The following is a 56,039-nucleotide window of genomic DNA, read 5'->3' as shown; positions in this document are numbered from 1 at the left end:
CAATGTCGGCCAGTGACCCGATGGCTGCCACTTTGCCGGTGTTGCGAGCGAACTGGCAGGCTGCCTGCACCTTTGGCCCCATGGAGCCGGCCGCGAAGGCGAGTTTTTCCAGTTCATCAGGATGAGCATGGGCGATAGTTTTCTGGGTGGGTTTGCCGAAGTCGATGAAAGCGGCGTTGACGTCGGTGGCGATCACCAACAGATCACTGTTCAGCTGTTCGGCCAGCAGCGCCGAGCACAGGTCCTTGTCGATCACCGCTTCCACACCCTGGAGTTTGCCATCGGCGCCGTACACCGTCGGAATGCCGCCACCGCCGGCACAAATCACAATGCTGCCTTTTTCCAGCAACCATTTTATCGGGCGGATTTCGAAGATACGTTTCGGTATCGGACTGGCGACCACACGGCGGTATTTGTCGCCGTCCGGGGCAATGGCCCAGCCTTTATCGGCGGCGAGTTTTTCCGCTTCGGCCTTGGTGTAGACCGGGCCGATGGGTTTGCTCGGGTGCTGGAACGCCGGGTCGTTGGCGTCGACTTCGACCTGAGTCAGCAGCGTGGCAAACGGCACTTCGAAGTCCAGCAGGTTGCCCAGTTCCTGCTCGATGATGTAGCCGATCATGCCGTCTGTTTCGGCGCCAAGCACGTCCAACGGGTAAGGGGACACCGAGGTGTAGGCCGCCGCTTGCAGTGACAGCAGGCCCACTTGTGGACCATTGCCGTGGGCGATGATCAGTTGGTTGCCAGGGTGGATCTTTGCGATCTGCTCAGCGGCGATCCGGATGTTGGCGCGCTGGTTGTCCGCGGTCATGGGTTCACCCCGGCGGAGCAGGGCGTTACCGCCCAAAGCAACGACGATACGCATGGTGCATGTCCTTCTGGAAGAGAAAGCGGGCCTGTGGGAGCTGGCTTGCCAGCGATGGCATCACCGCGGTGTCTCTGAAACACCGAGGTGTGGCCATCGCTGGCAAGCCAGCTCCCACAAGGAGCCAGGGTGGCCGTTAGAGATCTGCCAACGCCGACACCAGAATCGCCTTGATGGTGTGCATGCGGTTTTCCGCTTGCTCGAAGGCGATGTTGGCCGGCGATTCGAAGACCTCTTCAGTCACCTCAACGCCATTGGCCAAGTGCGGATAGCGCGCGGCAATGTCTTTGCCGACCTTGGTTTCGCTGTTGTGGAACGCGGGCAAACAGTGCATGAATTTCACGCGCGGGTTGCCCGAAGCCTTCATCATGGAGGCGTTGACCTGATACGGCATCAGTTGCTCGATGCGCTCGTCCCACGCTTCCACCGGTTCACCCATCGACACCCAGATGTCGGTGTGGATGAAGTCCACGCCTTTGACCGCTTCTTTCGGGTCTTCGGTGATGGTGATGCGTGCGCCACTGTCTTCGGCGAAGGCTTCGCATTGAGCAATGAAATCAGCGCGCGGCCACAAGGCTTTCGGTGCGGCGATGCGCACGTCCATGCCCAGTTTGGCGCCGATCATCAGCAGCGAATTACCCATGTTGTAGCGGGCGTCGCCGAGGTAGGCGTAGCTGATGTCGTGCAGCGGCTTGTCGCTGTGTTCACGCATGGTCAGGGTGTCGGCGATCATTTGCGTCGGATGGAATTCAGCGGTCAGTCCGTTGAACACCGGCACGCCGGCGAACTTGGCCAGCTCTTCGACGATTTCCTGTTCGAAGCCGCGGTATTCAATGGCGTCGAACATCCGCCCCAGCACGCGGGCGGTGTCCTTCATGCTTTCCTTGTGGCCGATCTGCGACGACACCGGGTCGATGTAGGTGACGTGAGCGCCTTGGTCGTGGGCCGCGACTTCGAAGGCGCAACGGGTGCGGGTCGAGGTTTTTTCGAAGATCAGTGCGATGTTCTTGCCTTGCAGGTGTGGACGCTCGGTGCCGGTGTACTTGGCGCGTTTGAGGTCACGGGACAAGTCCAGCAGGTAGTGCAGCTCGCGCGTCGTGTGGTGCATCAGCGAGAGCAGGCTGCGGTTGCGCATGTTGAAAGCCATGATGGGATCTCCTTGAGTTTGGGTTATCCACCTGCTTCCCGCTTTATGAGCGCGAAGCAGGGCACAGGAATCAATAGTCGATAGGATCGCGGATGATCGGGCAGGTCATGCAATGGCCACCACCACGCCCGCGACCGAGTTCGCCGGCGCTGATGGTGATGACTTCCACACCGGCCTTGCGCAGCAGCGTATTGGTGTAGGTGTTGCGGTCGTAGCCGATCACCACGCCCGGTTCCACGGCCACCACGTTGTTGCCGTCGTCCCACTGCTCGCGTTCGGCGGCGAAGCTGTTGCCGCCGGTTTCCACCACGCGCAACGTTTTCAGGTTGAGCGCCTTGGCCACGGTGTCGAGGAAGTTGGTATCTTCGCGACGAATGTCGATACCGCCCGGTTTGCTGTCGTCAGGGCGCAGGGTGAAGGCGACGATCTGGCTGACCACTTCCGGAAAAATCGTCACCAGGTCGCGGTCGCAGAAGCTGAACACGGTGTCCAGGTGCATCGCTGCGCGGGATTTCGGCAGGCCTGCGACGATTACGCGCTCTACGACGTTGTGCTTGAACAGGTTCACCGCCAGCTGGCCGATGGCCTGGCGCGAGGACCGTTCGCCCATGCCGATCAACACAACACCGTTACCGATGGGCATCACGTCGCCGCCTTCGAGTGTGGCGTTGCCGTGTTCCTGATCCGGATCGCCATACCAGATCTGGAAGTCAGCGTTGGTGAACTCCGGGTGAAATTTGTAGATGGCGCTGGCCAGCAACGTTTCCTGACGGCGCGCCGGCCAGTGCATCGGATTCAGCGTCACGCCACCGAAAATCCAGCAGGTGGTGTCGCGGGTGAACTGGGTGTTGGGTAACGGCGGCAGAATGAAGCTCGAGTGGCCGAGGAAATCGCGGAACATCTGAATGGTCTTGCCGCCGAAGCTGTCCGGCAGATCATCCGCCGACACGCCGCCAATCAGGAACTCGGCAATCTTGCGCGACTCCAGGCTGCGCAGCCACGAGCTGACTTCGTTGACCAGGCCCAAGCCCACTGAATTGGCTGTGATCTTGCGCTCCAGGATCCAGTTCAGGGCTTCAGGGATGGCGACGATGTCGGTCAGCAGGTTGTGCATTTCCAGTACGTCGACATTGCGCTCGCGCATTTTGGTGACGAAGTCGAAATGGTCGCGCTTGGCTTGGGCGACCCACAGCACATCATCGAAAAGAAGCTCGTCGCAGTTGTTCGGGGTCAGCCGCTGATGGGCCAGGCCGGGAGAGCAAACCATGACTTTGCGCAGTTTTCCGGCTTCGGAATGTACGCCGTACTTAACTTTTTCCGTGGTCATTGCAGTGATCCTCCAGATGACAACTCATTCCCTCTACACAACGAGGGCTTACAGGGTCGGGAAACTTAAACGGCATGCGCGCGCGGGTTGTGCGGATATCCTTAGGCAAACCATGGCCGCCTTGAACAGCGACCCAGGTTCGAGATAATCAAAGATGAGCTGGCGGAACTGAACGAAACTCGACCTGGCCTCGACGCTGGCGGCTTCCTGTGGTGCTGCCCCTACAACGACAGCGTCCCGGACCACAGCATCCAGCCGGCGAAGGCTGCCGCCGTCCAGATAATGATCAACAGTCCCGTCTCCGGGCCGCTGAGCGGTTGCCCCTGACGAGCCTTCATGGTGGCCAGGTAAATCAACGAACCGGGGGCGTAGAGCAAAGCGCTGAGCAACATGTATTTAGGCCCGGCGGCATACAGCAGCCACAGGCAATACAGCGAGGCGACCGAGGCGATAGCCATGTCGCGTAGTTGCAGGGCGCGGTGGCCGGCATAGCTCTGGCCCTGCCAGGTCAGCTTCAGCGCATAAAGCCCGCTGAACAGGTACGGCAGCAGAATCATCGAGGTGGCCAGGGAAATCAGCGCGAGGTAACTGGCGCTCGAGTACAGCGTCAGTAACAGGAACAGTTGAATGCAGCCGTTGGTGATCCACAGCGCATTGGCCGGTACACCCTGGGTGTTTTCCACGGCCAGCGCGCCCGGCATGACCTTTTCCTTGGCCGGTGTGAACACCGATTCCGCCGCCAGCAGCGTCCAGGCGAGCAGGGCGCCACCCACCGAAATGATCAAGCCAATGCTGATCAGCACCGCGCCCCATGGCCCGGCTGCGGCCTGAAGCACGCCGGCCATCGAAGGATTTTTCAGTGCGGCCAGTTCAGGTTGTCTGAGAATGCCCAGCGAGAGTAACGACACTGCAATCAACAGCAACAGGGTAATGACAAAGCCGATGACCGTGGCGCGGCCGACATTGGCCCGCTCCGCTGCGCGGGCAGAGAACACATTGGCGCCCTCGATACCGATGAACACCCAGACAGTCACCAACATGGTGCTTTTGACTTGATCGAGGGTGCTGCCCAGCGCGGGCGCCCCCCAGAAGTCGACACTGAAGGTTTCACGCTGGAAAGCCGCTATCACCACACCGATAAACAGCAGCAACGGCACGATCTTGGCCACCGTCGTCAACGCGTTGGCCCGCGCTGCCGTGTGCATGCCCCGCAGAATCATCCAGTGCAATGACCACAGCACCACGGACGCCCCGGCAATCGCAGCTTTGTTATTGCCTTCACCGAACAGGGGGAAGAAATAACTCAGCGCAGCGAACAAAATCACCAGGTAGCTGACGTTGCCGATCCAGGCACTGATCCAGTAGCCCCAGGCTGAGTTGAAACTGAGGTATTCGCCACCCAAGGCGCGGGCGTAGGCGAACACGCCGTTGTCCAGCGCCGGTTGGCGGTTGGACAAGGTCTGATAAACCAGCGCCAGCGACAGCATGCCGACGCCGGTGATCAGCCAGCCAATCAGAATCGCCCCGGCCCCCGCACTGGTCGCCATGTTTTGCGGCAGGCTGAAAATGCCGCTGCCGATCATCGAACCGACCACCAGGGCAATCAGCAGGCTCAAGGACAGACGCTTGGGTTCCACCTTTCGCAAATTGCCTGCAAGGGGGTGGGTGGCAGTCGGCGGGACGACCGGTTGGGTGCCTTGCAGGTGCGTAGCCATGGGAGCCTCCACGAAACGAGAGTTTCTGCACTCATCGAAGGCGATGGTGCGAATGCTGACCCTAATTTCTGCGTGAACGTGCAACGTCGGTTTGATCTAGATCAGTAAGAGGGAAAGCAGCCGATTCATCCGGGCGCAGCCATGACATGTTTTGTGTCCAACGCCTCAATTGCTGCGCACCGGCGGACACGAAAGACATTCGAGTCCTAAGCTCTATCTCGATGAGCGGCAGATGTTTTTACAGCGAGGCATGCGAATCGCTTTTTTGAGGAACTCACTTCGATGCTCAGTAAGTGGCTGGACCCCCTACTATTGCTGCTCACCGCACTGACGCTGCTGGCCGGAGGCGTCGCGCATATTGCGCAGAAACCTGATTGGGCATCGATGTGCTGGGCAGCAGGCAGTCTGGTGATGTCTGCGGTACTGCTCGTTGAAATCGTCAGGCGTCTGGCCCGGCGCGAGGCTGGTGTGGACCTGATCGCGCTGCTGTCGATCACCGCCGCTCTGGTCTTTGAGCAGACACTGGTGGCAGCGGTGATCGCCTTAATGCTGGCGTCCGGGCGGACCCTGGAGTTTTTCACCAAGCAACGCGCCGAGCGCGAGCTTCGTGCGCTTATCGACCGGGCGCCACGTTTTGCCTGGTTACAGGAGGAGGGTGGCTTGCGCAAGATTCCCGTTGAGCAGGTCCAACTGCATCAAACATTGTTGGTGCGACTGGGGGAGGTGATACCGGTCGACGGTCGGCTGCTGAGTCCTGCGGCGATTCTGGATGAATCGGCGCTCAGTGGTGAGTCGTTGCCCGTAACCCGTCGAGAGGGCGAGCAACTGTCCAGTGGCGTGTCCAATGTCGGTGCGCCCATTCTGCTAATCACCACGCGAACGGCCGCGCAGAGTACCTATGCAGGCATAGTGCGGCTGGCCGAGGCGGCACGCCGTTCACGCGCACCCTTCGTTCGCCTGGCCGACCGCTATGCATTGTTCTTCATCCCACTGACGTTGCTGCTTGCCGGATTGGCTTGGTATTTGAGTGGAGATCCTTTGCGAGCGCTGGCAGTGCTGGTGGTGGCCACACCTTGCCCTTTGATTCTGGCTGTACCGATTGCCATCATGTCGGGTATTTCGAGGGCCGCGCGGCGCGGAATCCTGATCAAGGACGGCGTGACCCTGGAAGCGTTGGCCGCAATCAAGCAGGTGTTCCTCGACAAGACCGGCACGCTCACCAGCGGCCATGCCCGTCTGCAGTCGATAGAGGTCAACGGACTGGCCGATCCGCAGCGCCTGCTTGGCCTGGCCGCTTCACTGGCGCAGGCCTCGACGCATCCTGTCTCGCAGGCAATTGTTGAAGCGGCGCATCAGCGTCAATTGCCTCTCAGCGTCCCGCAGGACGTAGAAGAAAGCCCGGGCTCTGGACTTTGTGGGCATGTCGATGGCGTGCAGGTGCGTTTCGGCACGTTGTCTTTTGCTCACAAAGACGCCCCTGGAACTGACTGGGGCGACGCCATGCTACGGCACATGGATTACCTGGCGTGCAGTGGTAGCTTCATCGACGTGGATGGGAAACTCGCGGGCCTGCTGATTTTCTCGGACAACGTTCGGCGCGAAACGCCGCAGACTCTGCGTCGACTGCGCAATAGAGGTATCGAAAAGATCGTCATGCTAACCGGGGACCGCCTGGAAACCGCCGAGATGATTGCGCTGTCCGCCGGGATTGACGAGCTGCATGCCGGGTTGACCCCTGAGGATAAAGTGCGTGCGGTACAGCAAGCGAGCCTGCGCACTAGCACATTGATGGTCGGCGATGGCATCAACGACGCCCCCGCGCTTGCGGCGGCCAATGTCGGTGTAGCCATGGGGGCCAGCGGTGCCACTGCTTCTGCACAAGCCGCTGGTGTTGTGCTGCTGGTGGATCGTCTGGATCGTCTGGTCGAGGCGCTGGACATTGCCCGACGCACCCGCGACATCGCCCGCCAGGGCGTGCTGGTCGGCATGGGAATGTCGTTACTGGCCATGGTGGTGGCGGCCCTCGGTTACCTGCCGCCGCTGATTGGCGCCGTAGTGCAGGAGGGCATCGACGTGGTGATCATCATTAACGCCTTGCGGGCACTGGGGCCGTTGCGGGGGCTGAGAAAACGAAAGCTTACCGCTGAGAATATTGATCGCCTGCAAGCTGAACACCAGCAACTCTCCACCGTACTGAGCGATTTGCACCAACTGGCCAATGACTTCGCCCAGCGCCCACTTGCGCAAGCACAAGCCGACCTGGTGGCGCTGGTCAACAAGCTGCAAACATCACTGGCGCAGCATGAACACGAAGATGAAGACACACTGTACCCCCTGCTGACGCGAAGCCTGCCAGGCGAGGACCCGATGTCTGCCATGAGTCATGTTCACCGGGAGATCTTTCGACTTATCCATTTACTGGCGCGCATGAGTAGCGACTTCAGCGCCGCCCCCGCAACGGAACCGGCTGATGAGATCCAGCATCAATTGATTCGTCTGGATACCCTCGTGCGACTGCATTTTGATCAGGAGGAGGAACTGTTTCGTTATCTGGATTGGCGCTAGAAAAACAAGTCCGGCAAAAGGGGCTGACATGAGTAAGACCAATGATCATCCAGTAAGAACAACGGTTCGACGGGGGGGCACCCAGATGGACTTCAACGACCGGAGATCGGCATGGCCAAGAACTTCCCCATCAACCCCAAGCACCCCGAACGGATCTGTTATCAAACGACTGTCGCGCTGGTGGTGTCATGGACATCTTTAATTTTCAGCCGTCACTGCGCCGCAGAAATCCAGCTCTGGATCTCTGCAACAGTCGGAATCTTTCCGCTGCTGACCACCTTCTCGTTGATCACCAGAGCAGGCGTGGCGAGGATGTCGTAAGTCATCATCTTGCTCATGTCGGTGATCTTTTCGAACTCGGCCTGGATGTTCAGGTTCTGCGCGGCCTCGCGGGCTACCGCTTCCAGTTTCTTGCAGTTGGCACAGCCCGAACCGAGGATCTTGACGTTCAGCATATGCAGCTCCTTCGTGTGTTGGTCAGCTTGCGGTTTGTGTACGTTGAAGGCGGATCAACAGATAGACACTGGCCACTACGAGCAGCCAGGCCGCCATCCCTGCGCCGAGGGTCAGCCAGCCAGTGCCGTCAATCCAGGCGCCAAACAGCAGGCCGGCGACGATGCTGAACGAGGCGACCAGCCCAACGTAAGCGGCGGTCTTCTTGCGGCCAATCACGACGGCCACCATTAGCATGCTCTGCAAGCTCAGTTCAGGATCGGCCATCAGGTAGGCCAGGAGAGGGCCAGGGTGCATGCCCAGATCCAGGAACATCTTGGCAACGGGTACTTCCACCAGGGTTGGGAAGTACATGAATACGCCGAAGCCAACGGCTACGGCATTGGCCAGCACGGAGTTGCTGCCCGCGAGGGCTTCAATCCACTCGGGCTGAATGACCTGGCGCACCATGCCAACAATGAATACGCCCACCACCAGTACCACGAAAATCTGCTTCACGAAGCGCCAGGCTTCCCACAACCAGCTTTGCCAATCTGCGGCGGGCAACTGGCGGGCAAAGTACCAGACGGACAGCATGGTCATGGCAACGGCCAATAGACGCCCCGTGAAGGTAAAGGTCAAGGTGCCGGGTTCTGGTGTCAGGCGCATCGAGGCGATCAGCAAGGTACTGGCGGCCAGACCCAGCGCAACCCATGTCCAGCGATTAGCCCCTTCGGTGATGTTATCCAGGCCGCGCTTGGCGGTGGCGGCGATCATCAGCAGCAGGGCGATGAGCACGGAGCCTTGGAAGCCGACACCTTCCTCGCCCTTGCTGGAATCGAATGGTACCCAGCTAAACAGTGTGTCCTGCCATGCCTGGGCCCAGGACAACGGCATATTGATGCTGAACAGGTCTGCGGTCAGGGGCCAGAGCTTTAGGGTGCCGGCAACCAGCAGGGCCACCAAGGACAGCAGCACGCCCAATGCAGGCCGCGAAACACTGGCTTTCTCGGCGAACAGGGCATCGGACTGTGCGTCGTGGGTCTGGTCGTCCTTCCAGAAAATGGTGGCCATCAGCAAGCCGATGCCGATACCGAACACCAGGCAAAGAATCAAGCGGGCGATGGCAAAGTCCACCCCCAGGATGTTGCCGGTATAGGCCAGGGCCATGATGTTGCCTGCCGGCGCGAAAAACAGAAAGGTGATCGCCGGGCCAATACCTGCGCCTTTGCGATAGACGCCTGCGAACAACGGCACAATAGTGCATGAGCAAACGGCAATCAGAGATCCCGCCAGCGCTGCTGCCGGATAGGACACGTAAACCGGCGCGTGCCGGCCCAGCCAGTGGGTGATGCTGGCTTTGGGTATGAGGGCCGCCATGGCACCGGCAATAAAGAACGCCGGTAACAGGCAGAGCAGCACGTGGGCCGCCAAGTAGGAGGCTAGACTGCCGGCCCCGCCATTGAACAGTTGGAGTACGAGTTCCATGGAGAGCCCTCAGCCCTTAGCGTTACACGCCGAGTGTTCATGATAGTGAAAGGGCGTTGGCGGGTTTTGATCCAGGTCTATGGCACGTAGGAAAACCATGCGCAGTTCGTTGAACCCCAGCACCAGGCTGCCCCATGGCGGAGCCGATCAGCCCTTGCTCGATGGTCAGGGGGACAGCGCTGAAAGCCCGGTGGAGGGGCGGCCATGGACAACCGCCACTTGCAAGCCAATGCCTGGGGCAATAGCGGTGGGATATCTGGCTGCCTGCGATACCGGCAGCGCCCGGCTAAGCATCATCGCGATCACTTATCTGCTGGCCATGGGCGGCCTGGAGTAGGTTGCGTTTAACGGCAATATCGGGCTGGTCAACAGCTTTCAACGCCTCCTGCCGTCGATGGAGCGGCAAGAAAGGCGACTATCTCGCCGACCGTGCTGCGTGCGGTGCGTGTAACGCCGATCAGGGTGGCGGACGCCGACCCCGTCCACTCGCCGTAGCCGACCAGCCACAGCCCGGGCTGTTGTATCGAGTGAGTGCCCTCGACTTCCACGCGGCCTTCATTGTTGAGCACCCCCAGCGTAGCAAGGTGCTGCAGGGCCGGCCTGAATCCGGTGCACCAGATCACCACGTCCACCGCCGATTCGCGGCCGTCGGCCCAGATCACGCCGTTGCGGGTAAAGCGCTCGAAAGGCCTGACGGCCTGAAGGACATTGCGTTCACGGGCCTCGACCACGGGCGGCACCATGACGATGTCACCCAACCCTCCCACCGGTTGGTCGATGACGCGACCTTCCTGCTGGGCCTTCCAACGTTCAGTGGCGCGCTCGAACAACACGCGCCCATCCACTTCGTCGGGAAGAAACAGCGGCTCAACGGGCGTGACCCAAGTGGTCTCGGCGATTTTCGACACCTCGGCCAGAATCTGCGCCCCTGAATTACCGCCACCTACCACCAGGACTTTCTTGCCGGCGAAAGGGGCCGCCTCGACATAGTCCGCAGAGTGCAATTGCCGACCGGCGAATAAGGCAGCATCGGGGTAGCGAGGGATGTAGGGGTGGCTCCAGGTGCCCGTTGCGCTGACCACGACCCGGGCGTCCCATTGCCTGTCCGGGGCGTGTACGCGCAAACCTGTTTCGGTGCGTTCCACACGGGTGATCTGTACCGGCCGCACCACGGGGAATTGATAGCGCTGTTCATACTGTTTGAGGTAGTCGACCACATGGTCTCGCGATGGATAGCCATCCTGTGAGGGGGGCATCATCCAGCCGGGAATCGAACTCCAGGTCGCCGGGGAAAAGAGTCGTAGCGAGTTCCAGCCATGGCGCCAGGCACCACCGGGTTCTTTCTGGGCGTCGAGGATGATGAACGACAGAGGCGTGCGTCGCAGGAAATAGGCCACCGCCAACGCCGCTTGGCCGCCACCGATGATGACTACGTCAAATGTATCGGGCTGTGAGCGGGGCATGACGGCGAATCCTCTGGTTGAGTGAGCCTGTTGCAGGCTGCAAGGGTGACTGGCAAGGTCAATGGCCGTTCCAGGAGAACGGCCATTGCGCGTCTCAGCAACGTTTGCAGGTCTTTATGCCCAACAACGAATAGACCGGACAGAAGCGCATGAAACCGGTGGCCAATGGCACCAGGCCGATCCAGCCCCACGCGCCGATCAAGCCGGTCAGGCTCAGGATGATGAGGACAAGCCCCGCGGCAATACGTGCGCCCCGGTCAATGGTTCCAATGTTGGCTTTCATGGCAATCTCCCGATCAATGACCGCGCCGGGTTTCCAGCGCGGTGAACAACAACATGCCTGCCAACATGGCCAGCATGAACACAAAGGCCTGCCAGTGCCCGGTCAGCAGGATGGCCACGGCGGGGCCAGGGCAGATGCCGGCGATGCCCCAGCCGATGCCAAACACCAGGCTGCCGCCGATCAGGCGCGGATCCAGTTCCCGCTTGACCGGCAGCTGCATGGGGCTCCCCAGCAGCGAATGAGTCTGTTGGCGCGCCCAGGCCAGGGGGACGATGGCGGTGCCGATCGCGCCGATCATCACCAACGCCAGGGACGGGTCCCAGGTGCCGGCCAGATCTAGAAATCCCAACACCTTTTTCGGGTTGGCCATGCCTGCCAGGAGCAGCCCGAGGCCAAAGAGCAGGCCGGCGATGAATGCCGTCAGTTTGCGCATGTTCAACCCCCCATCACGTGACGCAGGACAAACACCGTGCCGAAACCGCTGAGCATGAAACACGCGGTGGCGACCATCGAGCGCGGTGAAAGGCGTGACAGGCCACACACGCCATGGCCACTGGTGCAGCCCGAACCGTAACGAGTGCCGATCCCCACCAACAGGCCGGCGACGGTGAGGCCGAGCCAGCCGTTCTGGAACTCGATCGGCGGCAAGGTGGCAAACACGCCCCATAACAGCGGCGCGACGAGCAGGCCCAGGAGAAACAGCGCCTTCTCGGGCAACCCTTCGCTGCCTCGCTGCAGCAGGCTGCCGATCAGCCCACTGATGCCGGCGATCCGTCCGTTGGCGACCACGAACAGGCTGGCCGCCAAGCCAATCAACATGCCGCCGGCCAGGGATGCCCACGGCGTAAAGTTGAGCCAGTCAATATTCATCAGGGTTCTCCGCTACACATCGATGATTTTCCACCCGGTTATTCACCCCAGGACCTTTACCAGCAGGGCGACCGCTACCAGCGTCGACACCAGGGCGAAGCCTCTTTGCAGATAGGGTTCCGGCAACCTCGCGGCGACCAGGCGCCCGCCGAGCATGCCGACGATGGCCCCCACAGAAAAGGGTAGCGCTATTGGCCATTGCAGGTGGCCCATCGCCGAACTCGCCAGCACTCCTGACAAAGAAACCAAAGCGATCACGGTCAGCGACGTGGCGAGCACCGACTGCGTGGTCAAGTTGGTGTACCGCTGGAGCGCCGGAACCATGACGAAACCACCGCCCACGCCGAGCAGTCCGGAAAGAACCCCGGCGACCATCCCCGAAGCCGTGAGTGCCCAGGCACAAGGGCCGGTCCAGTTCAGCTTGCCGCGATTTTCGTCCAGAACACAGGGCGGCGGTTTGCGTGTTTCGGATGACTTTGCCCTGACATGAGCGGGCAATGATTTTTGCAATGCCCGAAACGCCACGTACATCAGCAACAAGGCAAACAGGATCGTCAACGGATGGTTAGGCGTGCGCTGCGCCAACCAAAGGCCCAGCGGAGAGCAGATGACGCCCGCACTGGCTGTCAGCAGTGCAGCCTTGTAGCGCACGATGCCATTGCGCAGGCCCATCACGGCGCCCAGGGTGGCAGCCAGGCCCACCGCCAGCAAACCAATGGGCCCGGCTTCGGCGATGCTCAAGTCCACGCCAAAAACCAGGAACGGGACCGCGAGTATGCCGCCGCCGGCACCGGTCAGCGCCAGGATCACGCCCACTGTAAAGCCCAGTACCAAGACTGCGATCATCTCGGTCTCCTGGAGCAGAGGTTTGTTTTCATAGGTCCGCCAATTCAGGTTTCGCCAGCCATTCACGGCCCTTGAGCATGGCTTTCCAATACAGCGGCGGAAGAATTCGCTCTTTAAGTAGCCAGGCGAGTCTCGATGGCCGAGTACCGTCGATCAGCCAGGACGGGAAGCTGGGGGCAAGCTTGCCGCCATAGGTGAACTCAGCGAGAACGACTTTGCCCCGTTCCACGGTCAGCGGGCAGGAACCGTAGCCGTCGTAATGGGCAGTGCCCTTGGCCTTGCCCATGGCCGCCAGCACATTATGGGCGACCACGGGCGCCTGCTTGCGCGCCGCCGCTGCGGTCTTTGCGTTGCTGGTATTGGTCGCATCGCCCAGTGCGTGAATATTCGCCCAGGTTTTATGCCGCAAGCTGTCGGGATCGACATCAACCCAGCCCACCCCATCGGCCAGAGGGCTTACGCGGATAAAATCCGGCGCAACCTGCGGGGGCACCACATGCAGCAGGTCGAAGTCGTGGGTCACCAGGTGAGTACTGCCGTCGGCCTTGACGCACCTGAAGGTCGCCGTTTGTGCCGGTCCATCGACAGACGTCAGCGTACTGCCGAAATTCAGGTCGATCCCATAGGTGTGGACGTACTCCATCAGGGCCGGCACGTAGTCGGGAACGCCGAACAGGACTGTTCCAGCGGTGCAGAAATCGATCTCGATATCGCCGAGTACCCCTTGGCGTCTCCATTGGTCGGCGCACAGGTACATTGCTTTTTGAGGGGCCCCAGCGCATTTGATCGGCATGGGCGGCTGCGTGAAAATGGCCCGGCCACTGCGCAGTTGCTGCACCTGTTCCCAGGTGTAGGGGGCCAGGTGGTACAGATAGTTCGAGGTGACGCCGTTGCGCCCCAGTGTCTGCGGTAAGCCTTCTATGGCATGCCAATCCAGTTTAAGGCCCGGGCATACGATCAACTGCTCGTATCGGACCACTCTGCATCCATCGAGAATAATGGCGTCGTTTTCAGGTTCGAAAGCAGCGACAGCCGCTTTGATCCAATGCACGCCCCGGGGAATGGTTCCGCCCATCGTGTGGGCCGTTTTGTGCGCGTCGAAGACGCCACCGCCGACGAGGGTCCAGCCGGGTTGGTAATAATGCACATCCGCCGGATCGATGATGGCAATGTCCAGGCCTGGCTCGCGTGCCAATAGGCTTGAAGCCGCCGCGATGCCCGCCGCGCCGCCGCCGACGATGACCACCGCATGTCGGGCCTCGGCCACGCCAACAGGCGTGCATCCCTCGTTGGCAATTCTGCGAATGACGCCTTTCATGTCGAAGCCGGCTTTGCTGGCCGTTTCGACAATCTGTGGCAAGGGCTGCTGGCCGGCCTGGGACAGTGCCCACATCGTCGTCGAGCGCATGCCGGAGCGGCAATACGCCAACACTGGCTTGGGCAAGGACTCGAACAATTTGCCAAAGGCAACGCCCTGTTCGTCGGTCACCTTGCCGGACTCTGCGGCAAGGTAGTGCGCTTCGATGCCTATCGCTTGTGCAGCACGTTTGATGTCGGCAAACAACGGTTGATCGCTGCCTTCACCATCAGGGCGGTTACAGATGATGGAGCGATAGCCGCTGTTTTTTAACTCACTCAATTGTTCGGGCTGAATTTGCCCTGATATCGAGAGGCCGGACGCAAGGTGGCGGATGTCCATGAATGTCTCCGTGATGACGATTTTTCTTATAGGGGAGGGGGGGCGTCAAAGCCGGTTGAGCGGGATTTTCAGGTAGTGCGTCCCGTTCGATTCCGGCTCCGGGAAATGCCCGGCCCGCATGTTGACCTGGACCGAGGGCAGGATGAGTGTCGGCATGTCCAGCGAGGCATCGCGCTGCGTGCGCATCGCCACGAATGCTTCTTCACTGATGCCGTTACGGACGTGGACATTGTCGGCACGTTGCTCGGCGACGGTGCTGGAAAATTGCACCTCGCGGTTACCGGGTTGGTAATCGTGACAGGTGTAGAGGAGGGTATTGGACGGCAGACTCAAAACCTTGTTGATGGATCGGAACAAGGTATGCGCGTTGCCCCCAGGGAAGTCACACCGTGCGGTGCCGTAGTCGGGCATGAACAAGGTGTCGCCAACGAATGCCGCCGTTTCCTGGCCGTCGCTGATGACATACGTCATGCAGGCGGGGGTGTGGCCCGGTGTGTGAAGCGCCCGGCATTGCAGCGTTCCGATCGTGAACGACTCGTCATTGACGAACAGATGATCGAACTGACTGCCATCGCGGGGCATCTCCCGATCTGTGTTGAACAGCAGGCCAAAGACTTCCTGCACGGCGGCGATCTGGCTGCCGATCCCTATTGTGCCGCCGAGTTTTTCCTTCAGGTACGGGGCGGCGGTGAGGTGGTCAGCGTGAACGTGGGTTTCAAGAATCCATTCGACCTTCGCCCCAAGCTCGATCACTCGGGTCACTAGCTTATCGGCCGAGGTAGTTGCGGTACGGCCTGATTTGGGGTCGTAATCCAGGACGCTGTCGATCAATGCGCACTGGCGGGTCGCGTCGTCCAGCACCAGATAGCTGACAGTGTGGGTCTCTGGATCGAAAAATCCTTCGACGTACGGTTTTACGGTCATAAACGGTCTCCTTCGCGCTCTCGTCGAGTGGCTTGAAGAACAGACAAAGCAATAATGTTGCCATGTTGAATCCAGCTTGTTTTGTAAGGCTAACATTATGATTCTATTGATTTTAAATTCATAAATGCCGACAAGGCATCTTCCGATGCCCAGACAATTAACTGCCATTGGCAGTGTTTGTTGGCATAGTGGCAGTGTCACCCCTGCGATAATTCACTGGAGCCGCGATGACGCACAGCCTGCCGCCCACCCAATACCTGATTCCCCGCCCAGATCAGGTGCAATCCCTGGTCTCGTTTCTCGAACACGAGCCCCAGCCGATGATCGTCCTCGATCCTGATTACAACATTCTGGCGGCGAACACGGCTTACCTGCGTCAGTTCGGCAGCGCCGACAAGCCGTTCATTGGCCATAAGTGTTATCGGGTTTCCCACCACTACGATGTGCCTTGTGACCAGGCCGGCGAGAATTGCCCGATGAAAAAGGCCAGGGAGATGCGCAGTCCGGATCGGGTCTTGCACATTCATCACACACCGCGCGGGCCCGAACACGTCGATGTGGAACTGCGTCCGATCCTGAATGAGCATGGCGTCATCAGCGCTTATGTGGAGCGTCTTACCTTGGTGCGTAGCGCATCGGCCCGGCCCAGCAATGAGGGGTTGGTGGGCAGTTCGCCGGCCTTTAATCAGGCGTTGTTGGAACTGCAGCGGGTAGCGCCCTCGATGCTGCCGGTGCTGCTGCTGGGAGAGTCGGGCACCGGCAAGGAGCTGTTTGCCCGCGCTGTCCATGAAACCAGTGAGCGGGCGGCGGGGCCTTTTGTCGTGGTGGATTGTTCCGGGTTGACCGAAACCTTGTTCGAAAGCGAATTATTCGGCCATGAGAAGGGTGCGTTTACCGGTGCCACCGTGCGCAAGGTGGGCCTGGTGGAGACGGCCCAGGGCGGTACGCTGTTTCTCGATGAGATAGGCGACGTTCCCCTGGCCATGCAGGTGAAGCTGTTGCGATTGATTGAGTCTGGAACCTATCGCCGTGTCGGCAGTGTGGAAACCCTGCACGCGGATTTCAGGTTGGTGGCCGCGACCCATAAGCCATTGGAAAAAATGCTCGAGAGAGGCGAGTTCAGACAGGACCTGTACTACCGCATCAGCGTTTTCCCTATCCATTTACCACCCTTGCGTCATCGCCTTGAAGACATCGGCTTGTTGGTGGATTCATTCCTTCAACGTTCCGGCATTGGTAAGCGTCGGCTGAGCATCGATCCCGAAGCGCTGATGCAATTGCAGCGGTTTGCCTGGCCGGGCAACATCCGCGAGCTGCGCAATGTCCTGGAAAGAGCGGCACTGTTTGCCGACGACGGCGTCATTCACGCCTTGCATCTGCCCGCGCCCCCCGTGACGTTGCCCGCCCCAGCCGTGATGCCTGCGCCCGACAGCAGTGACCTGGAACAGCTAGTGGCGACTTTCAAAGGCACCCGCAGCGAACTGGCCAGACACCTGGGCGTGAGTGAACGCACGTTATACAGACGGTTGAAGGAGCAGGGCCTGGCCTGATCGTCATGGAGTTCCGACTGCCAAAGACTGCCAGCCCCTGGCAGTTTGGCAGGTTCTGTTCCCTCCAAACCAAGCGATGAGCGCCGGTGCTTATCAATAAGTCATTGTTTTATATAAGTAAATAATAAATTCAGGCGTTGGCACGAGCCGTGCTAATGCTTGCTCCATGACTATTTTCGATAAACGACTGCGTCGCCATCTGCTCACAGCAGTGCTGATCAAACTGATCGTACTGACAGTGCTGTGGTGGCTGTTCATCAAGGATTCGCGCGTCAGCGTCGACTCGAACACCATCAGTGACAGGTTCGGCGTACCCACCTCGGTTCAAGGGGCAAGCAAGTGATCTCAGAACAACTGGTGGATTTGTCACGGCTGCAATTCGCAGCCACTGCGCTGTACCACTTTCTGTTTGTGCCGCTCACCGTGGGGATGGTGTGGCTGTTGGTCATCATGGAAAGCGTCTACGTGATGACCGGCAATGTCATCTGGAAGGACATGACTCGCTTCTGGGGAAAATTGTTCGGTATCAACTTCGCGTTGGGCGTGACCACCGGCATCACGCTGGAGTTTCAGTTCGGCACCAACTGGGCGTATTACTCGCACTACGTCGGGGACATCTTCGGTGCTCCGCTGGCCATCGAGGGCCTGATGGCGTTCTTTCTTGAATCGACCATGATCGGGTTGTTTTTTTTCGGTTGGGATCGCCTGAAGAAAGAACATCATTTGCTGGTCACGCTGTTGATGGCCATCGGCACAAACCTGTCGGCGCTGTGGATTCTGATCGCCAATGGGTGGATGCAGAACCCGGTGGGCTCGGAATTCAGTTACATCACCATGCGCATGGAGATGGTGGACTTCTGGGCCGTGGTCTTCAACCCGGTGGCGCAGGCCAAGTTTGTCCACACGGTGTCTGCAGGCTATGTCACCGGCTCGATGTTTGTGTTGTCGATTTCCAGTTGGTACTTGCTCAAGGGGCGTGATGTCGAGTTCGCCAAGCGCAGTTTCCGGGTGGCGGCCGCCTTCGGCCTGGCTTCGGTGCTGAGTGTCATCGTCCTGGGGGATGAGTCGGGTTACACGGTGGGAGAGGCGCAGGAAACCAAGCTGGCGGCCATGGAGGCCATGTGGGAAACCAAACCCGCGCCGGCGGGCTTGACCCTGGTGGCCAGCATCAATGAAGCCGAGTCCAGAAATAATTGGGAACTTGATGTGCCGTGGGTGATGGGCTTGATCGGCACACGTTCGGTCAGCAAGCAGATTCCGGGTATCCATGACATCAAGGCGAAAAACCGCGCGCGCATTCTGCGGGGCATTACCGCCGTCAATGCGCTTGAAGCGCTTCGAGCCGATCGCACCGATAAGGCCGCGTTCGATACCTTCGAAGCGTACAAGGCCGACCTGGGCTTTGGCCTGCTGCTTAAAAAGTACGTCGAGGATGTCAACCAGGCCACGCCGGCCATCATCGACAAAGCGGTGAACGATACGGTACCGCGCGTGACCCCGATGTTCTGGGGGTTCCGGATCATGGTCGGCCTGGGCTTTGCCATGCTCGTGCTTTTCGGGCTGGCCTTCTGGAGCACCTTGAAGTCGAACGGCGCACATCATCGCGGATTACTGCGCTGCGCACTGTTGATGCTGCCTGCGCCGTGGCTTGCCTGCGAACTGGGCTGGTTCGTGGCCGAATACGGCCGCCAACCCTGGACCATCTACGGTGTGTTGCCGACCCACATGAGCGTCTCCACCCTCAGCGTCGATAACCTGTATGGCTCTCTGGCTGGGTTCGTCGTTTTCTACACCGTGCTGCTGGCGGTGGAAATGTTCCTGATGGTCAAGTTTGCCCGCCAGGGGCCCGGCAGCCTCGGCACCGGTCGTTATGTCCACGACGCCAAGTTGAAGGAGCTTCATCATGCTTGATTACTTCACGCTCAAGATCATCTGGTGGGCGCTGGTCGGCGTCCTGCTCATAGGTTTCGCCATCATGGACGGCCACGACATGGGCGTCGGCACGCTGCTGCCGTTCGTGGGTCGCAATGACATGGAACGCCGTGTCGTGATCAACACCGTGGGCCCGCATTGGGATGGCAATCAGGTCTGGTTCATTACGGCTGGCGGCGCGTTGTTCGCCGCATGGCCGGTGGTCTATGCCACGGCGTTCAGCGGATTCTATTGGGCGATGATCCTGGTGCTCTGGGCATTGTTTTTCCGCCCGGTGGGTTTCGACTACCGCAGCAAGATCCACCACCCGGTGTGGCGCAGTACCTGGGATTGGGGACTTTTCGTGGGTGGGGCTGTGCCGCCGCTGGTATTCGGCATCGCGTTTGGCAACCTGCTGCAGGGCGTACCGTTTCACTTCAATGAGTACCTGGTGTCAACGTATACCGGCAGCTTCTGGCAATTGCTCAACCCTTTCGCGCTGCTGACCGGCGTGGTCAGCAGCGCCATGATTACGCTGCAAGGGGGCACGTACCTGGCCCATCGCACGGAGGGCAGCATTCAGTCCCGGGCGATAAAAGGCGCGGTAGGCGCTGCGTTTGTGCTGGTGTGTTCGTTCGTCGTAGCGGGTGTCTGGCTGCAATGGATCGAGGGGTATCGCATCACGTCAATCGTGGATGCTGCCGGGTTGCCTGACATTCTCGGCAAGTCGGTCGTGAGGGAGGCGGGGGCCTGGATGGCCCACTATGGTCGCTATCCTTGGCTGTGGCTGCTGCCCGCGCTTGGACTGGCCGGCGCAACCGGTGCGGCGCTGTTGCTGATGAGGCGACGTACCCTTTGTGCGTTCGTTGCGTCATCGCTTGCGGTGGTCGGCGTCATCGGTACGGCAGGGGTATCGATGTTCCCCTTTGTCATGCCGTCCTCATCGATGCCAGCGGCAAGCCTGACCGTATGGGACAGTGTTTCCAGTCACCTGAGCCTGGCCATCATGTTCTGGGCCACGTTGTTCTTCATGCCATTGATTGTGATCTATACCGCTTGGGCGTATCGCGTCATGCGGGGCAAGGTCACGGCCACCCAGATCACCGCCAACGAGCATTCGGCGTACTAGTGTCGACATAGGAGTAACGCAATATGTGGTATTTCGCCTGGATGCTGGGAGTCGGTTTTGCACTGCTGCTGGCGATACTCAATGCAATGTGGGGTGAGAACGAGGCCGGTCGGGCCATGAGTGACCCTGACGAGGCGCAGCCATGACGCCGAATGTCGCTGACGTCCAGCCCTCTTCACGGCTTGATCGGCTGAGCCTGGCTGTCGCGGTGACGATCATGCTGGCTTGTACGCTCTACCCGCCACTGATGACGGCGCCGGATGGGAAAGCCGACCATGCGCTGGCAACGGCATTGTTCATCGCCATGAGCGTGGCCTTTGTAAGAGGGGTGGGGTTCATTCCGCGCAGGCTGGTCTTGCGCAGTATGTTTTCGGGCTGGACCTGCTGGGTGGCACTTGTGCTTGCCGGCGGGTTGAAGCTCTTGCATTGAGGCCTGATGACACGCCCCGCGATGAGTACACGGTTATTGAAAACCTCATCTGCCGACAGGGCAGGTGGGGCGGGCAGGACTTGGAGGCAAGGCGCTGCCCGGGGCTCCGGGAGACGGGTCTAGCGAGCTGGCGTGCCCATGTGCTGCTGGTGTTGCATCATCTGCTCCATCATCATTTGTTGCATCCCCATGTAGTTGTCCATCATGTACTGATGCTGCTTCATCTGCTCAGGCGTCATCTGGGAATAGTGGTTGCCCATTTGTTTCCAACCCATCATCGGGCCGTGCCCCTTCATGTGGCCGCCCATCATGCCGCCCCTCATCATCCCATTCATCATCTGCATGCCTTGCTGCATCGTAGCCTGGTGCTCTTGCATGAGTTTCTGGCGTTGCGCCGGATCGGTGGTTTTCTGGATCAGGCTCATTTGCTCATGCATCTTCTTCAGGTTTTCCTGGGTCTTCGCCATATCCTGATCAAATTGCTCAATGCTCATCGACTGCGGCGTCGGTTTGGCGGCGTCGGTGTCTTGCTGGGCAAAGGTCAGCGTGGGGGAAAGCACCGCGGTCAGGGCGAGGGCGGCGAATCTGGATGCGTTCATGGTTCAGGTCCTTGCAGGGTGGATGGGCAGGGGAGTGATCGTCACGGTTGACGATCAGACTCGGTTAAACGCAGTCGAATCTGTTTTTCAATCTCGATGATGACGAACAGCGCAATGCCGACCGCGATGGCGCTAATCAGGTTGATCCACAGGATCTGTATCGCCGTGACTGGCAATGTAAGACCAAACAGTAGCGCGACAATCAGGGGCATTGTCTCGCCCGCGTTGGTGGGTAACGTCCAGCTCAGCACTTTCTTGATGTTGCCTTGGTGGACGTTCTGCCAAGTACCCTTGGCAGGCGCCGGGGTCGTGCCATTGGTGATGAACCATACGGTTCATTCCTTTGTACGCCGCTGGCGGCCTTTGAATCTGATATAGATCAGGCAACCGTGAAGTGGCGCGCTCATACTCTCTATCCAGAACGAGTTGGACGTCTAACTGTTCGAGTGATCAGGTGGTATCGGCCACGAATATTTAAGCTTTCTTTAAGGCCAGTATTTTTGCCGGACGCGATCACTGACCACTGCGTTGTAAAAGGGGATGCAATGAGTAGCGCCGTTGAGCCTGACAATCGCTATATCGCTTCTCCATACCTCGAAGAAGTCGAATTGATTGTCCATAGGCTGGACTCTGACATCCGTGTGGGCTTGACCAATGCACAAGCTGAAATACGCTTGACCCGTGACGGGGCCAATGAGCTACGCACTCAACCCGTCAAACCGGCCTGGCACTACTTGCTGGCGCAATTTCGGGATCCGCTGGTTTATTTACTGCTAGTCGCAGTGGCTATCACCTTGGGAACCTGGCTCCTTGTCGATGGCCGCGAATGGCCCGTCGATGCCTTGGTCATCACACTTATTGTGCTCGCGAATGCGTTCCTGGGGTTCTTCCAGGAAGCCCGCTCGCAGCGAGCCGTTGCTGCGTTGGCCAGACTGACTCAAACCACTTCCTCAATCATCCGCGAAGGAATGTTGTCGCGTATCCCCAGTCACCAACTGGTTGTCGGTGATCTTCTCGTATTATCCGAAGGCGACTCGGTGGGCGCCGATGCTCGTCTTGTTCAGGCCAATGCCCTGCGAGTACTGGAAGCGTCGCTGACCGGCGAGAGTGGGGCGGTCTCAAAAAATGCAGTACCTTTACGCGCCGAAACCCCGTTGGCAGAGCGCTCCAATATGGTGTTTAAAGGCACCGCCATCGCCCAGGGTTCGGGCCTCGGCGTCGTCACTGCAATCGGTATGGCGACCGAGGTCGGGACGATAGCTCATCTGCTGGATGTCACGCCGGAGGAAGTGACACCTCTGCAAAGAGAAGTACGCAAAATAGGGCGGATGCTCGGCATTGCCGTTCTGGTTATCGCTTGCGTTGTCGTCGCGACCGTACTGATGCTCACAGATATTCACGGTGTTGACGATGTATTGCGGGTTCTCCTGTTAGGGGTGTCCTTGGCGGTGGCCGCGGTACCCGAAGGGCTGCCCGCCGTTATGTCACTGGTACTCGCGTTCGGTGTGCAACGAATGGCTCGCAACAAAGCCATAATCAAACACCTGTCCTCCGTGGAAACCCTAGGGTCTGCATCGATCATCTGCACCGACAAGACTGGCACGCTGACTCGTTCCGAAATGACCATCCAGCAAACCATGACGGCATCCGGAAAAGCCGAGGTCAGCGGTGTCGGTTACACCCCGCAGGGTCAGATTCACCACCAAGACCTGCCCATGACCTGTGGCCCGGTGCACAGCGAAATTGTGCTGTTGTTGCATGGCGGAAGCCTGGCCGGCAATGCCGCACTTGGGCAACAGGAAGACGGCACATGGGGGATTCAGGGAGATCCGACCGAAGGGGCCTTTCTGGTAGCAGAGCGCAAACTTGATGCGCCTGCACGCAGTGTTGAACGCTTCGAACGATTGGCGGAAATACCGTTTACCTCTGATCGAAGAATGATGTCGGTGTTGGTCATCGATCATGAACACAACGATGAGCGACTGTTGATCAGCAAGGGGGCACCGGATGTACTGCTTCAACATTGCACACATGTTCAGGTCGGCATGGATGTAGTGCCTCTAAACGATGTCCTTCGCGCAAAAGCCGTGGCCGATGTGAATGAGTTGTCGGGTGCCGCGTTGCGCACGCTTTCCGTGGCGTACCGTCCTTTAGAGGCCGACGAGGATGTCACCGCCGGTGCGGCGCTGGAGAAAGCGCTTGTTTTCATCGGAACGGTCGGCATTATCGACCCACCGCGCAAAGAAGTCGCACCGGCTATATCTGAGGCGCATCGTGCAGGTATCCGCATCATCATGATCACCGGCGACCACCCGCGGACGGCGACCCGCATCGCCGAGGACCTGGGCATTATCCAGGCCGGTGCAGGGGCGTTGACCGGGGCTGATCTGGATCAGCTGGACGACGCGGCTTTGGCCGAAGTAGTCAAATCGACCTCTGTTTACGCACGAGTGGCACCTTCGCAGAAACTGAGGATTGTCGATGCGCTTCAGGCGCAGGGGCATGTAGTGGCAATGACGGGCGATGGGGTTAACGACGCGCCGGCACTGAAGTCAGCCGATATCGGCATAGCCATGGGTATTTCAGGAACGGAGGTTACCAAGCAAGCGGGGAAAATGATTCTGGCTGACGATAACTTCGCAACCATCGTGTTGGCCGTTCGCGAAGGACGTGGAATTCTGGACAATATTCGCAAGTTTCTTCGCTACTTACTGTCGTCCAACATGGGAGAAGTACTGACGGTCTTCCTTGCCGTCGTAGGCGCAGGCGTCGTCGGCCTGGTGGATGAGAAGGGCGGGATCATTCTGCCACTTTTGGCCACCCAGATTCTGTGGATCAACTTGATCACTGATGCAGCGCCTGCTATCGCCATGGGGCTTGATCCGTGCAGCGAGGATGTCATGACGCGCGCCCCACGCAGACCGACGGATCGAATCATAGATACCCGTATGTGGGTGGGCGTGGTCCAGGTGGGGCTGGTCATGGCGTTGGCGAGTTTATTAACGGTCGACTGGATGCTGCCGGGAGGGTTGATACCAGGTGATGCGTCGCTGTCTGAGGCACGCACGGGCGCTTTTACCGTCCTTGTATTAGCGCAGCTGTTTAACGCGTTGAGCGCGCGCTCGGAGTCCACCAGTGCATTTGCCGGCCTGTTCGCCAATCGATGGCTCTGGGGGGCCATTGTCCTGGCGATGGTCTTGCAGATTGCAGTGGTGCACCTGTCGCCACTCAACAGGGCGTTCGGCACGAGTGCATTGACGCTCAGCCAGTGGGGCCTTTGTCTGGCAATGGCCAGCCTGGTCTTCTGGTTTAGCGAGCTGCGCAAGCTGTGTAGTCGTTGGCACAGTGGAAGGCAAGAAGACGGGACACAGCTTCACTCAAGTTGATCAAGATCAAGCGGCGTTCGCCGATCGGCGCCATTTTTTTGATAAACATGGGCGAGATATGCGGTCATGACAGACAACAAGCTCATCAGAAGCGGGGCTCCCGTGGCGCGGGGCCAGGGTAGAGTTGTGGTGCCCGGATTATTAATCTTGCCGGGCACGGCGCCTCGCAGGCGGAGCCACTGTCATCGACGAGCCGTGACTCAGGCCAGCAGAATATGATCAATGACTTCTTTTACACCGGGCACTGCCCAGGCCAGCCGTTCTGCAACGTGACGCTGGCGCCAAAAATGGACCCGGCCTTCGAGTATGACCACGTCGCCCTGGACCTTGACGTGTATCCCGTCGGCTTCTACCTCGGCATTGCGCTTGAGTGCCGCTTCGATGCTGCGCTGAATATCGCTGGCGTCTGCCCGGGGACGAAGAGTGAGGCAATTGTCGATGCCCAACACGCCGGACAATTTGCGCACGGCCCGTTCCACGGTTTCTTTTTGGTATTGCCAGTCTACTTCGCCTTCCAGGGTGATCCACCCATGTTGCACGACGACTTTGATGTCGCCTTCGGGCACGTCGGAACTCCAATTGATGATTTTCAACGCGCGACTGGCAATCGTGTCATCTGCTGTGCCGGCGCCTTTCTCGGGGCGGATCTGGATTTCTTCGGCGACGGCGCGTACACCTTTGAGGCTTTTGACGGAGCGTTCTACACTGATTTTCTGGGCGTAGCTGGAAACGTGACCGGTGAGGGTCACCACGCCGCCGTCCACGGCCACGCCAATACTGGTGGCATCGATTTCAGGCTGGAATTCCAGTTCATCCAGGATGGCATTACGCAGACTCAGGTCGTTCAAGATGAAGTCCTCTGTAAAGGGCGTGAGAAGGGACGAACCGTGAGTGCCCGATCAGTCTTTTCTACGCCTGAACGACGAAAAATCCTTGAGGTAAATCAACAAAACGGCCGACAGGCCTTCGGTGCTCAAAACGCCAATTTCGGCCCAAGATAAGCATTGGCGCTGGCTCTGACGTAGCCGCCGCTGTACAACGGAATGTTCAGCTCCAGCCCTGCGGAGGTGTAGCGGTTGCGCTGGTTTTGGGTGGACAGTGTTTCGCTGTCGGCGGCGGTGTAACCGACGACCAAATCAAGGGTCGGCCAGTGTCCGGCCTTGGCCTTGGCCACTTCTTCGTCGGCGGTGTTGACATTCAGGCGCCGGGCACGAATCGAGGGGCTGTCGGTGCCGGCGCGGATGATCCATTCCTGCAGGTTGTCCGGGTGCAGGGGCGGGGTCCGGCGAGTGGAACGGCGCCGGCAACGAGTTCAACAACCAGGCGCAATTGAAGTACCACTTCGTCAATGTGGGCGGAGTCGATCACACGTATGTGGAGGGCAATGTAAACAGCGGCAATGGCGCCGACTTCCAGATTGATCTGGTCGGGCATGTGGCCCTCACGGCGAGCGATTTCGTCGGCGTGGTTTAGCTCGTCAACCCGTAAAGGGCGTCCCTTTGGCTAGCGGACGCCCTTTGTTTTTGGAGTTCGCCCCCCGCTAGACCACGGCGCCAAACAAATGCCCCACCAGTGCCGTAATGCCCATGGCCAGCGCACCCCAGAAGGTCGCCCGCCAGGCGCCGGTCAGGATTTTGGCCCCGCCTGCCTTGGCGGCAATGGCGCCCAATGTCCCGAGAAACACCAATGACATGGCCGAAATCCAGGGCACCACGCTGTGCTCCGGCGCGACAAACGTCACCGCCAGAGGCAACGCGGCACCCACCACGAAACTGGCAGCGGAGGCGAGGGCGGCCTGCAAGGGTTTGGCGGTGAGGGTGGCGCTGATGCCCAACTCGTCCCGGGCGTGAGCGCCCAGTGCGTCATGGCCCATTAATTGATCGGCCACTTGATGGGCCAGTTCGGGTGATACGCCGCGACGCATGTAGATGTTGGCGAGCTCGATGTGCTCGGCTTTCGGGTCGCTCGCCAGTTCTGCCCGTTCGCGGGACAGATCGGCGCGCTCGGTATCGGCCTGAGAGTGCACGGAGATGTATTCACCTGCGGCCATGGACATGGCGCCGGCCATCAGCCCCGCCATGCCCGTGACCAGCAACGTGGCGTGGCTGGCGTTGGCGGCGGCCACGCCGATCAGCAGGCTGGCGGTGGAGACAATGCCGTCGTTGGCCCCAAGGACGGCGGCGCGCAGCCAGCCGATACGATCACTGCGGTGGGATTCGGTGTGCCTGTGCATGAATTTCATGGTTGAGCGCGACTCACTGTCATTAGGCGGTTCACATCGGACGGGTTTCAATCTGCGCCTGCAACTGGCCGCCGACAATGGATATTTCCTTGAACTGCTGGCCATCGCGCAGCACGAACAACGCGTCCATCCCGCGCTCCTGTGCCAGACGTGGCCCTTCGGTTTCGCCCAGTACCATCAGCGCCGTGGCCCAGGCATCGGCGAGCATGCATGACGCGGCCACCACGGTGACGGCGGCGAGCGGGTTGCACAGCGGCGCGCCCGTGGCCGGGTTCATGGTATGGGCATAGGCTTGACCCGCCACGTCGACCCACTGTCGGTAGTCCCCGGAAGTCGCAATCGCGGCGTCGCCAAGTTCCATTACGCCCATGACTGCACGCACGCCCCGCTCAGGTTTTTCCAACGCCACGGTCCAGCCCTGACCACCGGGTTTGACGCCCCGGGCGCGCATCTCGCCGTCGATGCCGACCAGGTAGCGGGTTATCCCAAAACCTTCCAGGCAGCGGGCCAGTTCATCAACGCCAAACCCTTTGGCGATGCCATTCAAATCAAGGTGCAGCGACGCGCGTTTGCGCACCTGCTTGCGTAATGGGTCGACCATCAGCGCGGCGCTGGCGGACAGTCGGGTGCGCGGCGGCATTGTCGCGAGCGCCTGTTCTGTGACGGTCGGTTCCGCGGGGCCGAACCCCCAGGCATTCACCAGGTCACCGACCGCAATGTCGAAGGCGCCTCCGGATTGCTGGCTGACACGCAGTGCCGCAGACAGCACCGTTGCCAGTTCCTGGGGCACGGACACCCATACCTGCTCAGGGGCGGCGTTGAGGCGGTTGAGGTCCGAGTCGGGTTTCCAGGTGGACATTTGCTGATCCACCCGGGCCACGGCGCACGCCAAGTGATGACCCACTTCGTCGATATCGACCACGGCCTCGGCATAGAACAGCGCGGTGTAGCGGGTGCCCATGGTTTCGCCGTTCAGGCTGTAGCGCTGCAACTCAGTAGACGTCTTCACGGTAGCGTCCTTGTGCCTTGAGGATCAGAACCATCAGATTAAGAGGGGCCAATACTTCATCGAGGGCTTGCATCACGCCTTTGGCCATCTCGCGGCTGCCACACACCAGTACTTGGGCACCTTTTTCAATCAGTCGGCGCAAGGCCAGGGCATCGCCGATCAGCCGGTCTTGAACGTAGCTGCGGTCCTGGACCTGAGAGAAGGCGGCGCGCAGTGCCGTGAGGCGGCGGTCCGACAAGTATTGGTTGAGCTCCGGTTCGTAGAGAAAGTCCGAGGCCGGGTTGCGCCCGCCCCAATACAAGTGCATCGGGTGTCGGGCCTTGTTGTTGCGGATAAAGCCGGCCAGGGGACCGATGCCGGTACCGGCACCGATCAGAATCACCGGGTGCGTGCCCGAGGCCGGACGGAATTGGGGGTTGGGCTGGATAAACGCTTCGATCTGCGCACCAATGTCCAGGCCATGAAGGAGTTCCGAGCACAGGCCTCCGTTGTGCTTGCGAACACAGATTTCCAGCACGCCGTCCTGCGAACCGCTGGCCAGCGAATAGAAACGCGGGATTGGGCTGCCCGGGGGCACAATCCCGACCAGGTCCCCGGCCAGGAAGTCCGGCAGCTCGCCGGGCGCCTTGAAGCGCAAGACGTGGGTCGGTGCGTTCACCTGTTCGCCGTAGACAATGCGCTCGGTCAGCTGCAATGGATGGGTCTGTGGCGGCTGCGGGGCATGGACCAGTGTCAGGTCATGCTGGAGCACTTCGCCCAGCGCATGGCCCCAGCGCGCAAATTCCTGAGAGGACTGGCGGTTGACTGTTTCCAGGCCCAGTAACGGCGAGCCACCGGCCTGCAACATGGCCTCCTGCACTTGATGGGCGAACTGGCAGAACTGCGAGAACTGCCGGTCACCAAAGCCCAGCACGGCAAAGGGCAGGCCGGGCTTGAGGCCGGTGTTGGCCAGACGCGCCAGAAACTGCGAAGCCGAGGCTGGCGCGTCGCCGTCACCGTGGGTCGCGGTGAGGATGATCACGCGTTGGGCGCTGCGGTAGTCGTTGGCGTATTGATTCATCACCGCGCTATGCACCCGGTGTCCGGCCAGGTGCAAGGCGTCGTGCAAGGTGTTGGCGAAGCCCCAGGTGCTGTTGTTTTCACTGCCCACCAGAATCACGCTGTCGGCAGAGTGAGCAGGGCTGTTGTGGCGGATCTTCGGGCCAGCCTTGCGCCGGCGCCACCACAACAGGATGCCGGTCACGCTCATCAACGGTACGCAGAGGGCACACAACCCCAGCGGCAGACCCAGCCACCACAGGCCTTCGCCGGTGTGCAGCTGGTAGATCAGTTCGTACAGATTGTGCATCGAGTCGTGGGCTTGATAGGACAACAAGGCACCGCTGGCCTGATCCACGTAGCCGTCGCCCTGGGCCGTGCGCAGGGAAAACACATCGCTTGGGTTACCGGGGCTCGGGTAGACCAGTTCGCGCAGGTCGTTGAGGTCGGTGGCCTGTAAGGCTTGCAGTTTCGCCACCGGCAAGGCCGGGCCTGCGCTGACGTGGGCGGGGAAGGCGGGCTCGCGTTGACTGCCGTCGGCGATAAAACCAAAGGTGGTGGCGGACATGTAGAGCCCGCTCAATGCCGACAGCAGCAGCCCGAGCAACGCCAGCCGCCCGACTTCCGCATGCCAGCGCTGGCTGAACGAGCCCCGCAGTGGCCGCAGCAGGTTGCGCCAACCGCCCAGGCGCCGGGCCAGCAATAGCGCGCCGGACACCGACAGCATCAACATGAACAGCGCGCCGGCACCCGACACTCCATGGCCTGGCGTGCCAAGGAACATCGAGCGGTGCAGCTCTTTCACCCAACGCGTAAACGCGGAGGGTGCGTAAGGCGCCAGGCCTTCGCCGGTCAATGGATCGACCGTTTCAGCCCCGGTCTGACCGTTCTGGTTGTAGTAGACGATGACTGTCCCGGACGCCGTGCGCTGGACCTGCTCCACGCCCGGGAAGTGATTGGCCACACGTCCTGCCAGTTGGCCGACGTTGAGTTGCCCGGCCGCAGTGGCGGTGTTGTGCAAGCGTTCCAGCGCCGGGTCGACCGACAGGATGGCACCGCTGATTGCCAACAGCATCACCAACAGCGCCGCGATCAGGCCGGGCAGGGAATGGGACTGGCGAAGCATGTTCAGCCTCCAGAAAGGGCAGGTGCTACAGATCGTAAGTAAAGGACTCGACATAGCTGCTGCCGGTCGCCGGCTGGCCCGCACCCTTGGACGTGAGCGGCACGCTGACATCGGCGCGGGCGTCACGCTTGTCCTCCACGGCGCTGTCAATGCGGATCTGATATCCGGCATCGATCAAGGTGTCTGCCAGCTCGACGCTGACTTTGAGGGTCTGCCCACTGCCGACACTGGCGCCGCTGACCCCGTCAAATTCGCTGGGGTTCATCCCGCTGCCACGGGCCCAGTCGCCCAGGTGCTTGTAGTACTTGGCCTTCTTGCCGGCCACCCACAGGGTTTTCTGGTACTGGCCGTTGGCGTCGGTGACGTAGATCGCCAGGTAGGCATCATTGCCGCTGTAGTCCTTGAGCTGGGTGGTCAGGGTCACTTCACGGGCCTGGGCCAGACCCGGCAGGGCAATGGCGCCGGCAAGGCAGGTGGCTGCGATGATCTTTTTCATGAGGGTGTCCTTTTGATCGTTAAGTCGAGAGCCTGGACCTGCTTGCTGACAGCAACCTGAAACACAGGAAAAACTCATCGACAGGTGAGGCGTTACTCGGTGATCGGGCTACCGAGGTATTCCTTGGCATCGCCATCGTCGCGGAACTGAATCTCGAGGGTGCGCAGGCGCAGCGAGGCCGGTGAGTAGCTGGCTTCGATGGCGTTGCCTTTGCGGTCCAGCCCCTTGAGCTCGTAACAACCGTCGTCGACCTTGATGCGTTGCACGCTCCAGCCATATTGCCGCTCGACTTGCTGACGCAAGGTGTCGCGCGGTTGCCAGTCGCTCACCGGATCGCTGCAGTCGTCGTCAGCCAGGGCGTAACCACTGAGCAGCACGCTCAACAGAGCGGTATGGGCAATAAAACCTGATTTCATGATCTGTCTCCTGCCGAGGTCGGCGTCTGTGGCATACCCTAAGGTGCATTCCTGACAACCAGCTGAATCTTCAGATTCACGTCAGGTAGGGCGATTAAGGTGCGGCACAACAATCACCACAGGAGGTGCCAGATGCGGGTTTTATTGGTCGAGGACGCCCCAGGGCTGGGGGAAGCGGTGCGCGAGCAGATCGCCGATGACGGCCACGCCATCGATTGGGTGCAGCGCCTGGACCATGCGCGCAACAGCGTGCGCGCCACGCCTTACGACCTGATCCTGCTGGACTTGATGCTGCCGGACGGTCGCGGGCTGGATTTCTTGCGTCAGCAGCGCTCGGCGGGGGACGTGACCCCGGTGATTATCCTGACGGCCCAGGATCAGATTTCCGATCGCATCGCCGGCCTCAATGCCGGGGCCGACGATTACCTGGTCAAACCGTTCGACCTGTTTGAACTCTCGGCCCGTGTGGCGGCGGTGGCCCGCCGTTACAGCGGCAACCCCAATCCGCAGATCAGACTTGGTGATTTGCAGGTCGACATGAGCGCCCGCACGGTGCAGCGTGCCGGCACCACCCTGGCGATGAGGGTGATCGCGTCCGCTTAAAAATACGCGGACACCATCGCCCTTAAAGCTTGAGTTCGGAAGGTGAGTTCGCCGGACGCTTACACACGGCTATCCTCAAGATATCGATGCGCCTCCCTGAGCGCGCCACTATGCACTCGATTTCATGATTTGGGCCTCAACTCTGAGTCAGGAAACCGGTGCGTTAGCTACGCCTGCATGATTATGGAATACAGGGATGAAATGATTGGAATATTTGCCGCTTAATCATCTCAATTTCACCTAATATAATGTGCCTCAGCGAGCTTAATCCCAATCTGGCTCTTTTGCTCTTAGAGCAGAGTTTAGTTTGGGGGGGGGGCGGCGAATTCGGCGGATTGAGTTAACTCTAGAATTGCAATGAATAGGGTTCAGCTCCGGATCGAGGCAAAGATCACACATCGGCAAGTCTAAATTGCGCCGGTTGAAAATTTTAAGTTCTGACTCTCTGCCAAGACGATCATGTTGCTGAGCTTATAATTGATTTGTTGTGCGCTAACTAGACAAAACCATCCCGTCCTTAATTTGAGATAAGGCGTTATAACTGCTGAAAGAAGCGCGTGCGCGTGCTCAAGTCAGATTGATATAAGCCTTAGTCTTGTCATGATCTTAGCGCCTGGCGTTGTTGCTTAATGTCGGAGTGTTTTTGGAGTTCCCATGTTTAAATCATCACGCCTTATTGTGGGGTTGTTACCCCTGTCGGCGTTAATTTTAGCAGCGTGCAAACCGACCGAGCAGGTAGCAGACCAAGCAGCAGTAGTTAAGGTTGGTTATTATACGGTTATTGAGGCCCCTCTTGCACTTACTACCGATCTTCCAGGGCGTACATCGGCATATCGCGTCGCTGAGGTGCGCCCACAGGTTGCCGGTATTCTGGAGCGCCGTCTATTCACCGAGGGTAGTGAAGTCAAACAGGGTCAGGCGCTATACCAGATTGACCCACGTACCTATATCGCACAGCAGGCCCGCGCCGAGGCTAATCTTCGCAGTGCCCGCAACTTGGCCGAGCGCTACGAGCGGCTGCTGAAATCCCGCGCTGTTAGCCAGCAGCAATACGACGATGCGGTTGCCACGTGGAAGCAGGCTGCAGCCGACAAACAAGTAGCAGACATCAACGTTCAGTACAGCAAGGTTCTTTCGCCTATTTCGGGACGCATTGGCCGCTCGGCGATGACCGAGGGCGCACTGGTAACCAATGGTCAGATCGGGGCAATGGCGACTGTTAACCAGCTCGACCCGATCTATGTCGATGTTACGCAGTCCATCACCCGCATTTTGGAACTTAAGCGCGCATTGAAGTCGGGCGATTTGAAAAACACCGGATCCGACCAAGCAGAGGTGAGCCTAACTCTCGACGATGGGAGTGCCTATCCGCTGTCTGGCACCTTGAAGTTCTCTGAGGTCAGCGTCGACCAAGGTACCGGATCAGTAACCTTGAGGGCGGTCTTCCCGAATCCCGACCGCGCGCTGCTACCAGGCATGTTCGTCCACGCCCAAGTGAAAGAAGGGGTAAGGGAGAGGGCCTTGTTGGTGCCCCAGCAGGCGATTCGTCGTGATAGCCGCGGGGTCGCCACAGCATGGGTAGTGACTGACGACAATCACGTAGAACAACGCGACCTAGAAACGGTGCGCACAGTTGGCAATGCCTGGCTAGTTGATAGCGGGGTGCGGCCGGGCGAGCGGGTGATCACGGAAGGTTTGCAGCATGTGCAGGCTGATTCCCTGGTGGACGCTCAGCCAGCAACCCGTGTTGAGCTAAAAGCAGCTTTCACTGCGAATTGAGAGGTTGGTTATGTCACGCTTTTTTATTGATAGGCCTATCTTCGCGTGGGTGATTGCACTGGCAATTATGCTAGGTGGAGCGTTGGCCATTCGTAGTTTGCCGGTAAATCAGTATCCGAATATCGCAGCACCGGCGGTCATGATTACCGTTACCTACCCGGGTGCATCGGCCCAGACTGTCCAAGATACCGTTCTTCAGGTCATCGAGCAGCAGCTCAATGGTTTGGACGGATTGCGTTACATCAGCTCTGCTGCAAACAGCGATGGTAGCGTTGAGATTATCGTCACCTTTGATCAGGGGACAAACCCGGATATTGCCCAGGTTCAGGTGCAGAACAAACTTCAGTTAGCTACTCCGAACCTTCCGCAGGAAGTACAACGTCAGGGTATTCGGGTCGTTAAATACCAAGCCAACTTCATGCTTTTGGTCGGCTTGGTTTCGACTGATGGGAAGCTGGATTATGGCGATCTGGGTAATATCGTCGTCTCAAACTTTCAGGATCCGTTGTCTCGTACCCAAGGTGTGGGGGACTTCTTTGTATTCGGCTTCCAGAATGCCATGCGCATTTGGTTGGATCCGGCCAAGCTCAATAGCTATCAACTGATGCCCAAGGACGTCGTCGGTGCAATCTCTGCACAAAACGTTCAGGTGTCTTCCGGCTCCGTCGGCGGGTTGCCGACGCGCAAAGGGGTTGAGCTCAGTGCAACGGTCATCGGCAAAACGCGCTTGACCTCGGCTGATGAGTTCAAGGAAATTCTGGTCAAGGTTCAGCCCGATGGCTCTCAAATCCGTTTGAAGGATGTGGGCGAAGTTGTTTTGGGTAACGAAACCTACTCATACGACGTGAATTACAACGGAAAGCCTGCTGCCGGTATTGCTTTACGATTAGCTACGGGTGCGAACATGCTCGAGGCCGTCGAGCGTGTAAAACAAACCGTCGATAGCCTTAAACCTTTTCTGCCTCCAGGAGTAGAGGTCGTTTATCCGTATGACACCAGCCCCTCGGTAAAAGCGTCGATTGACTCGGTTGTTCACACCCTGTTCGAAGCCATTGTTCTCGTCTTTCTGGTGATGCTTCTGTTCCTACAGAACATTCGCGCCACCCTGATTCCCACGCTCGCGGTACCCGTAGTTCTGTTGGGTACCTTCGGTGTGCTGTATGCCTGTGGGTTTACCATCAACGTCATGACTATGTTCGCCATGGTGCTAGCGATTGGCTTGCTGGTGGACGATGCAATCGTAGTGGTGGAAAACGTTGAACGTTTGATGGCAGAGGAGAACCTAACGCCGCGCGAAGCGACCTACAAGTCGATGAAGCAGATCTCGGGCGCTCTGGTTGGTATTGGCTTGGTGATATGCGCCGTGTTTATGCCTATGGCCTTCTTTGGTGGCTCAGCCGGCATCATCTATCGACAGTTCTCTATCACGATTATCACCGCGATGGGGCTGTCCGTTCTTGTTGCTTTGGTGTTCACACCAGCGCTGTGTGCCACGATGCTCAAAGCCCATGCTGGCCATGGTGAGAAAAAACAGAAGGGCTTTTTTGCCTGGTTTAACCGAATGTTTGATAACAGCTCGGTTCGTTACGAAAACTCTGTCTCCAAAATCCTTCGTAACCCGAAGCGAACCTTTGTCGTATACATCCTTCTGCTGGTTGGTGTGGCAATGATGTTCCGTAATCTGCCGACGGCGTTTCTTCCAGACGAAGATCAGGGACTTCTGATTGTGCAGATTCAGACGCCTCCCAACAGCAGTGCAGAGCGCACCGAGGCGGTGCTTAACCAAGTTCGCGCCTACTTGCTGGACAATGAAAAGGACGGTGTCGTCTCGGGGTTCTCAATCAGCGGTTATAACTTTGCCGGTAGAGGCCAGAACTCAGCTGTGGTGTGGGTGCGACTGAAACCCTTTGAAGAACGTAAATCTAGCGAGAATAGTGCGTTCGCCATTTCTAAACGCATCACCAGTTTTGCCGCCACAATCAAGGACGCCAACGTCGTTTCAATCGTCCCCCCAGCAATTATGGAGATGGGTAACGCGACCGGATTTGACTTTTTTCTTCAGGACAACGGGGCTCGCGGGCACACAGCGCTATTGGAGGCACGGGATCAGTTGATGACGCTCGCTGCTCAAGAACCCGCGCTGGCCATTACTAGGGCCAACGGTCTGGATGATGAAGCGCAATACCAAGTCACTATCGATGATGAAAAAGCACGGGCACTCCAAGTATCCATTGAGGCTATCGACGATACGATGTCGGTAGCTTGGGGGTCGACCTATGTCAACGATTTCATCGATAAGGGACGCGTGAAAAAAGTTTACGTGCAGGGCGAGATGGATGCCCGTATTTCGCCTGAAGACTTTGATAAGTGGTACGTGCGCAACGATGCCGGGCAAATGGTGCCATTCTCTGCCTTCGCTACTGGTACATGGGTCTACGGTTCTCCGAAGCTGGAGCGCTACGGCGGTATTCCATCCGTTGAGCTCTTGGGCCAGCCGGCTGAGGGTTATAGCACCGGTGATGCCATGGCTGCTATTGAGCGCATTGCTGCTCAGTTGCCTGACGGATTCGGGGTGTCCTGGACGGGGTTGTCATATGAGGAACGGGCCGCTGGGTCGCAGGCAACTCTGCTTTATGTGCTATCGCTAGTCATCGTGTTCCTTTGCTTGGCCGCCCTCTACGAGAGTTGGTCAGTACCCGTCTCCGTCATGCTGGTCGTTCCGCTCGGTGTTCTCGGTGCGGTGGCGGCGACCCTCGGCCGAGGCTTGTCCAATGATGAGTTTTTCCAGGTAGGCATGCTCACCACAATGGGGCTAGCGGCGAAGAACGCAATCCTTATCGTGGAGTTCGCAAAAGACCTGAATGAAAACCATGGCCGTAGTCTGGTGCAGGCTGCCACTGAGGCAGCGCGCCTTCGTCTGCGACCGATAATCATGACGTCGATTGCCTTTGTGATGGGGACGCTTCCACTGGCTCGTGCTTATGGCCCGGGTAGTGGTAGTCAGCACTCCATTGGCACGGCGGTTGTTGGCGGCACGTTGGCTGCGACGTTCCTTGCGATCTTCTTCGTGCCTCTCTTCTATGTGGCAGTAATGAAGTTTTTCAAATCCAAGACGCGCGAAGTGACTGTGCAGGCCACTCGCGAAGGAGTCACCCATGAAGCATAAGCCTTTGCTGCTAGTGCTAGCCATGACCTTGTCCGGCTGTAACCTGATTCCGGAATATCAGCAACCGGAAGCTCCTATACCGCAGGCCTTCCCGCAAGGTGCTGCTTATGGGGCACCGATGACCGGCAATTCTGCGCAAATTGATTGGCAAACATTCTTCAAAGATCCGGCTCTTCATCGACTGGTTGATTTGGCACTTGAGAACAACCGTGACCTACGCAAGGCGGCATTGAATGTCGCTGCGTACCGCGCTCAGTACCGTATTCAGGGATCTGCTTTGTTTCCAGAGTTAGGAGTTGATGCCAGCGGGGGACGCTCACGTACTCCCGCCGATCTGTCTTCGACGGGCCGTCAGGAAACCAGCGGAGACAACAGCTTGCAGGTTGGGTTGACCAGTTATGAGCTGGATGTTTGGGGCCGAATCCGCAGCCTTGATCGCAATGCGCTTGAGACTTACCTGGCTAGTGAAGAGACTCAGCGTAGCGTGCGTATCGGCTTAGTGGCTGATGTCGCCGTGGCTTACCTCACTTGGCAGACCGACCGGCAACTGTTGGTAGTTACCCGTTCCACGCTGGAGAACTACCGGCACAACCTGGAACTGATCCAGGCCAGTAGTGAGGCCGGTACCGCGTCTGATCTGGACATTCGCCAAGCACGCACATTGGTCGACAGTGCACGTGGCCAGGTGCAGGCCTACACCCGCCAAGTGGCTCAGGACGGCAATGCTTTGCAGTTACTACTCGGCACGACCATACCTCGTGACTTACCGGAGTCAAATCTCGACGGACAATTGCTGACGGATATTCCTGCCGGCCTGCCGGCAGATCTGCTGCAGAGGCGACCAGACATCCGCGCTGCGGAGCACCAACTGCTCGCTGCCAATGCAAACATCGGTGCTGCAAGGGCAGCTTTCTTCCCCAGCATCACGCTGACTGCTGGTGCTGGCACGGCCAGTAGCCAACTCAGTGGACTGTTTAATAGCGGATCGGAAAGCTGGAGCTTCATTCCGCAGATCCACCTGCCGATCTTCACTGGTGGGAGACTTAAGGCCAGCTTGGACTACGCCAAAATCCAAAAGGACATAGGTGTGGCCAACTACGAGCAGGCCATCCAAGTCTCGTTCCGTGAAGTGGCTGATGGCCTGGCGGCAATGGGAACCTGGGGCGAACAGCTCAAAAGTCAGGAAGACCTTGTACGTGCCACTGATGAATATACTCAGATGGCTCAGCAGCGCTACGAGGAAGGGGTCGACAACTATATGACGTTGCTTGATGCGCAACGTCAGTTGTTCTCTGCCCGCCAGCAATTGCTGACTGGCCATCTTGCGAAGTTCACTGCTCAAATCCAGCTGTACAAGGCCTTAGGGGGCGGCTGGACGGAAACAAAAACCTGAGTTGCTCATGGCTTCTTGGTCAGGACGGTAACACTTAACAATGCGCCTCCATGTGAGGCGCATTCATAGGTGAGCGAATGTAATCCGGGTTGAGACAGGGTCATCTGCCCAAGCTCGCAAGGCGGTTACCAACCAGAGAGGAGGGTCAGTAGGAAGGGGCAATACGAGTTCTTGGCGGCCGCATAAAGACTTTGATTTTATGTTGAGGTATCAATCCTGACTTAGGGAAGCGACGGGGTCATCACCGCTAACTTATTGGATTTTAATGATGAAATGATTGGAATTTTTACCGATTAATCATCTTTGCTGTGCCTAATATAATGTGCCTCAGTGAGATTGATCCGTACCAAATATCGAAGTCGAGTGGCATGGTTTATCGGGATTAAAGATCTCCGATCTGTGTGACTGCGCAAGATTTTTTTGATATCTAATAGTCGTTAACTTGAGGTAATTATGAATATTGAAGCGTTGGCCGCATACGTCATCATCGCGGGCCTTACAGGCTGCGCATCAAACTCAGCACCGCCTACTGGTAATGAATCCATCGTGCATATTAAGGCACAAATCGGCGATGAGATGATCGCAAGACGTCTAGACACGAAGGCCACAAACAACCTGCAGAATTTCACCTTCACAGGAGCAGAGCACACTATGGAACTTGGCATTGTAATGACCGGACACCGAGATAATCATCGTAGATGCTTGGCAACCATAAGCTATGCTCATTTTGAGCCAAGCACTCATTACACGTTGACCCAAACCAATGTCGCCAGTGGCGAAGTAGCTGTTTCTCTCATTGACGCAAATGGGGAAACTTTGGCGCGAGCAGGCAAAATTCCTTGCGTGTAAGTAAAAGCATGGTTTGCTTGTCATGTATTCCAACAGCTCGGGGGGGCTGATATTGCTGTCTTTTGAGGGGTAGCGCTTTTTACGTTAAAGCCGTTTTCAGACCTCTATTGTGGAATGTGAGGAAGGAATGTTTGGAATTCAAGGGCGATTATCTAAGGAGAAGGACGCAGTATATTGGTTCTCATCGGCGCTTCGAAGCGCTCCACTTCAGAGAACCCTATGAGTATTCTTTTTTCTCCATACACGCTTTCGGGCCTTCCTTTGAAGAATCGTGTCGTCATGGCCCCCATGACGCGTGCTCGAGCCTTGAATGACATTCCCGACGAATTGACGGTGCTTTACTACCGCCAACGGGCAAGCGCCGGCCTCATCATCAGTGAAGGCGTTCCGGTTTCTATTCAGGGCCGCGGCTATCTCTTCAATCCTGGGCTTTACAACCAGGAGCAGGTCGAGGGATGGAAGCTCGTAACAAATGCCGTCCACGAAGAGGGCGGGAAAATTTTCGCCCAACTCTGGCACGTGGGCCGTGTATCTCATACGACGTTGCAGCCAGATGGCGGCGCGCCTGTTTCATCGAGTAATAAACTCGCTGCCAACTCCATGGCGTATGCCTACAACGAGAAGAATGAGCCCACTCCGATCCAGGCCAGTCCCCCGCGAGCTCTCTCTACAGAGGAAATTCCAGGCGTAAAGAATGATTTTGTTCAGGCTGCTCGCAGAGCTATGGAAGCCGGCTTCGATGGCGTGGAAATTCATGGCGCAAATGGATACTTGTTCGAACAGTTCATAAATCCAACGGTTAACGATCGTACAGACCAATATGGTGGTTCGATTCAGAACAGAATTCGTTTACTGCTGGAAACAATCGATGCCGTTGCCCAGGAGATCGGCCGTGCCAAGGTTGGTGTTCGCATTTCTCCATTTGGTCGTCTCTTCGACATGGCTCCCTTCGACGATGAGGCACAAACATGGGTTGAAGTAGCGCGCGAGATTCAAAAGCGGGATATTGCCTACGTTCACTTGAGCGATCAGTTGACCATTGGGGCCGAGGGCATGCCCGAGGGATTTGCAACGAGTTTCCGTGAAACCTACCGAGGCACATTGATTGCAGCGGGTGGCTTTGATCGAGAATCAGCAGAGGGTGCGCTGTTATCTGGGGAGCTGGATCTAATCGCTTTTGGTCGACCTTTCATTGCGAATCCCGACCTGGTTGAGCGAATGAAGAACGGTTGGCCTCTTGCGATTCCTGATCGAGCCACCTTTTACGGGAACAGCGGTCAAAAGGGCTATGTCGATTATCCCGTCTATGCGCCAGCCGAATAGTTCCTGCCTAACCTGATCGAAGGGGCCAAGATGTGAATCTGGCCTGCCTTGATTGGGTACCTTTACCCAGGCCTGAAAATTTTCGAATCGCGCTGGGCGAGTGCTAACAGCTCGTCCACGATCATTCTGATCTTGGGTTGAATGTATCGCGTTCGGGGCCAGATGACGTGAATCGGCATCTCGGCTCCGGCGTAGCTTTCAAGTACGGGAACCAACTCGCCCTGTTCGATATAGTCCTGAACCAGCCAGGTGGGCAGCTGTGCGAGTCCTCCCCCGGCGAGCGTCATTTTCAGCAACATCTCACCATCACCCATTTCGTGTTTGACACGCACCTCTTGTTCAAAGGTTTGGCCGTTCTCATCAATCAGCATCCAGGTTTTCCGGGTGCCATTGCGCCAGCCTACGATGCAGTCATGTTGTAAGAGGTCGTCTCGAGTTTGGGGTGGGGCGTGCCTAGCCAAGTAGTCTGGTGTTGCACAGATCAACAAGCTCTGGCTGCCCAGCTTTCGGGCGACTATGTCAGCATCATCTTTCAAGGTTCCGATCCTGACGACGAGATCGATACCATCGTTGACTATATCTACCAGACGCTCGCTGAAGCTGACTGACAGATCGAGCTTTTGGTATCGAACAGACATATCGATCAGGGTAGGCAGGATGTGACGTCGGCCGAAAGTAGCTGGCAGATCAACGCGGAGTCGGCCGATTGGTTCTTGCTGTCCCGTTGTAAGGAGTCCTTGCGTTTCGGCCAACTCGTCTAACACCCGCAAGCAGCTCGCCAAGTAAGCTTCCCCTTCTTGAGTGAGGATCAAACGGCGGGTTGTACGATGTAGAAGCTTGACGCCTAATCGCGCTTCCAGACGGGTCACGCTTTTCCCCACGGCGGAGCTGGTCAGCCCAAGCTCTAGCCCTGCGGCTGTAAAGCTGAGTGACTGTGCGGCGGCAACGAATTCCCGAATGCCGTCAAAGGTGATTTCAGTCATTTTAGAATCCAGGGCTTCAATGTGTGGAATTTAATCGGCTTAATCATCAAATCATACAGGAATAGAATATCTTCGTTCCCTAAAGTAGGAGTGGACGAATGAGTTCTGCACTATTGCCTGACGAGATTCAGAAGCCCATCTACCGTCTGAATCAACACCCCGGTTACCGTCGGTTGTTCGCACCCCAGGAGTTGACCATCGGCCTGATCATGCCTCTGGAAACCCATCCAGGCAGGCCGGCGCCGACCATGGAAGATCATACGTCAATGGCAATTAGAGCTGACAAGCTCGGCTTTGCAGCGCTCTGGTTACGAGATGTTCCTTTTTACGACCCCACGTACGGTGATGTCGCTCAAGTCTTCGATCCAATCGCTTACATTGGTTACCTTGCGGCCGTAACGCATAACATCACTCTCGGTACAGCGGGCGTTGTTTTGCCGTTACGGGAGCCACTGATACTTGCCAAACAAATTGCTTCGCTCGACCATCTTTCGGCCGGAAGAATGATGCTGGGAATTTCATCGGGTGACCGACCTGCTGAGTATCCCTTATTCGGTGTGGATTATGATTCCCGCGGAGATCGATTTCGTGAGGCCTACACAGTATTCCGAACAGTTACGGAAGAACGCTTTCCGGTTTACGACTCGCCTCGCTTCGGTCGCTTGAATGGGCAGTTCGAGCTTATCCCCAAACCTGTTGTCGACCGCTCTCCCACAATCGCCATCGGCCAAGCACAACAAAGTCTTGAATGGATTGCAGAGAACCTCGACGGACTCATTCGTGCGGCGCCTGATCCAGACTACTTATCGACGGTCGCGGAGCAGTGGCGAATCGCCGTTGAGCGAAGCCTAGGGAAAGGTTATTTCAAACCGCTAGGTGTTGGGGCATTCCTGGACTTGGCCGATGATGCCGATGCGCCTTTACGTCGCATGCCTGGAGGCTTCCGTGCTGGTCGGCGTTCGTTGATTGGATTTCTTGAAGCGGTTAAGTCGGTGGGTATCAATCACGTTGCCCTCAACCCCAAGGTCAGCCGACGCCCCTATATCGAGGTGATGGATGAGTTAGCTGCCGATGTCCTGCCACTCTTCCCGACACATTGAAAGATTAAGCAATTGCGCAAAGTCAGTCGATGCCGCTTCTAGCAAGGCAAAGGTTGGGAGGCATTGTTCGAAAGTAGAACCGACAGCTATTGCTCCCTAAAGGGGGGAGGGTGGTTGGTCTAAATAGTGACTTTTTTCATTACAAACGATTCGGTCAATATCGCAAGCCGAAGTATGGTTGGAGTATTTATGCTGCTTGATTTGGCAGGGCTTCGGGCAATTGATGTAAACAAGCTCATTATATTTATGACAGTTTATCGTGAGGCCAGCGTCAGCACTGCCGCTTGCATCTTGGGAGTAAAGCAGCCAGCAATTAGCAATGCATTGGCTGAAATGCGGATCTGTTTTTGCGATCAGCTGTTTGTTCGTCGTGATGGAGGCATGCGACCCACTACGAAGGCAGACTCAATTGCTGAGAGTCTGTTACCAATTCTGACTTCGTTGAGTGCCCTTGTGGGGCAATTTAAACCAGGCAAGTATCGGCACTGAATGGCGCAATAAACCCTATGCTCAATGCACCGACATTGCAGGGCTGCGCGTTGAACCCGACCGTTTCGCAGACCCAGCGAAGCCAGGGGTCGTATTGCCGGGCAAAGTTTCGGCGGGCAACGTGCTGGAAGTCTATGAGAACAGCGGCAAGGTGTTCATCGACGAGCTGTATTTGCTGGCCTCGAACCTCCTGCTTTCGAGTTTTAAACGCGCCATACAGAAATGCATCTGAACCTGGCCCGTAGGCGTTTTTTATAGAGCTCCATTGGTTGGCCGCAACCAGCCAATTTTTACCTCGCACCGCATCCCGGTTGCGGGGTTTTTTTAGAGTGAGCAAAGGTTTGCCTGCTGACGATCTTAACTCGGCTACCGGCGGTTAGGAGGGTAAGGATGAGAAGTTACCGCCAGGCCCGATGATTGTTGATGATCTCCATGCACGAGCCGGCAGCTAGGATGTGGTTCATCCACATGGCAGCCTGCATTCGCCTCGGTGCATCGAGTGCGGGCTGGCGCATACGTTACCCCTCCCGCCTGACGCGCTGCCGGAGGATGGACGTCGGATGGAGCCGCCGCGATGCAGTGCCTGCAACGGGTATGTTCGACCTGGTGTAGTTTGGTTCGGGGAGATGCTGCCTGAGGACGCATGGAGCGTAGGTCTCGCAGCTGCAAAGGGTTGCGATGTTTTCCTTTCGATTGGTACGTCCGGGATTGTTTACCCGGCTGCGGAGCTTCCGATACGTGCTTTGGGTCACGGTGCGACGGTCATTCATATCAATCCTGTGCGGTTCGATATCAGCAATCAGGAGCACTTTCTCGAAGGCGCTGCCTCGGTCGTCATGGAGAGAATGTTTCTCGAGGCCTTCGGTGACCTTCCTGCCTCGTAGTTCGTGGACGTTTCACATTACTTCTGCTTTGGGCTTGCCCCCTTCGGGGTGCGGCTGGCGTGAAACCAAACCCTGACTACGTCAAGTTTTGGCCCTACGGGCTTTCATTCTCAAGCCTTTGGCCCATCGTGGGCCGGCGCGCTCCGCTTGCGCTGTAGGGGCACGCCATAATTAGGCAACCCCTGCCCATAGCTCATCGTTTATAAACTAATGCGTCAACCACAACGCCAAATGCGGATGAATGCTCACGTCTATTCGGATAGTAAAGATGGTAGCCCGCGAAAGGCTGGCACCAATCTTCCAGAACCCGCACGAGACTGCCCCCCGCTAGTTCGTTGGCGACCATGTCTTCTGGAAGAAACGCCAAACCACATCCCGCCACAGCCGCACGCAAAATTGGCACGCTGCTGTTGAATGTCCACTGCCCCTCTACGCGGGCCTTGAGTTCGTGCCCGTCCTTTTCGAAATCCCACTGCATGAGACTCCCATGAGTCGGGAGACGCAGATTAATGCAATTGTGCGCGGACAGATCCGCTGGTTCCTTGGGAATTTGCCGCCCTTTAAAATATTCAGGCGAGCCCACCACTGCGATTCGCAACGATGGCCCAATTGGTACGGCAATCATATCCTTGGCTACCTGTTCGCCCAGACGCACACCCGCGTCATACCGCTGCGCGACGATGTCGGATAGAGCGTAATCGACGGTGATTTCGACCTTGATGTCCGGGTAGTCGGGCAGCACTTTCAACAGCTTTGGCCAGAGAATATTGTTCGCTGCATGCTCGGACGCCTGGATGCGAACATTGCCGGCAGGAGTGACGCGAAACTCGCTGACGGCGGCCAGTTCCAGTTCGATTTCGTCAAAGCGCGGCGCCATCGATTGATAAAGCCGCTGACCTGCCTCGGTTGGTGAAACGCTGCGGGTGGTGCGCGTCAAAAGGCGTACCCCGAGCCGGCTTTCAAGTGCACGCATGGTGTGACTTAACGCCGACTGCGAGACGCCCAACTGTGCAGCGGCACGGGTGAAACTGCCCTCGCGGGTGATGGCCACGAAGGCTTGCAGATCATTGAGATTAGCGCGGGACATTGATGAGAGCCTCTCATGAGGGACGCGTGATCATTCCATGAAAGCAGGTTGCGCACAGATGCGCGACCCTCAGAGACCTCATTACAGGGTGCGAGCGTAAAACGTCGTCAGTTTACCAATTGCGGCGTCGACATAGCGTGGCACCCAATAGGTTTCAATATGCGTGGCGCCGTCGAGGATGAACATTTCCTTGTCCTTGGTGCCGGTGGCTTTGGGGAACGTATCCTGGGTCATGTACAGGCTGTCGGCCTTGCTGCCGGCGATCATCAGCAACGGTTGGTTGATCAGTTCGATATGGTCGGTGGCGTCGAAACGCATCAGATCCAGCAGGCTGCTGGTGGTGTATTTGAAGGTCGAGTTCGGGTGTGCGTGGGTCTTCCAGTAGTATTCGTAGCCTTGGCGATACAGCTCGAAGGGCAGCTTGGCAATCTGTTCATCGGTGAGGTTGGCATCACCGGAATACAGCACCGCACCACCGGCTGCTTCTTGCGCACGTGCCGCCGACGCCTGCTGCAAACGTTGTTGAATGCTGTCCTTTTGCGAGTCGTTATAGCCGTTGCGACGCACCAGGCCCGAGTTGAACATGCTCACTGTCGCCAGCGATTTGAAGCGTTTGTCGGTTTGCGCCGCAGCTAATGAGTAACCGCCACCACCACAAATACCGAGCAGGCCCAGGCGTTTGTCGTCGACGCCTGCAAACTGGCTGATGAAATCAGCCATGCCGTGGATGTCTTCAATGCGATACGAGGGTTTATCGATGCTGCGCGGTTGACCACCGCTGGCGCCCTGGTACGCCGCGTCGGCGGTTATGGTGATGTAGCCCTGTTCGGCCAGACGTTGGGCGTACAGGCCGGCGACTTGTTCTTTCACACCACCATTGGGGTGCGCGACGACCACTGTCGGGAAGGTCTTCTTCGCATCGTAATTGGCCGGGGTGTAAACGTTGGCGGCGATGTCCAGACCATTGAGCTTGTAGCTGACCGGGTGGATGTTGACCTTGCCCGGTTCGTTCCTAGTGATCGCGTCGTCATAGGCCAGCGTGAACGGGTTTTTTTTGTAGTCGGCGGCCAAGGCTTCACCGGTAGATAGACCGACCAATGCCGACATGAGCGTGGCTTTGAGAGTGTTTTTCACGTGAAACTCCTGAGCAATCAAAAGGGAGGCAGTCGAAAGAAGGGGCGGATCAGTCCAGCTGTTTTTCTTTGAGGAATTGCGACACCAGATCAGCGATCTGCACGTTGTTCAGATCCGACATGGGGAAGTGGGTATTGCCGTTGATGCCGGTCTTGGGCAAGTGGATCAGTCGTACATCGCCACCGTGCCGATTGACCGCGTCACGCCATAGCCGGGCCATCTTCAGGCGAGCACGCCAACTGTCCTGAGCAGGCAGGTCGACGGCCTGTTCCGGGATGTTGTCGCCGTAGAGGATCAGAATCGGAATGCGCGTAAGAGCCATGAACTGCTCCATCGGCACCGCTGCGCCTTGCACCGTGTCGAACGCGCTGGGGATCGGCGCCGGCACTTCACCTTGAGCAAACACGAAACTGCTGCCCGGTTCGAACGCCACGATGGCTTTGACCTTGTCGTTCTTGATCGCCGTCAACCAGCCTGGCCCGCCACCCTGAGAGTGTGTAAAAAGGATGCCGGGGCCAATATTGTCAAAAATCGCCGATACGCCATCAGAGACCACGCCCATATCAAACGGCCCGGTGTTCGGCGTCATTGCCCGGAAAAACTGCTCGCGGGTCTGGGCATCCTGTGCCACTTGCACGCCGTTGAAGTAGTTGGGCCACAGGCCAATGCGGAACTGGTTGAACCACAGTTGTTCGTCCGGCGTCGGCTTGATTGTGGTCTCGACCATGCTGCGCCCGGCATCACCACGCCGTGGCTGATCGATCAGATAAACGCCGTAGTGACGGCGCAGAAAAATGTTCTGAAAACCCTCGCGGCCATCGGCGGTGGTTTCCCAGGTTTTGGAGAACTGACCCGCGCCATGCCACATGACGATGGGCAGTTTTCGCGCATCGACCGGGATTTGGTAGAAAGCGTAGGCGTGGTCACCGTGATAGGTTTGGCCGTCGGGCGTCATTGGTTTGCGCGGGTTGAACGTACCTGGTGCAGTCGTCATCGTTCCGCCAGCGGCGAAGCTGCCTTGCTTTTCAATTATCAGTGGGCCGGAACTATCGGGTTGGTTTGCGCAAGCTGCCAAAAGGCTAAGGAGGGTGATACCCAACAATTTTTTAGCGGTCATTTTATTTCCCCGAAGCTGCGAGGGCTTGAGCCAGCGCTGTACTCGCACGCTCGGCGGTCTGGGCATCACCGTGCTTTTTCAATAAATCGGTCACTTGACGCAACTGCGCCGCGCTGAGTCCGACACGAAGGCTCGCCAGCATGTGCGAGCGGAGTTGCGATTCCACGCCCGGCGTCGCTGCCAGCGCCCCGACGGTGGCCAGTTCGCGGCTTTGCCAGTCGAGGTTGTCGCGCTCGAAGATGTCGCCGAACAGGTGGGTTTGCAGGAACTGGTTGATCACTGGCGCGAATTCGAACACCGGGCCTTTGACCGGGGCGCCGGAGATCTTCGTTTGATTCGCCGTACCCGCCGCCAACAACTCAGCCCCGACCGGAATCGCCCGGCTTGGTTCGCGTCCCGGCGCATCTGCAATGCCGCGTTGTTTGCGTGCCTGCACCACCGTCATCAATTCGTTCAAGGCATTAAGGCTGCGTGGGAAACCGACGTAGGCGTAGAGCTGCACCAGAATTTCCCGAGTTTCGCTGATGCTCAGGCCCGCATCGAGTCCTTGGTTGAGGGCTGCGTTGAGGCTAGGCATGTCGCTAGTCGCCATAAACGCGGCAATCAGGGGAATCGCTTGCTGTCGGGTCGACAGTGATTCTGAGCTGGCGGATGAGATCGTCACGGTTTGCGATGCCTCGGCGGCTTGAGTGGTCACGCTGAACATCGCACCAGCGCTCAAACAGAGTATCAACAGTGCGGAGAGGGCATTGGTCTTGCTTGCGTCACTGGTCATCATGAGGCTCTATCCATGGCGAGTCGTTGCGGTGTTGCTGGATCGTACGGAGGAAGTTTGGGACGATTAACCCCGATATTGCGCAAGGACTCCTGAGCAGAACTCATGAGTCGGCTGAGAGATGCTAGTTGAATACCCTTCGCACCCCGCAGAAGCGGGCCTTGAAGGTGATGTAATGGATCTCTGCGAAGGTGTCAGACAAGAGCGTCCGACACATTTCGTAACTTCATTCACCAGCGTATTGCGCCTCAGAGACTTTTTCCGCCCAAGTGACAGTCTTGCCTTGCTCGGCTTCAGCAATCGCTATGTGCGTCATGCCGTTGCTGACCGTGGCGCCATGCCAGTGGCGAGTATTTGGCGGAATCCAGACAATGTCTCCCGGACGAATTTCCTGACGCGGGCCACCCTCTTGCTGCACGTAGCCGACACCAGCTGTGACGATCAGCGTTTGCCCGAGTGGATGGGTGTGCCACGCAGTTCGAGCGCCGGGTTCGAAGGTTACCGTGCCGCCGCCGATGCGTGCTGGCAGTTCTCCCTTGAACAGACCATCCACGCGCACCGTGCCGGTAAAGTTTTGCGCCGCCCCTTGGATCGAGGGCTGTGAGCCATTCGGTGTTACGCGGATTTCGCTGGCGGCTTGGGCTTCTCCGGTCATGAGTGATAAAGCAACAAGTGGTGCGATCAATCGGTTCATTGGATCAACTCCGGTCAGGCAATGAAGCGGCTCCATACACGGAGCCGCGTTGGGCAGACTCAGAGTCCGGTCATCTTCAGCGCCGACTCCGGCAAGCGTTCACCGTGCACTTGAATTTGGGCCATCTGCTGGTTGATCACGCGCAGATCGTCATTCGTCAGTTGCAGTTCAACCGCGCCAAGATTCTCTTCCAGCCGATGTTGTTTGGTTGTGCCAGGGATCGGCACAATCCACGGTTTTTGCGCCAACAACCATGCGAGTGCCACTTGCGCCGGCGTGGCATTTTTGCGTTGCGCGACGGCTTTCACTACATCGACCAAAGCCAGGTTGGCCTTACGCGCCTCAGGAGAAAAACGGGGGACAAAATTGCGGAAGTCACTCGCGTCAAATTGGGTGTTCTGATCGATCTGCCCCGTGAGGAAGCCTGCGCCAAGTGGACTGAACGGAACGAAGCCAATACCCAGTTCCTCCAGTGTGCCAAGGAGCTCCTGTTCCGGGCCACGCCAGAACAGCGAATATTCGCTTTGCACCGCCGTCACTGGCTGCACCGCATGTGCCCGGCGAATAGTTTGCACGCCCGCCTCGGATAGACCGAAATGCTTGACCTTTCCCTCGGCTATCAAATCCTTAACGGCGCCGGCCACGTCTTCAATCGGCACCTGCGGATCAACGCGGTGCTGATAAAACAGGTCGATGCAGTCAGTACGTAAACGCTTCAACGATGCCTCTGCCACAGCGCGTATGTGTTCCGGGCGGCTGTTGGTGCCGCCGCCACGTGCGCCAGTGATCAAGTCAATATCGAAGCCGAACTTTGTGGCGATCACCACTTTCTCGCGGATCGGCTGTAAGGCTTCACCCAGCAGCTCTTCATTGGCGAAAGGGCCATACGCCTCAGCGGTGTCGAATAGCGTGACGCCTTGCTCGTGCGCCGAACGAATCAGCTTGATCATGGTGGCTTTGTCGGCTGGTGGCCCGTAGGCCGAGGTCATGCTCATGCAGCCTAGGCCGAGTGCGGAAACTTCAAGGCCGTTGCCCAGCGTGCGGATTTTCATAATGTCACTCCGTAAAGAATTCGATTAACCCGTGATGGGGTGATCGCTCAGCCAACCGTTCACGCGCTCGATGGTCTTGCGCTCCTGCTCCCCCTCCATCACAAAGCCGTCCAGCACTTTTGCTTTCGGTGCATGTTTTATGAGAACGCTGCGGCTGTTGCCCAAGCCATAACCGCCGTGGGTGTTGAAGGGGATGAGGATCTTGCCGGTCAGGTCGTGAGCACTCAAAAAAGCACGGATGATTGGCGGCGCAGTTTCACCCCAGATCGGAAAACCGAGATAGATCATGTCGTACTCATTGACGGCGCGAACCTTGCTTTGCAGCTCGGGTTCGAAGCCTTCGTCACGCTCCTGACGCGCCTGTTCCACGGTTCGCAGATAATCCTCGGGATATGCGTGGGCCGGGCGAATCTCGAAGAGGTCGGCACCAAGGCCGCGTTGAATCAGCCCGGCGACCACGCGTGTATTGCCTGAGCGAGAAAAGCACGCCACCAGAATTCGAGAGCCTGAACGCGGTGCTTCACTGGTGGTATGCGTGTCAGCAAGCGACAGTAGTGGCGCGCTCGCAAGTGCGGCGATGACCGTACGCCGCAGCGGGTCGTGATCGTTGCTCATCGCCCGACGCGTTCCTTGAGTGATTCGGGATAACGCTCGCCTTCGATGCGGATCTGCGCCAATGCAACATCAATCGCTTTGAGGTCGCCCGCATCGAGCGTGATGTCCGCGCCGCCGAGGTTTTCTTCAAGGCGATGCAGTTTGGTCGTTCCCGGAATCGGCACAATCCAAGGCGCCTGCGCCAGTAGCCAGGCCAGCGCGATCTGCGCCGGGGTGGCTTGTTTGTGCGCGGCGATCTGCCGGATCAACACCACCAGCCCTTGGTTGGCTTGCAGCGCCGACTGGCTGAAACGCGGGACGATGCTGCGGAAATCGTCACTGCCGTAAGTGGCCTCTGCCGATACGGTGCCGGTGAGAAAACCCTTACCTAGCGGGCTGAACGGCACGAAGCCAATACCCAACTCCCAAAGTGTCGGCAAAATCTCCTTCTCAGGCTCGCGCCACCATAAGGAATATTCACTCTGCAGCGCTGTGACCGGTTGTACCGCATGGGCGCGGCGAATAGTTTGCGCACTAGCCTCCGACAGACCGAAGTGCTTGACCTTGCCTTCACCAATTAGATCTTTTACTACACCGGCGACGTCCTCGATGGGCACGTTTGGGTCAACCCGATGCTGATACAGCAAATCGATGTAATCGGTTTTCAATCGACGCAACGAACCTTCAACGGCGAGTCGAATACGTTCGGGCCGGCTGTCCAAAGTCTGCTTTGTATTGTCGGCGCCGACGGCGAAGCCGAATTTTGTGGCGATCACGATCTGATCGCGAACTGGCGCCAGCGCTTCGCCGACAACTTGCTCATTGAGATAGGGGCCGTAAAACTCGGCGGTATCGAAGAACGTGACACCTAGATCAACTGCCGAGCGAATCAACGAGATGGCTTGCTGGGTATCCGTGGCGGGGCCGTAGCCATGGCTCAAGCCCATGCAGCCTAAACCCAAAGCTGACACTTCAAGTGAACTGTTTCCGAGCGTGCGCTTGTGCATTTCGATCTCCCGACGTTTAGCGTGGGGGGAACAGTAAGCGAGCTTACGAATATGGACTAGACGGGTAAATCGGCAAAGGTTAGTGAGATGTGCTCATGAGTCTCAATAGGGATGAAAAATACATTTATTGGGTTGTCCTAAGTTTAAGCAACCATTTCGCTGTGTCAGATACATCCTTCACACCGACGGCATCGATCGACACATTCAAACACGAGCGGCAGTGATATTTCATCCTGCGAAGCTAAAATGTTTGGAATTGATCCTAGATTATCTTTCATTCGAACATCATTAAAGTGATGGCTCTACTGATTTGGAGCTGTCATGTCCTTTCCCCTCATTGAAGCAGAGGCACGTTCGGCGTTGACCTCTGTGATGGATGATTTTTTCGCCGCTTGGTCGGACGGAGAGTGGCACACGCTCACCCCAGTGCTGGCCAAGACCGCCATGCTGAAAAGCAGTCAGCATGGCGAAGGCAGGGGCATCGCCGATTGGCGCCGTTTGCTGGCCGCCGACGCCTCAGCCCTCTTATGGATGCGTACCAGCAATCACGCGATTGTAGTCGGTAGGAACGGGCAGGCAGTTGCTAGCGCCTATGTCTATGGCCTGTTCGGCCGTGGTCAACAACGTTTGCTGTTCGGGGCCAGTGTGGTGCTTCGGTTCCAGTTCCATGGGAATGACGGCCGCTGGATGCTGGCCAACGCCCGCATTAATGTGAACTGGTGCAAAGGTGACCTGCCATTAGCAGCGCATTGGCGCATACCGCCGAGCGACGCGGGATGGGAGTTAGGCGATGTCCCGCCGATGATCGTAAGTGAGCTGGATTCCCCATGGGCATTGATCGGCAATGCTCTGCCGCAAGCCGATGCGGAAGTTGCCGTGCGCGAGCTCTATAGCAAATATTCTTGGGCTATCGACCAAGGCGACATCGCATTACTAAGTGATTGCTATACAGATGACGCGGCAGGTGGCTTCGCTCCGATCGGGCCCTTGCAGGGGCGTCATGCCATTGTCGGTCAGCTCAAAAGCTTTCGACGGCTTTGGCCATGGATGCAGCACTTCGCCGATGTGGTGCGGCTGGAGATTGAGGCCGATGGCCGGCATGCACAAATGATCGTCGCACGGATCATCCCGGAGCGTCCGGTCGATGCGCAGGGACACTCGCTCTATGGCGCCCACTACCAGATCCGCGCGCGACGCGAAGACGATGGCCAGTGGCGTATCTGCTGGAGCGATTACCGGCCAGGTTGGTTTACCACCGCAGAGGCCCCGGCATTCGAAATTGGCGTCACCCTTGCCTGATACCCAGCAATACTCATGAGCGTCCGTCATCGGGCGGCGGCTCACCACAAGCGCTAAAGCAAAGGGGATTATCTGATTTTCCCGCTAACCATTAATTAACTACAGAGGTTACTTACCATGGACATCAATCTCAAAGGGCTGCTTGATCGTGAAGAAATTCGCAACCTCAGAACTATTTACGCGCACCACTTGGACAGCAACAACATCGCCGCACTCGACCAGGTCTTCTCCGCGGATGCGGTAGTGGAGGTCACCGTCGGCAAGATGGAAGGCATCGACGCCATACGGGTCGGTCTGAATGAAGCATTCAAGCTGTACGATCGGGATCATCGGGGAAGCTATCCCTTCATGCATGCGATCACTAACCACTGGGTCAAGCTCACTGGGCCGGATACCGCACTAGGCCGCTGCTATTTGATCGATTTCGAAACCGCTTCAAAGCCTGACCCTAATCCGTTGCTGCTGCTTGGCATCTACGCCGATGAGTACCAACGTATTGACGGCGAATGGCGCATCACCCACACCCGCCTGGAAGTCGTCTGGCCAGCAAGCAACACCAGCGATGAGCAGGCAGTTGAACAGGCTAAAGGAGCGTGATCAGTGTCGAAGTCGATGAAGCTTAGCATTCTGGATTATTCCCCCGTCGATGAAGGTCTTCTCCCGGTCGATGCACTTGCGGCCAGCGTACGCCTGGCACAGTGTGTGGAAGAGAAAGGATTCAAACGGTTTTGGGTATCGGAGCACCATGGCGCTCCGGCTACCGCCAGCAATTCGCCGGAAATACTTATGTCGCGTATCGCTTCGGCGACTAAGGCGATCCGGGTGGGCTCCGGTGGCGTGCTGCTGCCCAACTACAGCAGCTTGAAGATTGCTGAGAACTATCAGCTCCTCGAGGCACTGTTCCCGGGCCGGATCGATCTCGGATTCGGCCGTGCTCCGGGCGCCGACCGTCGTACGAGCATGGCGCTCAACGATGAGAAGAGCGAGTCGATTCCATATTCCCGCAAGGTTTCCGATCTGCTGGGCTTTGTCACTGGACGTCACATGCCAGGTTCGCCGTATGCGGGTATGCGCGCACATCCCGAGACCCGCGATAGACCTCAACCTTTTGTGCTTGGCGCGTCTGGTGCGACAGCGGAGATCGCCGCGCAGGCAGGCCTCGGCTTCACCTTCGCCCACTTCATCAACCCGCGCGGTGACGGCCCTCTAGCGGCCAAAGCGTACCGTGCTGCGTTCCAACCAAGCGACTTTTCCCCGGATCCCTCGGTTATCGCGGCGGTCTTTGTGGCGGTCGGTAATAGCGAGGCCCAGGCTAGGGAATACGCCGACGCGTTCCACCTCTGGCTTACCTATGCGGAGAGCGCGAGCCCGTTTGAACGGATACCTTCGCTCGCCACCACTCGTGACCATCGCTGGACGTCTGAAGAGCTGGCTGTACGCGAGCGTAATAAGGGTAGGCTCATTTCCGGAACGGCCTCCCAGGTCGTTACCCAGCTTCGTGGTCTAGTGGACGCCTACGGCACTGACGAGGTGATGATCAACCTGATGATGCCAGGTGAGTCGGCGCGGTTGAACGCCATCAATGCTATTAGCGACGCGATGGATGAGATTGGATCTACGCCGGCCGCTGCCGCTGAACAGGAGAAAGCAGGAGCGCGCCCATGACTGGAGCATACATAGTCACTCAGCCGCCGATTACAGGTCGGCATCATGTCGCACTTCACCTTGCCCATCGATGGTTCGCGTTTCTGGAAGCGCCAGGAGGGGAGCTCGACGCACATCTGACAATGTTCCACCCGCAGGTGCGGCTATCCGGCCACCGAGGGAATCACCTTTTTGCGCGCGACCATGAGAGCCTCGTGGCCTGGTTCGCCGCCGTGCCCGATGTGATCAGTTCTCATCACATTGTTCATTCCAATTATTCGACCGCCGAAAACGGAGACGGCTTGCTGAGCATGGTTGTGGCGTATCGGGCGCCCGGCCAATTGGATATGCATGGATCAATCATCAGCTACGAGACGCGGATCGAATTCGCAATGGGTGACCCACGTTTCAGTGCGATCGACAAGACGCCGATCCTTCCCAATAGGAGACTTGAGTACGAGACCTCTTGGTCGACTAACCGCGTGCTGGCATGGGTGCATGCCGAGCTTGGTGGCATCACCGATTCAGATGGCCAGTTACGGGTCGCATTGGGGAGTGACGTGCGGCAGGTATCCGCTCTGGTGACTGCCCCGGAGGGAAGTCGTGCATACGAGGCACTTGTGTCCGGCATTGGTGGCAATCCCGCTGAGCTCCGAGCCGTGCGCTTGAAACTCAACGATGACGTCAGGACGACTATCCCAACGGTCAATATGGTGCAGCCAATTGCTCTTTAGTGACGGTGATTGTGGAGTCGGCTAGAGCAGCAGAGCAGCTTCAAGACGAAGTGCTTCGTCAACGATTGCTCAACATGATTCGCCTGCGATCCACGTCTCCTGTTAATAGTTCTCCACCCCTGTGACCAGATGATCGCTCGCAAGCCAGACCCTACTGCATTCGGTTAAGGGTGTATGTGTTTCAACGTTCGCCCCTGATGCTTCGCTGATCGAACACATTTATCCAAAGTCGTAGTGAAATATCAAAACGACGCTGGTAATGTCCCGGCCACGTTCGTCAAACCATTAAGGGATGGAGGCGAAAATAGAAGCCCTGGAGCCGCGAACCTCCGGGGCTTCGTTTTTTCTAACCGAGATGCTCCCGTTTCGATTTGAAACGTTCGGGCTGGCCATGCAAATGGGATGCTTTCTGGACACGCCAGAAGGTCGACGAGACGAATCACGCAAGCGAATCGCGGCGGCCTGATTTCTCCCAAGCGTTGCCATGTTGTCCGCTATCCCAGGCTTCAGTGAGCTCGTCTACTCGATCCGCAATCTGAGGCGTTTTTGATAGGACAAGGCAGCGTGTATTGCCGACAAACTCCTCTATCAAATACAACGAGTCGCCGACATCAAGCTCGAGCTCCTGCAGCGCCTCATCGGGAATTCGAATCGCACCGTCACCAACCCATTCTTCGATCATGATTTTCATAGGTGGCTTTTTCACATGTGGTCTCCGTTGCTATGAGCCGGCAAGCAGTTCCTGCCTGTAGATTCTCAATGGCACCTTACAGATCCGGATAATCATCAAGCTTAAGGCTAGGAGCGCCTCCATCTTCCGGCTCGCGCTTAGGCGTATGTATCACTCCAGCTTCGGCGTCTGCACGCATCTGCTCGAGCTCCTTGTGAAACGCCTTGTCCTGAACCGTGGGTTTGCTGGTATACGGTTTTCGGTCAGGTAAAGGCTGGGCCGCATAGGTCGTTACAGCGTCAGGGGCGTGCTGCAGTTTTTCTTGGACTTGCGATTCCAGCAGTGCACGGAGCGCGTCTTTGTCGGGACGGTTAAGCAATTTTTTACTCCTAATTGGCAGTCAGCGATGGGCTCATTGGATGGAGAAAGATGGGGCGCCCAAGCCTTAGCTGCAACCGCCTGCGGTGAATGACTTTATCAATTATGAAAATAGCAAAAACAGGACGTATGTCTCAGTCTAAGGTTGGGTGCCAGCCTCAGTTTCGCAAGGCTGGGTTTCAACGAGAAACAACTATTTGCAGTTGCCCTCCTTTCGATATCCGGCAGCCTGGGCCTCAGATTCAGAGTCAAAAGTTACTTGGTTTTTCGCAGACACCTGTAGTGGTCTAATGAAACCGGACACCCATTTAGGTGAGAATGCTCGCCAGATC

At 57.8% G+C, this 56,039-nt stretch carries 52 protein-coding genes and 4 pseudogenes (1 of these 56 running past the window's edge); 23 read left to right on the top strand and 33 right to left on the bottom strand.

From position 1 onward, the window contains the following. The 4 genes from arcC to arcD form a co-directional block, all read right to left on the bottom strand. On the bottom strand, window positions 1-862 hold the 5' portion of the coding sequence (arcC, locus tag AC3ZVB_RS16150) for a carbamate kinase (protein WP_490147111.1). The gene continues 68 nt to the left of window position 1, outside the view; only the first 862 of its 930 coding nucleotides appear in the window; its start codon is at window positions 860-862; its stop codon lies off the left edge, out of view. 136 nt (window positions 863-998) lie between these two features. Continuing rightward, window positions 999-2,009 carry an ornithine carbamoyltransferase gene (locus AC3ZVB_RS16145; protein ID WP_490147110.1) on the bottom strand — a complete coding sequence of 337 codons (1,011 nt, stop codon included), beginning with the start codon at window positions 2,007-2,009 and terminating at the stop codon, window positions 999-1,001. Window positions 2,010-2,079: 70 nt separating this feature from the next. Then, window positions 2,080-3,336 (bottom strand): arginine deiminase, encoded by a 1,257-nt coding sequence (arcA, locus tag AC3ZVB_RS16140; protein WP_490147109.1) that lies wholly within the window; start codon window positions 3,334-3,336, stop codon window positions 2,080-2,082. A 221-nt stretch (window positions 3,337-3,557) separates the two neighbouring features. Beyond that, on the bottom strand, window positions 3,558-5,051 hold the full coding sequence (gene arcD, locus AC3ZVB_RS16135) for an arginine-ornithine antiporter (RefSeq protein WP_490147108.1): 1,494 nt from the start codon (window positions 5,049-5,051) through the stop codon (window positions 3,558-3,560). Between the two features lie 282 nt (window positions 5,052-5,333). Between arcD and AC3ZVB_RS16130 the strand changes: the two genes are divergently transcribed. Next, a complete protein-coding gene (locus AC3ZVB_RS16130; RefSeq protein ID WP_490147107.1) occupies window positions 5,334-7,616 on the top strand; it encodes a heavy metal translocating P-type ATPase in 2,283 nt (760 codons plus the stop codon). A 212-nt stretch (window positions 7,617-7,828) separates the two neighbouring features. Here the strand turns inward: AC3ZVB_RS16130 and AC3ZVB_RS16125 are convergent, their stop codons facing one another. After that, window positions 7,829-8,071, bottom strand: coding sequence for a thioredoxin family protein (locus tag AC3ZVB_RS16125; protein ID WP_490147106.1), 243 nt, complete (start codon window positions 8,069-8,071; stop codon window positions 7,829-7,831). Window positions 8,072-8,093: 22 nt separating this feature from the next. Next, window positions 8,094-9,536 (bottom strand): permease, encoded by a 1,443-nt coding sequence (locus AC3ZVB_RS16120; RefSeq protein ID WP_490147105.1) that lies wholly within the window; start codon window positions 9,534-9,536, stop codon window positions 8,094-8,096. 235 nt (window positions 9,537-9,771) lie between these two features. Between AC3ZVB_RS16120 and AC3ZVB_RS16115 the strand changes: the two are divergent. Continuing rightward, window positions 9,772-9,870: pseudogene (locus AC3ZVB_RS16115) on the top strand (thermostable hemolysin); the annotation flags it as partial. 31 nt (window positions 9,871-9,901) lie between these two features. On the opposite strand, the gene AC3ZVB_RS16110 reads toward AC3ZVB_RS16115, so the two are convergent. From AC3ZVB_RS16110 to AC3ZVB_RS16080, 7 genes are all read right to left on the bottom strand, one after another. Next, entirely contained in the window at window positions 9,902-10,999 is a 1,098-nt protein-coding gene (locus AC3ZVB_RS16110; RefSeq protein ID WP_490147104.1) for an ArsO family NAD(P)H-dependent flavin-containing monooxygenase, read from the bottom strand. Window positions 11,000-11,093: 94 nt separating this feature from the next. Further along, on the bottom strand, window positions 11,094-11,282 hold the full coding sequence (locus AC3ZVB_RS16105; RefSeq protein WP_490147103.1) for a YgaP family membrane protein: 189 nt from the start codon (window positions 11,280-11,282) through the stop codon (window positions 11,094-11,096). A gap of 13 nt (window positions 11,283-11,295) precedes the next feature. Beyond that, window positions 11,296-11,715 (bottom strand): DUF6691 family protein, encoded by a 420-nt coding sequence (locus AC3ZVB_RS16100; protein ID WP_230148244.1) that lies wholly within the window; start codon window positions 11,713-11,715, stop codon window positions 11,296-11,298. Window positions 11,716-11,717: 2 nt separating this feature from the next. Then, window positions 11,718-12,152: a YeeE/YedE family protein gene (locus tag AC3ZVB_RS16095; RefSeq protein ID WP_490147102.1), complete on the bottom strand. Its 435-nt coding sequence runs from the start codon at window positions 12,150-12,152 to the stop codon at window positions 11,718-11,720. A 42-nt stretch (window positions 12,153-12,194) separates the two neighbouring features. Continuing rightward, window positions 12,195-12,998 carry a sulfite exporter TauE/SafE family protein gene (locus AC3ZVB_RS16090; protein ID WP_490147101.1) on the bottom strand — a complete coding sequence of 268 codons (804 nt, stop codon included), beginning with the start codon at window positions 12,996-12,998 and terminating at the stop codon, window positions 12,195-12,197. A gap of 28 nt (window positions 12,999-13,026) precedes the next feature. Beyond that, window positions 13,027-14,697 carry a bifunctional protein tyrosine phosphatase family protein/NAD(P)/FAD-dependent oxidoreductase gene (locus tag AC3ZVB_RS16085; RefSeq protein WP_490147100.1) on the bottom strand — a complete coding sequence of 557 codons (1,671 nt, stop codon included), beginning with the start codon at window positions 14,695-14,697 and terminating at the stop codon, window positions 13,027-13,029. A 45-nt stretch (window positions 14,698-14,742) separates the two neighbouring features. Continuing rightward, on the bottom strand, window positions 14,743-15,621 hold the full coding sequence (locus AC3ZVB_RS16080; protein WP_490147099.1) for an MBL fold metallo-hydrolase: 879 nt from the start codon (window positions 15,619-15,621) through the stop codon (window positions 14,743-14,745). A gap of 227 nt (window positions 15,622-15,848) precedes the next feature. Here AC3ZVB_RS16080 and AC3ZVB_RS16075 point away from each other — a divergent pair, with 227 nt between their 5' ends. From AC3ZVB_RS16075 to AC3ZVB_RS16050, 6 genes are all read left to right on the top strand, one after another. Then, complete coding sequence (locus AC3ZVB_RS16075) at window positions 15,849-17,171, top strand: sigma-54 interaction domain-containing protein (RefSeq protein WP_490147098.1); 1,323 nt, start codon at window positions 15,849-15,851, stop codon at window positions 17,169-17,171. A gap of 166 nt (window positions 17,172-17,337) precedes the next feature. Then, the gene (gene cydP, locus AC3ZVB_RS16070; protein WP_490147097.1) at window positions 17,338-17,514 is read left to right on the top strand and encodes a cytochrome oxidase putative small subunit CydP; all 177 of its coding nucleotides are present in this window, start codon (window positions 17,338-17,340) and stop codon (window positions 17,512-17,514) included. After that, entirely contained in the window at window positions 17,511-19,082 is a 1,572-nt protein-coding gene (locus AC3ZVB_RS16065; protein ID WP_490147096.1) for a cytochrome ubiquinol oxidase subunit I, read from the top strand. Before cydP ends, AC3ZVB_RS16065 begins: the two co-directional genes overlap by 4 nt. Further along, window positions 19,075-20,211, top strand: coding sequence for a cytochrome d ubiquinol oxidase subunit II (gene cydB / locus AC3ZVB_RS16060; RefSeq protein ID WP_490147095.1), 1,137 nt, complete (start codon window positions 19,075-19,077; stop codon window positions 20,209-20,211). The genes AC3ZVB_RS16065 and cydB overlap by 8 nt, the downstream gene beginning before the upstream one ends. Before the next feature lie 23 nt (window positions 20,212-20,234). Beyond that, window positions 20,235-20,357 (top strand): cytochrome bd-I oxidase subunit CydX, encoded by a 123-nt coding sequence (cydX, locus tag AC3ZVB_RS16055; protein WP_490147094.1) that lies wholly within the window; start codon window positions 20,235-20,237, stop codon window positions 20,355-20,357. Next, window positions 20,354-20,641: a cyd operon YbgE family protein gene (locus AC3ZVB_RS16050; RefSeq protein ID WP_490147093.1), complete on the top strand. Its 288-nt coding sequence runs from the start codon at window positions 20,354-20,356 to the stop codon at window positions 20,639-20,641. Before cydX ends, AC3ZVB_RS16050 begins: the two co-directional genes overlap by 4 nt. Window positions 20,642-20,760: 119 nt before the next feature. Here AC3ZVB_RS16050 and AC3ZVB_RS16045 read toward each other — a convergent pair whose 3' ends face one another. Then, entirely contained in the window at window positions 20,761-21,240 is a 480-nt protein-coding gene (locus AC3ZVB_RS16045) for a hypothetical protein (protein WP_490147092.1), read from the bottom strand. 41 nt (window positions 21,241-21,281) lie between these two features. After that, entirely contained in the window at window positions 21,282-21,452 is a 171-nt protein-coding gene (locus tag AC3ZVB_RS16040; RefSeq protein ID WP_490147091.1) for a hypothetical protein, read from the bottom strand. A gap of 333 nt (window positions 21,453-21,785) precedes the next feature. Between AC3ZVB_RS16040 and AC3ZVB_RS16035 the strand changes: the two genes are divergently transcribed. Beyond that, window positions 21,786-24,626: a cation-translocating P-type ATPase gene (locus AC3ZVB_RS16035; protein ID WP_490147090.1), complete on the top strand. Its 2,841-nt coding sequence runs from the start codon at window positions 21,786-21,788 to the stop codon at window positions 24,624-24,626. Between the two features lie 200 nt (window positions 24,627-24,826). On the opposite strand, the gene AC3ZVB_RS16030 is transcribed toward AC3ZVB_RS16035, so the two are convergent. The 7 genes and pseudogenes from AC3ZVB_RS16030 to AC3ZVB_RS16000 form a co-directional block, all read right to left on the bottom strand. Next, a complete protein-coding gene (locus AC3ZVB_RS16030; protein WP_490147089.1) occupies window positions 24,827-25,474 on the bottom strand; it encodes a BON domain-containing protein in 648 nt (215 codons plus the stop codon). A gap of 152 nt (window positions 25,475-25,626) precedes the next feature. Beyond that, window positions 25,627-25,908 (bottom strand): annotated as a pseudogene (locus AC3ZVB_RS16025) (TolC family protein); the annotation flags it as partial. Window positions 25,909-26,166: 258 nt separating this feature from the next. Further along, complete coding sequence (locus tag AC3ZVB_RS16020) at window positions 26,167-26,868, bottom strand: VIT1/CCC1 transporter family protein (protein ID WP_490147088.1); 702 nt, start codon at window positions 26,866-26,868, stop codon at window positions 26,167-26,169. A 31-nt stretch (window positions 26,869-26,899) separates the two neighbouring features. Beyond that, complete coding sequence (locus AC3ZVB_RS16015; protein WP_490147087.1) at window positions 26,900-27,877, bottom strand: FAD:protein FMN transferase; 978 nt, start codon at window positions 27,875-27,877, stop codon at window positions 26,900-26,902. After that, window positions 27,861-30,041 (bottom strand): PepSY domain-containing protein, encoded by a 2,181-nt coding sequence (locus tag AC3ZVB_RS16010; RefSeq protein ID WP_490147086.1) that lies wholly within the window; start codon window positions 30,039-30,041, stop codon window positions 27,861-27,863. Before AC3ZVB_RS16010 ends, AC3ZVB_RS16015 begins: the two co-directional genes overlap by 17 nt. A gap of 25 nt (window positions 30,042-30,066) precedes the next feature. After that, window positions 30,067-30,537 carry a DUF2271 domain-containing protein gene (locus tag AC3ZVB_RS16005; protein WP_490147085.1) on the bottom strand — a complete coding sequence of 157 codons (471 nt, stop codon included), beginning with the start codon at window positions 30,535-30,537 and terminating at the stop codon, window positions 30,067-30,069. A gap of 92 nt (window positions 30,538-30,629) precedes the next feature. Beyond that, window positions 30,630-30,953, bottom strand: coding sequence for a PepSY domain-containing protein (locus AC3ZVB_RS16000; protein WP_490147084.1), 324 nt, complete (start codon window positions 30,951-30,953; stop codon window positions 30,630-30,632). Window positions 30,954-31,085: 132 nt separating this feature from the next. Here AC3ZVB_RS16000 and AC3ZVB_RS15995 point away from each other — a divergent pair. The 6 genes and pseudogenes from AC3ZVB_RS15995 to AC3ZVB_RS15970 all read left to right on the top strand — a co-directional run. Beyond that, window positions 31,086-31,529: pseudogene (locus AC3ZVB_RS15995) on the top strand (response regulator); the annotation flags it as partial. 681 nt (window positions 31,530-32,210) lie between these two features. Beyond that, window positions 32,211-33,335 carry an efflux RND transporter periplasmic adaptor subunit gene (locus tag AC3ZVB_RS15990; RefSeq protein ID WP_490147083.1) on the top strand — a complete coding sequence of 375 codons (1,125 nt, stop codon included), beginning with the start codon at window positions 32,211-32,213 and terminating at the stop codon, window positions 33,333-33,335. 10 nt (window positions 33,336-33,345) lie between these two features. Further along, window positions 33,346-36,501, top strand: coding sequence for an efflux RND transporter permease subunit (locus AC3ZVB_RS15985; protein ID WP_490147082.1), 3,156 nt, complete (start codon window positions 33,346-33,348; stop codon window positions 36,499-36,501). Next, on the top strand, window positions 36,491-37,894 hold the full coding sequence (locus AC3ZVB_RS15980) for an efflux transporter outer membrane subunit (protein WP_490147081.1): 1,404 nt from the start codon (window positions 36,491-36,493) through the stop codon (window positions 37,892-37,894). The genes AC3ZVB_RS15985 and AC3ZVB_RS15980 overlap by 11 nt, the downstream gene beginning before the upstream one ends. Window positions 37,895-38,347: 453 nt before the next feature. Continuing rightward, window positions 38,348-38,743, top strand: coding sequence for a hypothetical protein (locus AC3ZVB_RS15975; RefSeq protein WP_490147080.1), 396 nt, complete (start codon window positions 38,348-38,350; stop codon window positions 38,741-38,743). Between the two features lie 219 nt (window positions 38,744-38,962). After that, window positions 38,963-40,066 (top strand): alkene reductase, encoded by a 1,104-nt coding sequence (locus tag AC3ZVB_RS15970; protein ID WP_490147079.1) that lies wholly within the window; start codon window positions 38,963-38,965, stop codon window positions 40,064-40,066. A gap of 62 nt (window positions 40,067-40,128) precedes the next feature. On the opposite strand, the gene AC3ZVB_RS15965 is transcribed toward AC3ZVB_RS15970, so the two are convergent. Continuing rightward, entirely contained in the window at window positions 40,129-41,049 is a 921-nt protein-coding gene (locus AC3ZVB_RS15965; RefSeq protein ID WP_459729984.1) for a LysR family transcriptional regulator, read from the bottom strand. Between the two features lie 98 nt (window positions 41,050-41,147). Between AC3ZVB_RS15965 and AC3ZVB_RS15960 the strand changes: the two genes are divergently transcribed. The 4 genes and pseudogenes from AC3ZVB_RS15960 to AC3ZVB_RS15945 all read left to right on the top strand — a co-directional run bounded on the left by AC3ZVB_RS15960 (window position 41,148) and on the right by AC3ZVB_RS15945 (window position 43,522). Next, window positions 41,148-42,149 carry an LLM class oxidoreductase gene (locus tag AC3ZVB_RS15960; protein ID WP_459729985.1) on the top strand — a complete coding sequence of 334 codons (1,002 nt, stop codon included), beginning with the start codon at window positions 41,148-41,150 and terminating at the stop codon, window positions 42,147-42,149. A 174-nt stretch (window positions 42,150-42,323) separates the two neighbouring features. Beyond that, window positions 42,324-42,638 (top strand): LysR family transcriptional regulator, encoded by a 315-nt coding sequence (locus tag AC3ZVB_RS15955; RefSeq protein ID WP_490147167.1) that lies wholly within the window; start codon window positions 42,324-42,326, stop codon window positions 42,636-42,638. A 29-nt stretch (window positions 42,639-42,667) separates the two neighbouring features. Beyond that, window positions 42,668-42,870, top strand: a pseudogene (locus tag AC3ZVB_RS15950) (hypothetical protein); the annotation flags it as partial. A 223-nt stretch (window positions 42,871-43,093) separates the two neighbouring features. Further along, window positions 43,094-43,522, top strand: a complete 429-nt coding sequence (locus AC3ZVB_RS15945; RefSeq protein WP_459729987.1) for a Sir2 family NAD-dependent protein deacetylase — start codon at window positions 43,094-43,096, stop codon at window positions 43,520-43,522. 193 nt (window positions 43,523-43,715) lie between these two features. Here AC3ZVB_RS15945 and AC3ZVB_RS15940 read toward each other — a convergent pair whose 3' ends face one another. The 8 genes from AC3ZVB_RS15940 to AC3ZVB_RS15905 all read right to left on the bottom strand — a co-directional run bounded on the left by AC3ZVB_RS15940 (window position 43,716) and on the right by AC3ZVB_RS15905 (window position 50,982). Next, on the bottom strand, window positions 43,716-44,609 hold the full coding sequence (locus AC3ZVB_RS15940; protein ID WP_490147078.1) for a LysR family transcriptional regulator: 894 nt from the start codon (window positions 44,607-44,609) through the stop codon (window positions 43,716-43,718). Between the two features lie 81 nt (window positions 44,610-44,690). Then, entirely contained in the window at window positions 44,691-45,743 is a 1,053-nt protein-coding gene (locus AC3ZVB_RS15935) for an alpha/beta hydrolase (protein WP_490147077.1), read from the bottom strand. A 49-nt stretch (window positions 45,744-45,792) separates the two neighbouring features. After that, a complete protein-coding gene (locus tag AC3ZVB_RS15930; protein ID WP_490147076.1) occupies window positions 45,793-46,737 on the bottom strand; it encodes an alpha/beta hydrolase in 945 nt (314 codons plus the stop codon). A 124-nt stretch (window positions 46,738-46,861) separates the two neighbouring features. Continuing rightward, complete coding sequence (locus AC3ZVB_RS15925; protein ID WP_490147075.1) at window positions 46,862-47,638, bottom strand: carboxymuconolactone decarboxylase family protein; 777 nt, start codon at window positions 47,636-47,638, stop codon at window positions 46,862-46,864. A 223-nt stretch (window positions 47,639-47,861) separates the two neighbouring features. Beyond that, window positions 47,862-48,329 carry a (R)-mandelonitrile lyase gene (locus tag AC3ZVB_RS15920; protein ID WP_490147074.1) on the bottom strand — a complete coding sequence of 156 codons (468 nt, stop codon included), beginning with the start codon at window positions 48,327-48,329 and terminating at the stop codon, window positions 47,862-47,864. A 59-nt stretch (window positions 48,330-48,388) separates the two neighbouring features. Then, complete coding sequence (locus tag AC3ZVB_RS15915) at window positions 48,389-49,381, bottom strand: aldo/keto reductase (protein ID WP_150688132.1); 993 nt, start codon at window positions 49,379-49,381, stop codon at window positions 48,389-48,391. A 24-nt stretch (window positions 49,382-49,405) separates the two neighbouring features. Next, window positions 49,406-49,996, bottom strand: coding sequence for a flavodoxin (locus AC3ZVB_RS15910; RefSeq protein ID WP_490147073.1), 591 nt, complete (start codon window positions 49,994-49,996; stop codon window positions 49,406-49,408). Further along, a complete protein-coding gene (locus AC3ZVB_RS15905; protein ID WP_150688130.1) occupies window positions 49,993-50,982 on the bottom strand; it encodes an aldo/keto reductase in 990 nt (329 codons plus the stop codon). Before AC3ZVB_RS15905 ends, AC3ZVB_RS15910 begins: the two co-directional genes overlap by 4 nt. 321 nt (window positions 50,983-51,303) lie before the next feature. Here AC3ZVB_RS15905 and AC3ZVB_RS15900 point away from each other — a divergent pair, with 321 nt between their 5' ends. From AC3ZVB_RS15900 to AC3ZVB_RS15885, 4 genes are all read left to right on the top strand, one after another. Further along, window positions 51,304-52,281, top strand: a complete 978-nt coding sequence (locus tag AC3ZVB_RS15900) for a nuclear transport factor 2 family protein (protein ID WP_490147072.1) — start codon at window positions 51,304-51,306, stop codon at window positions 52,279-52,281. Window positions 52,282-52,398: 117 nt separating this feature from the next. Next, window positions 52,399-52,878 (top strand): nuclear transport factor 2 family protein, encoded by a 480-nt coding sequence (locus AC3ZVB_RS15895; RefSeq protein ID WP_490147071.1) that lies wholly within the window; start codon window positions 52,399-52,401, stop codon window positions 52,876-52,878. 3 nt (window positions 52,879-52,881) lie between these two features. Continuing rightward, entirely contained in the window at window positions 52,882-53,946 is a 1,065-nt protein-coding gene (locus AC3ZVB_RS15890) for an LLM class flavin-dependent oxidoreductase (protein WP_490147070.1), read from the top strand. After that, window positions 53,943-54,659, top strand: coding sequence for a hypothetical protein (locus tag AC3ZVB_RS15885; RefSeq protein WP_490147069.1), 717 nt, complete (start codon window positions 53,943-53,945; stop codon window positions 54,657-54,659). Before AC3ZVB_RS15890 ends, AC3ZVB_RS15885 begins: the two co-directional genes overlap by 4 nt. A gap of 439 nt (window positions 54,660-55,098) precedes the next feature. Here AC3ZVB_RS15885 and AC3ZVB_RS15880 read toward each other — a convergent pair whose 3' ends face one another. Together AC3ZVB_RS15880 and AC3ZVB_RS15875 are read right to left on the bottom strand one after the other, a co-directional pair. After that, on the bottom strand, window positions 55,099-55,350 hold the full coding sequence (locus AC3ZVB_RS15880; protein WP_459729999.1) for an AbrB/MazE/SpoVT family DNA-binding domain-containing protein: 252 nt from the start codon (window positions 55,348-55,350) through the stop codon (window positions 55,099-55,101). A gap of 76 nt (window positions 55,351-55,426) precedes the next feature. Continuing rightward, complete coding sequence (locus AC3ZVB_RS15875; RefSeq protein WP_490147068.1) at window positions 55,427-55,708, bottom strand: hypothetical protein; 282 nt, start codon at window positions 55,706-55,708, stop codon at window positions 55,427-55,429. Between the last annotated feature and the right edge of the window lie 331 nt (window positions 55,709-56,039).

This window comes from Pseudomonas sp. MDV22-iso1, assembly GCF_058145095.1.
This window is presented reverse-complemented; position numbering and strand designations above follow the sequence as displayed.

Excerpts from the sequence above, each read along its gene's own strand:
- AC3ZVB_RS15880 (WP_459729999.1), bottom strand. The coding sequence starts at position 55,350 with ATGAAAATCATGATCGAAGAATGGGTTGGTGACGGTGCGATTCGAATT.
- AC3ZVB_RS16130 (WP_490147107.1), top strand. The coding sequence starts at position 5,334 with ATGCTCAGTAAGTGGCTGGACCCCCTACTATTGCTGCTCACCGCACTG.
- AC3ZVB_RS15930 (WP_490147076.1), bottom strand. The coding sequence starts at position 46,737 with ATGACGACTGCACCAGGTACGTTCAACCCGCGCAAACCAATGACGCCC.
- AC3ZVB_RS15920 (WP_490147074.1), bottom strand. The coding sequence starts at position 48,329 with ATGAACCGATTGATCGCACCACTTGTTGCTTTATCACTCATGACCGGA.
- AC3ZVB_RS16035 (WP_490147090.1), top strand. The coding sequence starts at position 21,786 with ATGAGTAGCGCCGTTGAGCCTGACAATCGCTATATCGCTTCTCCATAC.
- AC3ZVB_RS16100 (WP_230148244.1), bottom strand. The coding sequence starts at position 11,715 with ATGCGCAAACTGACGGCATTCATCGCCGGCCTGCTCTTTGGCCTCGGG.
- AC3ZVB_RS15975 (WP_490147080.1), top strand. The coding sequence starts at position 38,348 with ATGAATATTGAAGCGTTGGCCGCATACGTCATCATCGCGGGCCTTACA.
- AC3ZVB_RS16105 (WP_490147103.1), bottom strand. The coding sequence starts at position 11,282 with ATGAAAGCCAACATTGGAACCATTGACCGGGGCGCACGTATTGCCGCG.
- AC3ZVB_RS16050 (WP_490147093.1), top strand. The coding sequence starts at position 20,354 with ATGACGCCGAATGTCGCTGACGTCCAGCCCTCTTCACGGCTTGATCGG.
- AC3ZVB_RS16090 (WP_490147101.1), bottom strand. The coding sequence starts at position 12,998 with ATGATCGCAGTCTTGGTACTGGGCTTTACAGTGGGCGTGATCCTGGCG.
- AC3ZVB_RS15895 (WP_490147071.1), top strand. The coding sequence starts at position 52,399 with ATGGACATCAATCTCAAAGGGCTGCTTGATCGTGAAGAAATTCGCAAC.
- AC3ZVB_RS15980 (WP_490147081.1), top strand. The coding sequence starts at position 36,491 with ATGAAGCATAAGCCTTTGCTGCTAGTGCTAGCCATGACCTTGTCCGGC.
- AC3ZVB_RS15955 (WP_490147167.1), top strand. The coding sequence starts at position 42,324 with ATGGTTGGAGTATTTATGCTGCTTGATTTGGCAGGGCTTCGGGCAATT.
- AC3ZVB_RS16145 (WP_490147110.1), bottom strand. The coding sequence starts at position 2,009 with ATGGCTTTCAACATGCGCAACCGCAGCCTGCTCTCGCTGATGCACCAC.
- AC3ZVB_RS15960 (WP_459729985.1), top strand. The coding sequence starts at position 41,148 with ATGAGTTCTGCACTATTGCCTGACGAGATTCAGAAGCCCATCTACCGT.
- AC3ZVB_RS16040 (WP_490147091.1), bottom strand. The coding sequence starts at position 21,452 with ATGCCCCTGATTGTCGCGCTACTGTTTGGTCTTACATTGCCAGTCACG.
- AC3ZVB_RS16120 (WP_490147105.1), bottom strand. The coding sequence starts at position 9,536 with ATGGAACTCGTACTCCAACTGTTCAATGGCGGGGCCGGCAGTCTAGCC.
- AC3ZVB_RS15965 (WP_459729984.1), bottom strand. The coding sequence starts at position 41,049 with ATGACTGAAATCACCTTTGACGGCATTCGGGAATTCGTTGCCGCCGCA.
- cydB (WP_490147095.1), top strand. The coding sequence starts at position 19,075 with ATGCTTGATTACTTCACGCTCAAGATCATCTGGTGGGCGCTGGTCGGC.
- AC3ZVB_RS16045 (WP_490147092.1), bottom strand. The coding sequence starts at position 21,240 with ATGAACGCATCCAGATTCGCCGCCCTCGCCCTGACCGCGGTGCTTTCC.
- AC3ZVB_RS16010 (WP_490147086.1), bottom strand. The coding sequence starts at position 30,041 with ATGCTTCGCCAGTCCCATTCCCTGCCCGGCCTGATCGCGGCGCTGTTG.
- arcA (WP_490147109.1), bottom strand. The coding sequence starts at position 3,336 with ATGACCACGGAAAAAGTTAAGTACGGCGTACATTCCGAAGCCGGAAAA.
- AC3ZVB_RS16085 (WP_490147100.1), bottom strand. The coding sequence starts at position 14,697 with ATGGACATCCGCCACCTTGCGTCCGGCCTCTCGATATCAGGGCAAATT.
- AC3ZVB_RS15885 (WP_490147069.1), top strand. The coding sequence starts at position 53,943 with ATGACTGGAGCATACATAGTCACTCAGCCGCCGATTACAGGTCGGCAT.
- AC3ZVB_RS15940 (WP_490147078.1), bottom strand. The coding sequence starts at position 44,609 with ATGTCCCGCGCTAATCTCAATGATCTGCAAGCCTTCGTGGCCATCACC.
- AC3ZVB_RS15925 (WP_490147075.1), bottom strand. The coding sequence starts at position 47,638 with ATGATGACCAGTGACGCAAGCAAGACCAATGCCCTCTCCGCACTGTTG.
- AC3ZVB_RS16080 (WP_490147099.1), bottom strand. The coding sequence starts at position 15,621 with ATGACCGTAAAACCGTACGTCGAAGGATTTTTCGATCCAGAGACCCAC.
- AC3ZVB_RS16110 (WP_490147104.1), bottom strand. The coding sequence starts at position 10,999 with ATGCCCCGCTCACAGCCCGATACATTTGACGTAGTCATCATCGGTGGC.
- AC3ZVB_RS16000 (WP_490147084.1), bottom strand. The coding sequence starts at position 30,953 with ATGAAATCAGGTTTTATTGCCCATACCGCTCTGTTGAGCGTGCTGCTC.
- AC3ZVB_RS15905 (WP_150688130.1), bottom strand. The coding sequence starts at position 50,982 with ATGCACAAGCGCACGCTCGGAAACAGTTCACTTGAAGTGTCAGCTTTG.
- cydP (WP_490147097.1), top strand. The coding sequence starts at position 17,338 with ATGACTATTTTCGATAAACGACTGCGTCGCCATCTGCTCACAGCAGTG.
- AC3ZVB_RS16020 (WP_490147088.1), bottom strand. The coding sequence starts at position 26,868 with ATGAAATTCATGCACAGGCACACCGAATCCCACCGCAGTGATCGTATC.
- AC3ZVB_RS15985 (WP_490147082.1), top strand. The coding sequence starts at position 33,346 with ATGTCACGCTTTTTTATTGATAGGCCTATCTTCGCGTGGGTGATTGCA.
- AC3ZVB_RS15900 (WP_490147072.1), top strand. The coding sequence starts at position 51,304 with ATGTCCTTTCCCCTCATTGAAGCAGAGGCACGTTCGGCGTTGACCTCT.
- arcD (WP_490147108.1), bottom strand. The coding sequence starts at position 5,051 with ATGGCTACGCACCTGCAAGGCACCCAACCGGTCGTCCCGCCGACTGCC.
- AC3ZVB_RS15910 (WP_490147073.1), bottom strand. The coding sequence starts at position 49,996 with ATGAGCAACGATCACGACCCGCTGCGGCGTACGGTCATCGCCGCACTT.
- AC3ZVB_RS15915 (WP_150688132.1), bottom strand. The coding sequence starts at position 49,381 with ATGAAAATCCGCACGCTGGGCAACGGCCTTGAAGTTTCCGCACTCGGC.
- AC3ZVB_RS16095 (WP_490147102.1), bottom strand. The coding sequence starts at position 12,152 with ATGAATATTGACTGGCTCAACTTTACGCCGTGGGCATCCCTGGCCGGC.
- AC3ZVB_RS15970 (WP_490147079.1), top strand. The coding sequence starts at position 38,963 with ATGAGTATTCTTTTTTCTCCATACACGCTTTCGGGCCTTCCTTTGAAG.
- AC3ZVB_RS16125 (WP_490147106.1), bottom strand. The coding sequence starts at position 8,071 with ATGCTGAACGTCAAGATCCTCGGTTCGGGCTGTGCCAACTGCAAGAAA.
- AC3ZVB_RS16075 (WP_490147098.1), top strand. The coding sequence starts at position 15,849 with ATGACGCACAGCCTGCCGCCCACCCAATACCTGATTCCCCGCCCAGAT.
- AC3ZVB_RS15990 (WP_490147083.1), top strand. The coding sequence starts at position 32,211 with ATGTTTAAATCATCACGCCTTATTGTGGGGTTGTTACCCCTGTCGGCG.
- AC3ZVB_RS16005 (WP_490147085.1), bottom strand. The coding sequence starts at position 30,537 with ATGAAAAAGATCATCGCAGCCACCTGCCTTGCCGGCGCCATTGCCCTG.
- cydX (WP_490147094.1), top strand. The coding sequence starts at position 20,235 with ATGTGGTATTTCGCCTGGATGCTGGGAGTCGGTTTTGCACTGCTGCTG.